Below are 57671 nucleotides of genomic sequence, written 5' to 3'. Positions count from 1 at the left end.
TCGATCCCGAGCACCGCGTCGCCCGTATGCGGCAGTGCGTTGCCCGTCGATCGCTGCGCGGCATCGGCCGATGCCTGTGCGTAGCCGTTCGCGCCGACCGTCGTTGCGAAGCTCTGCGCGAGCGCGTCAAGCGGCGCGGCCTTGTCGTTCAGCGACGACTGGCCCGCCTGCTCCACGCCGCGCTGCGCGGCGAACGGCAGCGTCCCGTGCGTATCGGCAGTCTTGTCGAACCGGCCGACCAGCGCGGCGTGCCGCGCGAGCAGCGCCTGCAGCGCGGATGCATCGCCCGCCGGCTGTGCGGCGCCGGCAAGCGCATAGCTCGACACCAGCAAGCCGCGCGTCGCACGCATCGCACCGTAGGCGTCCGAGCGCAATTCGACGCCCTGGCCGCGAAAACTGCCGAGATAGTTGTCGGACTGATGACGCAGATGGCCGAGGTTCAGTTGCGTCGCCGCGTGCGTGGTCGCCATCTGCAGGCGCCCCATGCCGTCGGAATCGTCCGCGACCAGTTGGTTGTGACCTTGCCCGTCGAACCCCTGGCTCTTGAAGCCCGACAGCGCGCCGGCGTGATTGTGACGATCCGCGCCGCCGCCGGCGCCGTGCCACGCGGGGCTCAGCCCGCTCGCGAGATTGCCCTGCGCGCTCGGCGCATGGTCGCCCGCCTGCGTGTAGATCGATGCGTCGAGCGGTTTCCCGGCCGCGCCGCCCGGCGAAGGCGACTCACCGCCTTCGCCGCGGCCGTTGAACAGGCCGCCGAGCACGATCGGCCGGTGGATCAGCCCGTGGTGAAACTGCACGAGGACTTCATGGCCGATGCGCGGCACCTGCTGAAGACCGTGTCCGTCGCTCGCGAGCCGTTGAATCGCGCGCGTCGGATAGGTGCCCGTATCGTCTTCCGCCTGCCAGTGGAACCGGACGCGCAAGCGCCCTTGCGCGTCGGCATGCACCGGCCCCGTCGAACCGGGCTGCGGGCTGCCGGTCGGACCGACGACGATCGCCGTCTGCGCGCCCAGCGCCGTCGCAACCGGATTGAGCCGCTGCCCGGTCCCGTCCGCCAGCGTGGGCCGCCAGACTTGCGAGCGCGGCACCGCATCGAACCGGTTCGCGTAACCGCCGGCCTGCGCTTGCCGGAGCACGCGCGGATCGAGCTGCGTCGCCGGCAGCGGCCCGAGTTGCCGCTCGATGGCTTCCATGACGGTCGGCGGGAGATTGTTGATCCCGACGTGCTCGACGTGCGTCAGCAGAAAATCCTCGGGCGCCGCGGCACCGCGCACGGCTTGCCAGCCGGAATCGACGAGCTTCAGCGCACGCCCGGCGCGCGCCGTGCGCAGCGTGCCGTAGCCGGTCCAGAAACATGCGCGCGACACGATCGCGTCGGCCTGGCGCCGCGCCGTGTCTTCCGCGTCGCGCAGGGTGTCGAACGCTTCCGGCCCGACGTCGTCGTAGAGCTCGCGCGTGCCGTTCGGCCGGCCGAGATCCGTGCTCGCGGTGGTCGCGCGGTTCGCGCGGTAGTCGCTGCTGATCAGCGTGACGCGATCGGCCGTCAGCGACAGCGACTGCCCGATCCCGAGGATCACGTCGTCGGCGTCGGTCGCTGTCCCGCTCGAGCGGCGCGGCACCCCGCCGCGTCGCGCCGACGTCTCGTCCTCGGCCAGTTGCGCGCTGTCGTCGAAGACCAGCATCGCATGCCCGGCGGGCGCGTCCTCGTCCTCGACGAAGCAGAACCCGAGGCCGGCCTCGGCCAGCAGATGCTGCACGAATTCGTAGTGTGTATGAGTGCGGTACTGCACGCGGTACGCGACCGGAGCCAGCGCGTCGAGACGCCGGCCCGCATCCGGCGTGAGGCGCCACCGCGCGATCCCGGCGTACGGCGCGAACACCGTGTCGAGCACGTCGGCGAGCGTCTGATTCACGAAGGTTCGCTCGTCACGCGCATGCGTGAGCGCCGCGAGCCACGGCACGATCTGGAGATGGTAGCGAGCGAGACCTGCGTCGTAACCGATGCACTCGGCCTCGGCGACGAGTCCGCTACGCAGCGTCGTCGTGCCGTTCGCGAGCGTGGTGCGAATCGCGACACGCTGCCCGAGCATCGCGTCGAGATCCAGTGCGGGATCCGTCGACAGCGCATCGACGTTCCATTGAAAGAGATCGGAGAGCGATTCGCGACCGGTCCAGCGCTCGATTTGAAATGCAGCAAGCGCGCCGGATCCGTCCAGCGAATACAGGCGATTGAATGCGCCGAATAGAGACGCAAATTCCTTGATGACGCTCATGCGATTCCCGCTCTCTCAGGATTTGACGTTTTTAGGTGCATAGGCTGCGACGAACACGAGACGATGCATGATTGCCTGCATCGCGATCGCCACGCCCAACCGGCAGGAAACACACGGAATTCCCCTGCAGCACTGTCTGGTACGGGCACCTGCCCCGCCATCAGGCGGAACGCACGCCAGTCGGCCGAATGGATGCGCCCCTTTTTCTGAAGCTTACTATTTTAAATTACACAGTCAGACTCCGCTACAGGCAAACACCTGATAAAAAAACGCGAGACCTTGACGTACGGGCTTCACACACGATAATGGCTGCTTTCAGTTCGACAGCTACCTGACTATTCAACCGAATCAGGAAATTATTGCCGAAAGGTAATAAATACCTGATTCAGTCGAAATAGATTCGAAAAGCGTCGTCGATGACATCCGGGATCGGGAAATCCGGATGCAGCGACGACGATCCCGCAAGGAGGCCCATCCGTATGACCCAACCCTTCATCGTCCTTGGCGACAAGCACAGCCATGGCGGCACCGTGACCAGTGCATCCACGCTGTCGTCGGTCGACGGTCGCGGCATCGCTCGCCGCAACGACACGGTGACGTGTCCGGTGCACGGCCCGAATCACATCGTCGACGGCGACGACACGATGATCGTGCAAGGCGAAGGCGTCGCACGCGACGGCTACAAGACGGCCTGCGGCGCCGTGCTGGTCGCGAGCAAAACGGCAGGCAGTGACGGCAACTGACACACGACGTCGGCAAGTCACGGGGGAATCGACGGAAATGATCACGGGGTTGCGCAAAACGGCATTCGTCGCCGCGCTATTCGTCGCGGTGTGGGTCGCCGTGTTCGTCTGGTGGAAGACGACCCGACATGCACCGACCACCAGGGATCTCCTGCTATACGGACTCGTGCTGCCGGCGGCGCTCGCCGTTTGCGTGGCATGGTTGCGTCGGGGGCTCTGCCAGGGCTCGGCACCCGCGGCGGCCGCACCGGCGACGTCGTCCGCGTCGAAGGACGCGACGGCCACGCAGGATGCCGAGTCGCACACGTGGTCTGCCCTGCTGCTCGACAGCAGCGTCCGGCTGCCGACGGGTGCGACGACCGCGGAAATCGATGCGGCGGCCCGGGAAGGGCATCCCGTCGCGCTTCACCCCAAACTGCAACGCCCGGACGGAACAGGCGTATTCGCCAGCACGGTCGATTCGGTGTCGCCCGACCGGTTCGATGCGAGCCTCCTTGCGCCCGGCACGCAGGAAACTCTGCGGGACGAGCACTGGCGCGGGCTGCTGCTGGCCGCCGATGCGCTCGACGAATTGCGCGAGCGGCATGCCGTGCTGTCCGGCGCGGACGCATCGCCGCTCAGGCTCCACCTGCTGATGCCGGACCGCTGGCTACCGGTCGCCGCAACGCTTGCCGCATGGCTCGATGCGCACACGGCACGGGAAGCCGTCGCGCCGGGCATCGTTCGCGCGCAACTGCGCACGGTCGCCGATCCCGTACAAGCGTGGGCGGTCATCGACGAACTGATCCAGGCGTTGCACCTGCAACCGTCCGCCGATCTGCACGTCGTGCTCGCATTCGACTCCACCGCAAGCCAGGATGCCGTCGACGCGCTGGACCGCACGGGCCGGCTCTACGGCCGCGATCGGCCGGACGGCGTAACGCCTGGCGAAGGCGCATGCGCGCTGCTGCTCGGTCATCCCGACGCCCCGCATGCGATGCCCGCGCCGTCGCTCCATCGCATCGCGTCCGCGCGCCGCGCGGGCTCCGCCGATCACGGCAAGGCCGAATCGACGACGCTCGGGCAGCTGCTCACCGCGGCGAGTACACGCTTGTCGATGCTGCATCCCGACCTGACGGCACCCGGATTCGTCACCGACGCCGATCAGCGCGGCAGTCGTCGCACCGAAGTCGTGACGGTCGGCGAACAGACCTGGGGCGACGAGGCCGCCGAGCGCAGCCGCCACCTCGGGCTCGCCAACGGCGCAAGCGGCGCGGCACTCGCGCTGGCGGCGCTGGCGGTCGCCGCCGATCGCGCGACGGAGGAGCGGCAAGCGGTATTCGCGGCATCGGTCAGCGATCCGCTCGCACGCGGCGTGATGCTCGTCACCCCCGCGACGACGGCCGACACAGCCGCTCCCGCGCGGCAATCCGGGACGGCCACCGCATAACCGGACGCAGCGGCCGAATCCATCACCCGCGCCGCACCCAGATCACCTTGCCGTCACGAATGCCGAGGTCGCGTCGCTCCTGGCGATAGTCCATCGTGCCCGGCAGCGATTTGCCGTCGCGCTCGAGCACGCGCCACAGGCAGCCGTCGAGCAGCGCGGCCGCATCGGCCTCGGTTTTTCCGACCAGCGCGTCGTCCGGCGCGGCGTCCGCCTTGCACGCGCTCGCGGCGCCCGACGGTGCGGGGTTCATCACCGCGCCGCCGGCGGTGGCGTTGGGGTGCTTCGTGTTCATGTCCGCACATCCTGCAAAGGTTGCGCTCGCAACGAGTGCAACGAGTATCGCGATCGTGTTCTTCATCGGTTTCTCCCTGTCGCGCCCCGGTGTGCCGTATGCGGCCTTCGTGCACGGCCCGGCGTCGCATGAATGATCGGTGCCGCGCGCCGCCGACCGTTCCTCGACGAAGGCCGGCCGGCGCATGTCGGCGGTGATGCGATACGGTCCGGCCGTGGCGGCGAACCGGGTCGCAAGTCCGGCACGGCGCCGGACCCGCCTGCATGTTACCGCACGCGATTCGCCGCGACGGTTGCAACACCGACGCCCGCACGTACGGCATGCGCGCGCCGGCAACTCACTCAGAACTTGTAGGTCACGCCCGCGATGCCGTAATAGTTGCTGCGCGACTGGACGATCGGACTGTCACCGTAGCGACCAAGCAAGCGCGTCACGCCCCCCGTCGCGAGCACCGACCAGTGCTGAGACAGCGTCCAGTTCCACGCGACCGCCATCGACGCGCTGTCGATCCCGCCGCTCGTCGAATACGGCCGGAACCGGCTCGTCATCGACTGTGCATCGGTCACGCCGTAGAACGTCTGCGTGTAGCGCCCCGAGCCCGCGTGCACGGTTCCCGTCACGATGATCTCGTGCTGCGAGGTCTTGAACACGGGCACCGCGAGATCCACGTGCCCCGACACGCCGCGCGACGTGTGCGTCACCGGGGTGTCGATCGTGACGCTCAGCTCCGCCGCGTTGAAGAGCGTCACGCCCGCGCGCACGCCCACCAGCACCGAGCCCGGAATCCGGCCCATGCCCTTCAGGTAGTCGGAGCCCGGCATGTCGAAGCGGTTCTCGTCCGCGCGGCCCGCGTCGTAGCTCACGGCCGCCGACAGGAACACACCGTGCGGCAGGTCGAGCCGGTAGCCGGCGCCCTCGGTGCTGTCGATGAAGAAGCCGTTACCGAACTTCGCGGAAAGCCCCGGCGCAACGACGCCGCGGTACTGGTTGCTGCCCGGGTAGCGCGGTGCGAAACCACCGCCAAGCGACAGCGAATACTGGTTTTCCGCGTGGGCGGCGGCGGCGAGGGTCAGGCCGGCGAGCGGCATGCAATAGCGGTAGCGGCGAAGTATTGGGCGCACAATATTGAGATAGAAGTGACGGAGCCCGCAGTCTAGGTGCCGCCCTGCGCCGAGACTGTCCTGAATCTTCGGAGAATCTGTGCTCAATTGTGTTTGATTGTTCGAGATTGTCGTACCGCTCCCCCGGCGTTCGGTGCGCCGGATAGAATCTGCGGGCCGCGCCGCACCCCGGCTTGCCACGGCGTGAGATGGCGCGCGCATCCTGAGGAGACCATGAACGAAGATCCGCTCAAATACCGCGTGCTGCTGATCGAGGACGACGACCGCCTCGCGCAGCTCGTTCGCGAATACCTCGACAGCTATGAATTCGCGGTGACGGTCGTCCGGCGCGGCGACCTCGCCGTCGCGGCGGTGCGCGAGCACCAGCCGGCCCTCGTGATACTCGACCTGATGCTGCCGAACCTCGACGGGATGGAAGTCTGCCGGCGCATCCGCGCGTTCACCAACGTCCCCGTGCTGATCCTGACCGCGCGCCTGGACGTCTACGACCAGGTCGCGGGCCTCGAGACGGGCGCCGACGACTACGTGACGAAGCCGATCGAGCCGCGCGTGCTGGTCGCGCGCGCCCGCGCGCTGCTGCGCCGTGCGCAGCCGGCCGCCGCCGACACGCCCGTGGCCGCACCCGAAGCGCTCGTGTTCGGCGAGCTGGCGATCTCGCCGCCGAACCGCACCGTGACCTGGCGCGGCGAGCCGGTCGACCTCAAGACTGCCGAGTTCAACCTGCTGCTGATTCTCGCGCGCGCGGCCGGCACCGTGCTGAGCCGCGACGACATCCTGAAGCAGCTGCGCGGGATCGAGTTCGACGGACTCGACCGCTCGGTCGATTCCGGCATCTCGAAGCTGCGCCGCCGCTTCGAGGATGCGTCGTCGGAGCCGCACAAGATCAAGACGATCTGGGGCCGCGGCTACCTGTTCAGCCCTTCCGCGTGGGACGAATAAATGCTGCGCCCGTTGATCAGGCTGTACCTCGTCGTGATCCTGTTCGTCGCCGCGTCGATCATCTTCGTCCAGCTGTCGTTCGACCGGATCTTCTACGATCGCACCGCGCAGGCGGAGCGGGAGTCGTTGACGACCTACGCGTTCGTGCTCAACGATTACCTCGAACGCCACCCGGGCGAGCAGCGCAAGTTCGCGCTGCGCGAGCTCGCGAAACACGGCAACGAAAGGTTCGACTTCATGCCGATGGCCACCGCCCGCGCGCAATTGAGCGGCGAGCCGCTGCGCGATCTCGACGCCGGCCGAATCTCGATCAGCTACGACCACAAGGATTACTACATGCCGCTTGCAGATGGTTCGGTACTGCATGCGCGGCCGATCGAAGCATTCAGCCTCGACATCAAGATCTATGCATACATGCTGCTCGCGCTCAGCGCACTGCTCGCGGTGGTGCTGTGGGTTCACTATCACTGGCGCGACCTGCGCAAGCTGCAGGACGCCGCACGCGCATTCGGCGCCGGCACGCTGTCGACGCGCGTGAAGCTGTCGGGCAAGTCGAACATCGACGAACTGTCGCAACAGTTCAACGACATGGCCGAGCGCATCGAGGCATCGATCAAGCAGCAGCGCGAAATGATGCACGGCATCTCGCACGAACTGAAGACGCCGCTCGCGCGGCTCGAGTTCGGGCTCGCGCTGCTCGCCGAGCCCGGTGAAACGGGCCGGATGCGCGAACGCCGCGACGCGCTGCGCCGCGACGTGCGCGAACTCGACGAGCTCGTCACCGAGCTGCTGACGATCGGCCGGCTCGAACAGGGCGCGAGCCAGCTCGCGCCGATGGAAGTCGTCGTCGACGCGTTGATCGACAGCGTCGCCGGCAACGTCTCGAACGATGTCGCCGATCGCGGCATCTCGCTCGACGTATCGACGCTCGGTGCTCCCGCGACCCACGTGTGCGACCCGAAGCTGGTTGCCCGCGCGTTGCTGAACCTGATCCGCAACGGCGCGCGCTATGCATCGCGCACCGTGCTGCTCGCCGCCGCCAGCGACGCGTCCGGCGCGCTCGTGCTGAGCGTCGACGACGACGGCCCCGGCATTCCGGCCGCCGAACGCGCCCGCGTGTTCGAACCGTTCCAGCGGCTCGACTCCAGCCGCGACCGGCAAACCGGCGGCTTCGGGCTCGGGCTCGCGATCGTGAGGCGCGTCGCGCAGGTGCACGGCGGCGACGTGCGGCTCGAGGATTCACCGCTCGGCGGCGCACGCTTCGTGATCACGCTGCCCGTGCGAACGCTGCCGGACAACCTGTTCGACGTGCCGGATACCCTCGCGCGGGGCGACGCATTCGGCCGCGGCACAAGGATGGCCATCCCGCGGCAATGACGCGCGCCGCAAGCGCCCTCGCCTGAGCGCCCGCCGCCGGTGCACACGCGTTGCTCAGCGGCGGCGCAACAGCGCGACGAAGAACAGGCTGCCGAACATCGCGGTCACGATCCCGATCGGCAGATCCTCCGGCGCCGCGAGCGTGCGGGCGGCCACATCGGCCCACACGAGCAGGATCGCGCCGGTCAGCGCGGCAACCGGCAGCAGCCTGCCGTGCTCGGCACCGACGACGCGGCGGCACAGATGCGGCGTCACGAGCCCGACGAAGCCGATCGCCCCGCTCACCGCCACCATCGCACCGGTCGCGAACGACGCGACGACGAACACCTCGCGCCGCATCCGCGCGCTCGGCACCCCGAGCGCGGCCGCGGCCACGTCGCCCGACATCAGCGCATTCAGTTCGCGCCGGCGCGCGTACAGCGCGCCGCCGGCAAGCACCGCGCATGCGGCCGGCACCGGCAGCAGATCCCAGCGCGCGAGCCCGACGCCGCCGAGCATCCAGAACAGCACCGACGACGCGGCGCGCTGATCGCCGAGATACAGCAGCAGGTTGCCGAACGCGGCCATCATGAACGACACCGATACGCCCGCGAGCAGCAGCCGGTCCGATTCGAGCCGGCCGCGCCGGTAAGCGAGCGCGATGACGCAGGCCGTCGCCGCAAGCGCGCCCGCGAAGGCGGCAGCCGACAGCGTGAACGGGCCGAGTGCCGCGCCGGCCAGCACGGTGACCGCGACGGCGCCGAGCATCGCGCCCGCGCTCACGCCGAGCAGGTGCGGATCGGCCAGGCGGTTCGCGGTCGCCGCCTGCAACGCGACGCCCACCGCTGCCAGCGTCGCGCCGACGATCGCGGCGAGCAACGCGCGCGGCATCCGGATCAGCCAGACGATGCTGTCGTCGCCCGCCCCCGCCGCGAACGCGCCGGCCTCGCCGAACGCCGGCACGATGTGCGCGGCGACGATCCGCACCGCCGCCGGCATCGCGATCGGCGCCGGACCGAACGCGGCCGATACGACGATCGACACGACCAGCAGCAGCGCCAGCGCCGGAAGCACCGTGCGCATGCCGGGCCGCGACGCACGCACGTGCCCGCTCATCGCGCCGGCCCGGCGAACGCGGCCGGATACAGCGCGCGGGCCAGCGTCTCGACGGCCGCGACGTTCTCGGGGCCCGGGGTCGCCGCATCGTAGGGAATCACGACGAAGCGCCGATCGCGAATGGCGGTCACGCGCGCGAGCGACGGCTGGCTCAGCAGGAACTGCTGCTTCTGCGCGGCCGTCACGGCCGAATAGTCGACGATCACGATCACCTGCGGATCGCGCGCGACCACGCTTTCCCAGCTCACCTGCGTCCAGCTGCGCGGCAGGTCGGCCATCACGTTGCGCGCCCCGGCCGCCGTCAGCAGCGCGGTCGGCATCGCGAGCGCGCCGGCCGTCATCGGCTTGTCGGTGCCGCTGTCGTAGACGAACACGCGCAGCGACTCCGGACGCCCGATCGCGCGCGACACCGCCGCGAGACGCGCGCGCATCGCAGCCACGACCTGCGCGGCGCGCGCGTCGACACCGAAGATCCGGCCGAGATTGTTCAGGTCGCGGAACACGTCGTCGAACGACGCGGCCGTCTGCTTCATCACATGCGAGCACGATTCGGTCAGCTCGTACGTCCGGATGCCGAACGGCGCGAGGGTCGCCGGCGTCACCGCGCCGCCGACATGCATCCCGTAGTTCCAGCCCGCGAGATAGAAGTCGGCACGCGCGGCCGCCAGCACCTCGAGCGACGGATACTGGCTCGCCAGTTCGGGCACGCCGCGCAGCGCGTCGCGCACGCGCGCGGTGCCCGTCTTCCAGCCGCCGATGCCGGTGTAGCCGACGAGCCGGTCCTTCAGGCCGAGCACGAGCATCATCTCGGTCAGGTTCACGTCGTTGCTCACCGCGCGCGTCGGCGCGCGGTCGAACGTCACGTCGCGATCGCAACTGCGCACGGTGACGGGATAGGCGCCCGCATGCGCGGCCGCGCAGCCGAGCAGGATCGCGGCAACCAGCCGGCGGAATGCGGACGACGACGCAGACTGCAACGCGGAGGGCAGGACAGGAAACGGCATGGCGGTCATTCCGGATGAAGCGGCGTGATGCGCGGCCGGCTCGTGACCGGATGGCGATCGACGAGCGCGACGACGCCGAACACGTCGCGCAGCAGCGCTTCGGTCAGCACGTCGGCCGGCGCGCCCGATGCGACGACCCTGCCGTGCGCGAGCACGTGGAGCCGGTCACAATACGCGGCCGCGAGATTGAGATCGTGAATCGTGGCGAGCGTCGCGATGCCGAGGCGCCGCACGCGCGCGAGCAGTTCGAGCTGATGGCGCAGGTCGAGATGATTGGTCGGTTCGTCGAGCAGCAGCAGTTCGGGCTGCTGCGCGAGCGCACGAGCCAGCAGCGCGCGTTGCTTCTCGCCGCCCGACAGCGACGCGAAGCGCTGTGCGCGGCGCTCGACGAGGCCGACGTCGTGCAGTGCGGATTCGACGATCCGGCGATCGTCCGCCGTCTCCGCGTCGAACGGCCGCTTGTGCGGCGTGCGCCCCATGCCGACCAGTTCGTCGACCGTCAGCCCGAAATCGTCGGGCGTCTCCTGCTGCAGCACCGCGATGCGCTGTGCGACCGCGCGCGGCCGCATGCGCCACACGTCCTGCGCGTCGAGCGCGACACGGCCCGCATCGGGCCGCGCGTAACGGAACACGCAGCGCAGCAGGCTCGTCTTGCCGCTGCCGTTCGGGCCGACCAGCCCGACGAACTCGCCGTCGGCCACGCTCAGCGTCACCGAATCGAGCACGGCGATCGCGCCGCCGGGAGACCAGCTCACGCGTTCGATGTCGAGCATGTGCGCCACGGGAGGCTCGCCGCGCCGCACTAGAAGCGCATCGTCGCGACGAGCTCCGCCGAGCGCGACGGGCCGAGCAGCCATTGCTCGCCAGCGTTCGACGTCGTCACCGCGTACGTGCGGTTCGCGAGATTGCGCAGGTACAGCGCGAGCTCGGTGCGCGACGTCGGCTGCCAGCGCAGCGACGCATCGAACACCGTGTACGACGGCACCTGTATGCGGTTCGCGTCGTCGCCGTACGTCGCGCCGACGTAACGCATGCCCGCATTCGCCTGCCAGCGCTCGGCAAACGCCCAGCCGAGCCACAGGTTCGCCGTCTGCTGCGGGACGTTGGCCGGCGCATTGCCGGCGCGCGACACCGTCGCGCTGCCGACCTTCTCGTTGAACTCGTCATAGCGAGCGCGCAGCAGCGCGACGTTCGCGTCGACCGTCCAGCCGTGCGGCAGCCGCGCGCCGCCCGTCAGCTCGATGCCGCGCGACGATTGCCGGCCGACCTGCCGGCGCAGCGCGGGATTGAACGGATCAGTGCTGAGCAGGTTGCGCTTCGTGATGTCGTATACCGCGAAGGTCCAGTAGGCGCGGCCGTCGACCAGCGTCTGCTTGACGCCGGCCTCCCACTGTTCGCCGGTGGCGAGCCGGTAGTTCGCCTGCGACACGGACAGCGTCAACAGCGAGCCGAGGCCCTCCGCGCCTGTCGTGTACTGCGCATAGGCGCTGAGCGTCGGCGCGACTTCGAACACGAAGCCCGTGCGCCAGCCGACGTTCGCGAAGCGCTTGTCGAAGCCGGCGCCGCTCGCCGCCTGCTCGCGACTGAACGCGATGTGGTCGTAGCGCAGGCCGCTCACCCACGCGAGCCACGGCAGCACGTCGAGCCGGTTCTCGGCGAACACCGCCGCCTGCCGTGCCCGCGTGCTGAACTGCGGCACCGTCGGGTCGGGGCTCGTGAACACGCCGGGATCGAAACCGTGCGCGGGCACCGTCGATTCGCCACCATACGGCGAATTGTTGGTACCACTGAACGTGACCTGGCTGAATTCCGTGCCGACGACGAAGCGGTTCGCGCGGCCGAACAGCGTACCGTCGAAGCGTGCGCTCAGCCGATCGCCGATCTGCCGCTGGTGATGGCCAATGTCCAGATAGTCGCCGCGCGTGACGAGACCCGTCGCGGTGTCGAGCGCATACGATTCGGCATTGCGCCAGTGGCGGTTCGACGTCAGGTAGTAGAGCTGGTTGTCGATCGTCACGCCGGCCGTCGGCCGGTAGCGGGCCGACAGGCGCGTCCACTGGTCGTAGTAGGCAATCGTCGCATCGCCGACGTTGTAGTTGAGCTTGCGCAGCGACGGATCGAGCACGCCGTTCGGTGCCGGCACGCCATGGTAGGTCGCCGGCATCTGCCGACCGTAGTCGAAGTCGAGCGTCAGCGTGAGCTTCGGGCTCACATCGAACTTCAACGCGCCGCCGACGGCCGTCGTATGCGTATCGGCCCGCTCGGCGAGGCCGTTCGCGCGTGCATCGCTCGCGTAGAAGCGATACGACAGCCTCGGGCCGAGCGCGCCCGTCGTATCGAACGCAAAGCGCTTCGCGCCGTCGGGGCCGACGCCGGCCTGCAGCGTCGTCTCGCGCGTGCGCTGCGGCCGCTTCGGCACCACGTTGACGACGCCGCCGATCGCCCCCTCGCCATACAGCACCGACGCCGGGCCGCGCAGCACCTCGATGCGCTCGACCGACCACGTGTCGAACGGGAAGGTGATCGTGCCGGCCGCCGGCATCAGCCGCACGCCGTCGAGCAGCGTCATCACCGATTCCTGCCCGCTGAAGCCGCGCACGCTCAATGCGGTGCCGCCGGTGCCGGGCGCCATCGCGCTCGCGAACCCCGCGGTGCGCGTCACCGCGTCGAGCACCGTGCGATCGCCGCGTGCCTCGATCGTGCCGGCCGTGACCGACTCGACGCTTGCCGGCGTATCGAGACTTGCCAGCCCGAGCCGCGAGCCCGTTTCGAGCGGTTGCGTCAGCGGGTCGGCCGGTGCGGATCGCGCGCTGACGTTGATCGCCGGCAGCGCATGGCGGTCGTCGGGTGCAGGTGCGGCCGCTTCCGCGGCAAGCGCGGCGGACGTCGCCATCGCGCACCCCACCCAGGTTGCGCAACCATACGCGGCACGCGAGCGCCATCCCCCGTCGTGCCGGCGCGAGCCGGCGTGCAGCCGCGCGTCGCGCGCCCGCATGTGTTTCGTCTTCGTCACTTCGTATCGGTCTTCGTGTGGTGTCGTCGCACGTGGCTTGCCCAACAGCGTCGGACGGCCGTCGATCCAAACGTCGGATGATACGTTATATCAATTTATCCCGTCAGGGTTTTGTCAGGATTCGTGGACCAGCACGCCCGGCCTATGGCTGAACCCGTGACGGGTCGCCTCTACAGCATCACTGGATAAATCGGCCGGTACGCCGGCTCACGTGTCGCCGACACGACCGCGTCGGCCGCCGCGAAGCCAGTCCGCCCGATGCATGTCGCTTTCGACGCCGCGATGCAAACGCAATCGCAAAAGCGCACCGGCTCTCGTCGACCTGCCGCTCGCGAATATGCGACAACCGTCGCGTTGCATGACGTCCCGGTCGCACAGGGGAAACGGCTGTCGGCCGATGCGCTGTTCGCATTCGATCGTGGCGTCCTGGCCGATATCCTGGCCGGCGGTCGCGCCGACATCCGCTCGATCGCGGCCACGCTGAGCGCCACGCGCCTCCGTCGGGATTGCGACTTCGGCACACGCAGACGACCGCTACGACCCGCCGCCGTGCCCATGACGCGCGCCGCGACCGGCCGGCGCAACGTCGCCGCCTAGATCGGAAAACTGAACTGCACCCACAGCTTGTCGCCCTGCGGCCGGTTGCGCACCGCGAACTCGTGCTGGTATTTCACGACCACGCCCGACGCCGGCCCCCACATGTAACGCAGCTGCGGGCCGATCGCGACCGACTGCCCGCGAAAACCGTCCGACGCGACCTTGATGCCGTCCCGCGTATCGTCGGTGAACTGCTTCAGGAACGTGCCCTGCACGCCGACCTGCACGCGCCGGTCGATCGAATAGCCGACCAGGTAATCGAGCACGGCCACCGCACCCGAGTGGTACCGCGTCGCATGGTTCGGCGAATTCAGCTCCAGCAGCGTGGTCGTCGAGATCTCCCAGTCGCGGCCCGGAAACCAGGTCGTGCTGACGTATGGCAGGAACGCATACGTGTTCAATCCCGTGTTCGCGATCCGGTTCGCCGCATACGCGCCGCTCGGCACCGCGAACGACGGCGAGAAGAACGCGAAGAAGGTCTTCGATGCGTTCGCGTAGTTGATCATGAACGGCTCGAGGATCACGTCACCGAGCGACGTGCGGTTTCCCGTACCGCCCGGCGTCGACAGATGCAGGTGCACGATCGGTACGATCGCGCTGCTCGACAGCGAGAACGGCCCGAACGTCGCGCCCCAGGTATGGACCACGCGCGGCGTTTCCGCGACGACGCTCAGGTGAAACCCCGGCACCGCGCTGCCGCCGTCCGGCCCGGCAAACCGGTTCGATACCGAGTACAGCGCGTAGTTGAAGTACTGCGTGTTGCCGGGCGGCGGAAGCAGCCCGTTCAGCACGGTGTTGACGCCGAACGGATAGCTGATCTGCCCGTTCTCCGTGGCCGACGCCGGAACCTGCATGGCGCCGGCGATCAGGAATGCCAAGGGTACCCGTCGCAAGGTGAATTTCATGTCGTCTCCAGACCGGATTGTTATCGTGTCATCGCGGGCCGGGCATCGCAGGCCCGGGGAGACGCAATGTAAAGCGCACGACAGCGGCGAAAAAGACGACCTTCAGGAGAACAGTTCTTCGTTACACGGAGAAATGCGCGGCGGCGCGGCGACGGCCCGCGATCAGCGGCCGACCTCCTTCCATTTGCGCGCGAGCCCGAGGCGTTCGAAACGCTCGATCAGGAACTCGGTGAAGACGCGGATCTTCGCCGGCTGGTGACGGCGGCTCTGGTACGCGATGTTGACGGTGAGCGCCGGCAGTTGCCAATCGGTGAGCACCGGCACCAGCTTTCCCGCGACGATATCCTCGTGGATGATGTAGAGCGGCTGGATCAGGATGCCGAGCCCGGCAAGCGCCGCCGCGCGGATCACCTGCCCTTCGTTCGCATCGAGCACGCTCCTGATCGTGACCGACTGCTTCTTCGCGCCGCGGCGGAAATGCAGCACGTACGGATCGTTCGCGAGGTTGTAGACCAGCAACCGGTGGTCGCACAGCGCATCGGGCGTCGCCGGCGCGCCGTGCTTCGCCAGATACCCGGGCGACGCGGCCAGCACGCGCCGTGTCTCGGCGAGCTTGCGCACGGTGATGCCCGAATCCGCTTCATGCTCGCGCGTGCGGATCGCCACGTCGATGCCCGCCTCGATGAAATCCGGGTAGCGGTTCGCCGCGATGATCTGCACGTTCAGGTTCGGGTAGCGCCGGTGAAACTCCGGTAACGCCGGCGCGATATAGATCGACGCGAACGATACGGAAGCGGTCACGCGCAGCGTGCCGGCCGGATTGACGCTCGTTTCGTTGACCGCCGCATCGGCCTCCGACAGCTCCGTCAGGATCGCGACGCAGCGCCGATGGTATTCGTGCCCCGCGTCGGTCAGCCACAGGCGGCGCGTGGTCCGCTCGACGAGCCGCGCCCCCAGCCGTTCTTCCAGCGCATTCAGGCAGCGGCTCGCCGCCGCGCTCGACATGCCGAGCCGCTCGGCGGCCTTCGACAGGCTCCCCAGCTCGGCGACCTGCACGAAAAATTCGATCTGCGTCCACTTGTCCATGCGTTGGATTCTTCCACTTGGCGGAGAACAAAACTCCTCCAAACCATCTTTTTTACGATCCGGGGAGGAATTAATGTTACGTCAACGCGCCATCCAACGACATCAGGAGACAACCCCATGCGCAATCTCAACGAAGACACCATCACGCAGGCCGTGATCGCATCGCTCTCCGGCTGTCGCGACGAGCGGCTGCGCACGGTCATGACCAGTCTCGTCCAGCACCTGCATTCGTTTGCGCGGGAGACCCGACTCACCGAGGCCGAATGGCAGGCCGCGATCGGCTTCCTGACCGCGGTCGGGCACATCACCGACGACAAGCGCCAGGAATTCATCCTGCTTTCCGACGTGCTCGGGCTGTCGACCCTCGTCACCGCGCAGAACCATGCGAAACCGGCCGGCTGCACGGAGGCGACCGTATTCGGCCCGTTCTATGTCGACGGCAGCCCCGAGTTCGCGATGTTCGACGACATCGCGAACGGCGCATGCGGCGAGCCCTGTTTCGTATCCGGCCACGTGCGCGGCATCGACGGCATGCCGGTCGCGCACGCGTCGCTGGAAGTCTGGCAAGCCGACGAGGACGGGCACTACGACGTCCAGCTTCCGGCCGACGACGGTTCGGTCACGCACCGCGCGCGCGGCCGGCTGCGCACCGGCGCCGACGGCCGTTACGCGTTCCGCTCGATCCTCGCCGAACCGTATCCGATTCCGCACGACGGCCCCGTCGGCGCCATGCTCGACGCGCTCGGCCGTCATCCGTGGCGCCCCGCGCACCTGCATTTCATGATCGCGGCGCGCGGTTACGAAACGCTGATCACGCACGTGTTTCGCGACGGCGACCGTTATCTCGACTCCGACGCGGTATTCGGCGTACGGTCGACGCTCGTCGCCGACTGGGTGCGGCACGCGCCCGGCATCGCGCCGGACGGTTCGCGCATGGACACGCCGTTCTACACGCTCGATTACGACTTCGTGCTCAATCCCGCCGGGCGCGGCGCATGATCCGGCACGTCGTGATGTGGAACGTCGCAGGCGAAACCGACGGCGAACGCGCGGCGGCACGCGCCAGCGTGAAGCGTGCATTCGAAAGCCTGCGCGGCCGGATTCCGGGCATGACGCACCTCGAGGTCGGCGCGGATTTCAGCGCGGCCGATTACGCGTGCGACCTGATTCTCGTCGCCGAATTCGAGTCGCGAGAAGCGCTCGACGGATACGCGACGCATCCTGAACACGCACGCGTACGCGACTCACTGGCCGGCCTGCGCATCGCGCGCCACCAGGTCGACTATGCAATGGAGTGACGACGACATGAATTTCATTTACCAGGCACGCCCCGCACGCGTGATCTTCGGCGCAGGCAGCCTCGACCATCTCGAACGCGAAGTGCTGGAACTGGGCGCGCAGCGTGCGCTCGTGCTCTGCACGCCGGAGCAGCGCGACCTCGCACAACCCATCGTCGAGCGGCTCGGCGCGCGCGCGGCCGGGTTGTACGATCGCGCGACGATGCACGTGCCGATCGAAATCGCCCGCGATGCGCAGGCGTTCGCCCGGTCGTGCGGTGCGGACTGCGCGATCGCGATCGGCGGCGGCTCGACGATCGGCCTCGGCAAGGCGATCGCGCTCGAAAGCAGCCTGCCTATCCTCGCCATCCCGACGACGTATGCGGGCAGCGAGATGACCCCGATCTACGGCCTGACGGAAGGCGGCATCAAGCGCACGGGCTCCGACGCGCGCGTCCTGCCGAAAACGGTGATCTACGATCCCGCGCTCACCGTCACGCTGCCCGTCGAGCTGTCCGTGACGAGCGGCCTCAATGCGATCGCGCACGCAGCGGAAGGCCTCTACGCGAACAACGCGAACCCGGTGATGAGCCTCGTCGCCGAAGAAGGGATTCGCGCGCTGGCGCGCGGCCTGCCCGGCGCGCGCCGCAACACCGCCGATCTCGGCGCACGCAGCGACGCGCTTTACGGCGCATGGCTGTGCGGGATGGTGCTCGGCAATGTCGGCATGGCGCTGCATCACAAGCTCTGTCATACGCTCGGCGGCAGCTTCAACCTGCCGCACGCGCCGACCCATACGGTCGTGCTGCCGCATGCGCTCGCGTACAACGCGGCGCATGCGCCGGACGCGATGCAGCGCATCGCCCGCGCGATCGGCACGAACGACGCGGCGCGCGGCCTCTACGCACTGGCGCTCGACAACGGCGCGCCCGTCTCGTTGAAGGCGATCGGCATGCAGGAAGCCGACCTCGATCGCGCGGCCGATCTCGCGGCCGCCAATCCGTACTGGAACCCTCGCCCGATCGAACGCGACGGCCTGCGCGCGCTGCTGCAGGACGCGTTCGACGGCAACCTGCCCGGCTCGACCGCGCGCTGAATCGAACACACGACAAACCAACAAATACCACCATCATGGAGACACCCCACATGAATACCGAATCGAGCGCGCACGGCGACAGCACCGCCGAACACTGCGACGTCGCGATCGTCGGCTACGGCCCGACCGGCCTCGTCGCAGCATCGATGCTGGGCCGCGCCGGCCATCGCGTGATCGTCCTCGAACGCTGGCCGACGCCCTACGGCCTGCCGCGCCTCACGCACATCGACGGCGAAACCGCGCGCATCGTGCAGGCCAGTGCAGACGTCGATCACGCGCTGCGCAACGCGAAGGCCGTCGACACCTACCACTACTGCGACGCGAACGGCGACCTGCTGCTCGAACTGAACTGGACCGGCCGCGCATGCGGCTATCCCGCGCACATCTCGATCTATCAGCCCGACATCGAGGACGCGATCGATGCGCGCGCCAGCGCCTTCAGGAACGTGACGATCCTGCGCGGCTGGGAAGTCGACGCACTGCGGCAGGACGACGACGGCGTGACGCTGACCGCGCATCCGTCCCGCTACGGCCAGGACGCGCAATGGACCGACAGGCCGCGCGTCATTCGCGCGCGCTACGTGATCGGCGCCGACGGCGCGAACAGCCTCGTGCGCCGCACGCTCGGCATCGAACGCTCCGATTTCGGCTGCAACGAACGCTGGCTCAATCTCGATTCGGAAAACAAGCGCGATCTCGGCGACGGCTGCGCGCGCACGACGATCTACTGCGATCCGGCGCGCGCGTACATGCACATGCCGATCGGCACGAAGCGCACGCGTTTCGAGCTGCGCGTGCTGCCGAACGAATCGACGGCCGAATGGGAAACGGAAGAAGCCGGCTGGAAGTGGCTCAACGACCACTACGGCTACGGCCCGGACGACCTGACGCTGCTGCGGCACGTCGTCTACACGTTCGAGACGCGCATGGCCGAACGCTGGCGCGCCGGCCGCGTGCTGCTCGCGGGAGATGCGGCGCACACGATGATGCCGTACATGGGACAAGGCGCGTGCTCCGGCATGCGCGACGGCATCAACCTCGCGTGGAAGCTCGACCTGGTGCTGACCGGGCGCGCGTCCGCCGACCTGCTCGACACCTATGAAGCCGAGCGCCGCCCGCACGTGACGGCGATCACGCAGATGTCGCTGTTTCTCGGGCAGGTCGTCAACGAGGACGATCCGCGCAAGGTCGCCGAGCGCGACGCGGCGTTCCGCTCCGGCAACATGCCGCCGATGCCGCCGTTCCCGAAGCTCGGCCACGGCATCGTGCACGCGCAAGCCGACGGCACGCTGCTGCCGACGACGGGTGCACCGGCCCCGCAAGGCCGCGCACGGCGCGGCGCGGCCGAGGGCCGTTTCGACGACGTGGTCGGCCAGGGTTTCCAGCTCGTCACGCGCGAGCACCCTGCCCGCCATCTCGACGACGCGCAGCGCGCATTCCTCGCGCAGCTCGGCTGTCACGTGGCCGTGCTGGCCGACGACGTGTGCGCGCCGGATGCCGTGGTCGATCTCGACGGCGAGCAGCACGCGTTCATGCACGCGCACGGCATCGCCGCGTATATCAAGCGGCCCGATTTCATCGTGTTCGGTTCGGTGACGGACCTGCGCGATCTCGGCGCGCTCGTCGACGCGCTGCGCGCCGCACTGCACTGGTCTGCCGTTTCGAGCGAGCCTGCCGCGGCTTCGGCAGCCGTCACCCACGCATCGTGAAGGAGGCCGACGCATGACGACCGAACTGTCACCGTTCGCGCTGTCGCTGCAGCGCGCGATGCCCGTCACGCGCCTGCTCGATTGCGGGATGGACTACGCGGACGCAACCGCGCTGCACGCCCGCACGTCCAACGTCGAACCGTGGGACGTCGCGGCCGAAGCGCTGGCCGACGCGCAGCTCGCGCGCGCCGCGCAGGCGGCGGATGCCGGCCACCTGGTCACGGCCGCCGACGCGCAGGCGATGGCCATCGCGAACCTGCTGTTCGCGCAGATGGCGTTCAACCACGACGTGCCGCGCAAGCGCGCGCTCTACGCACGGCTCGTCGACGCGTCGCACGACCTCGCGCGCTGGTCCGACAAGCGCATCGAACGCGTCGAAGTGCCGTTCGGCGATGCGCGCCTGATCGGCTGGCTGGTGCGGCCGCCGGCGGAGCGCGTACGCGGCACCGTGATCGTGTTCGGCGGCCAGAGCGGCTGGGGCTTCGCGTACTGGCCGATCGCGCGCGCACTCGCGGCACGCGGCCTCGCCACGCTGCTCGCCGAGGGGCCGGGCCAGGGCGAGACGCGGCTCGAACAGCGGATCTTCGTCGACGTCGACATGAGCGCCGCCTATCGGCGCTTCGTCGATCACGTCGCCGATCGTGTGTCCGGGCCGATCGGTATCTGGGGGAACAGCATCGGCGGGTTGTGGGCGGCGTCGACTGCCGCGAGTGACCGACGGATCGCGGCCTGTTGCGTGAACGGCGCGCTCGCGGCGCCGACGCTGCTGCCGTTCCGCACGTTCGTCGAGCAGGCCGCGGCGATGCTCGGCAACGACGATCCCGATGCCGTGGCGGCGAACTTCGCGCGGATGCGTTTCTCGTCCGAACGCGACCGTATCGCGTGTCCGCTGCTGGTGCTGCACGGCGGTGAAGATCCGCTGATCCGGATCGACGATCAACAGCCGTTTCTCGATGCCGCGACGTCCGGCGATGCGACGCTCAAGGTCTGGCCGGACGGCGAGCACACGATCTACAACCACGCGTCCGAGCGCACCGCGCTCGTCTGCGACTGGTTCGCCGAGCGGCTGGCGCGAGCGGCAGCTGTGTGAACACGCACGCGGTGCCAGCCGTGCCGACGATCGACACCGCGCGTGGCATCCGGCATGACGACGTCGCACCGCCGCCTGCCGCGACGCCGTCGATTTCCACGTGCGTGAAGCCGTACTTCGCCATCCGCTCACGACGGCCGGCCGAACCGGGACACGCGCGCAGTTGCGCGGTCATCGTCCGCTTCAACCGCCAACCTTGAACGCCGGCAACTGCTGCCCGAGCCGCGCACCCATTTCCGTACCGAGCGCCTGCAGCGCATTGAACGGCCGGACCATCACTTCGAATTCCACGATCCGCCCTTCGTCGTCGAAGCGGATCATGTCGATCCCCTTCAGCGCCTTGTCGCCGACGCTCGCGCTGAATTCCAGCACCACGCTCAGGCCGTCGTCGGTGACGAACTGGCGGTAATAGACGAAATTCTCGAGGATCGTGATCACCGTGCGCAGCGCCATCAACAGCGCGGGCGCCGGCCCGTACGGCTTGAACGCCATCGGCGAACGGAACACCGCATCCGGGTGAACGATCGATTCGAGCGCACTGAAATCCTTGTTGTCGATCATCGCGTGCCACACGTCGAGCGATTTCGCGACGGCGGGATGAACTTGCAGCGGTGAGTGTGTCATCAGAAGTCTCCTGACTCATCGGACGGAAAAGAAACGAATCGGCGTCAAAGCGTCGCGGCCAGCGTCGTGCCCTGGTGAATCGCACGCTTCGCATCGAGTTCGGCGGCCTCGTACGCGCCGCCGATCAGATGCACGCGGCATCCGGCGGCCTGCAGTTGTTCCGCCAGTTCGCGCGACGGCTCCTGCCCCGCGCAGATCACCACGTTGTCCACCGGCAGCGTCTGTTCGACGCCGTCGATCGTCACGTGCAATCCTTCATCGTCGATGCGACGGTACGTCACCGCCGACGACATGCCGACGCCGCGCGCCTTCAGCGCCGTGCGGTGGATCCACCCGGTGGTCTTGCCGAGCCCGTCGCCGATCTTCGATGCCTTGCGCTGCAGCAGATGCACCTGCCGCGCGGCCGGCTCGGGTTGCGCACGGCCCAGCCCGCCGGCACCCGCATACGATCGATCGACGCCCCATTCGTTGAAGAACCGGTCCGCGTCCACCTGTTCGCCGCCATCGCGATGAACCAGATATTCCGCGACGTCGAAACCGATGCCGCCGGCGCCGACGATCGCGACGCTGCGGCCCACGGCCTTGTCGTCGCGCAGCACGTCGAGATAACCGAGCGTCTTCGGATGCCCGATGCCGTCGATCGGCGGCGTGCGCGGCACGATGCCCGTCGCGATCACCACCTCGTCGAATTCACCCTGCAGCAGCATCTCGGCGCTCGCGCGCGTATTGACATGCAGCGTGATGCCGCGCAACTCGATCTGCCTGCGGAAGTAACGCAGCGTTTCGTTGAACTCCTCCTTGCCGGGCACCTTCTTCGCGATGTTGAACTGGCCGCCGATCTCGGCCCCCGCTTCGTACAGCGTCACCGCGTGACCGCGCTCGGCCGCCGTGACCGCGAAACCGAGGCCCGCCGGACCGGCGCCGACCACCGCGATGCGCTTGCGCTGCCGTGCGGGGCGGATCACCAGCTCGGTTTCGTGGCAGGCGCGCGGATTCACGAGGCAGGACGTGATCCTGCCGCTGAACGTATGGTCGAGGCACGCCTGATTGCAGCCGATGCACGTGTTGATTTCGTCCGCGCGCCCTTCCCGCGCCTTGCGCACGAATTCGGCGTCGGCGAGGAATGGCCGCGCCATCGACACCATGTCGCAATAGCCGTCGGCGAGCAGCTGTTCGGCGACTTCCGGCGTGTTGATCCGGTTGGTCGCCACGAGCGGGATGCCGACCTTGCCCATCAATTGCCGCGTGACCCATGCGTACGCGGCGCGCGGCACCTTGGTCGCGATGGTCGGAATGCGCGCCTCGTGCCAGCCGATGCCGGTATTGAGGATCGTCGCACCGGCCGCCTCGATCGCCTGCGCGAGCCGGATCACCTCGTCGAGCGTCGAGCCGCCTTCGACGAGATCGAGCATCGACAGCCGGTAGATGACGATGAAGTTCTTGCCCACCCGCTCGCGCACGCGCCGCACGATCTCGACCGCGAAACGGATGCGATTCTCGTAGGCGCCGCCCCACGCGTCGTCGCGGTGGTTCGTGCGCGCGGCAATGAACTCGTTGATCAGGTAGCCCTCGGACCCCATGATCTCGACACCGTCGTAGCCCGCATGCTGCGCAAGCGCCGCGCATCGTACGAAATCGGCGATCGTCTCGTCGACTTCGTCGCCACTCAACGCATGCGGCGTGAACCGGTTGATCGGCGCTTTCAGCGCACTGGGTGCGGCGAGCGCCGGGTGATATGCGTAGCGCCCGAAATGGAGGATCTGCAGCGCGATCCTGCCGCCCTCCGCATGCACCGCGCGCGTCACGACGCGATGGCGTTCGGCTTCCGCTTCGGTCGTCAGCATTGCGCCGCCCGGCGCCGGGCGGCCGCGTTCGTTCGGCGCGAAGCCACCCGTGACGATCAGGCCGGCCTCGCCTCGCGCGCGCTCCGCATAGAACGCCGCCATTCGCTCGAATCCGTGCGGTGCCTCCTCGAGACCGACGTGCATCGACCCCATCAGGACGCGGTTCCTGAGCGACGTGAAGCCCAGTTCGAGCGGGGTCGTCAAATGCGGATAGCGGGATGCCATCGAGTGCCTCCATTTTTATGCAACAAGTTGCACAGATGGTAGTTCACCGCGTTCGTTTGCGCAACAAGTTGCATAAACGTGGCCCGTGGCTTGTACTGTGGCCCCGATATGGCAAGATGCGGTTCATTCCGGTGCCTCCTCCGATCCGACATGTCCCTGCCTCACGCACTCCTCACCGCGCTCGCCGAACGTCCCGGTTCGGGGTCCGAGCTCGCCGACCGCTTCGATCGCTCAATCGGCTATTTCTGGCAGGCCACGCACCAGCAGATCTACCGCGAACTGGGGCGCCTCGAGGAAACGGGCTGGATCGAATCGCTGCCCGCCGAATCGGGGCGCGGCCGCAAGCGCGCGTACCGGATCCTGCCGGCCGGCAAAAAGGAACTGCGGCGCTGGATCGCCGAACCGGAAGATCCGACGCCGCTGCGCGAAGCGTTGATGGTGCGCCTGCGCGCGGAAGCGGTGCTCGGGCCGGCCGGCCTCGAGGACGAAATCAGGCGGCGCATCGCGCTTCACCAGGAAAAGCTCGACCTGTATCTGCAGATCGAGGCGCGCGATTTTTCGACGCCCGATGATTCACGCACGAAGCGCCTGCAGCATCTGGTGCTGCAGGCCGGCATTGCGAACGAGCGGTTCTGGGTCGAGTTTTCGCAGCATGCGCTCGACACGCTGCGCCTGCCGAAGGACTGAACCGGGTTCGCGCGGCGGCCGCCGGCACGACTGCACCGGTGTCGCACCGGCGCACGCGGTCGTCGGGGGCGCACGGCGAGCGTGGCGCGCATCGCGCCGCGACGCGCCATACCGTGGTCACGCGTCCGGCAGAATCACCACCTTGCCCTTCACCTGCCGGTTTGCCATCCGCGCGATCGCGTCGGTCGCACCGGCCAGCGACACGCGTTCGGTGATCGCAGGCCGCACCTTGCCGGCCGAGAACCATTCGGCCAGCAAGCGCATGTTCGCGACATGCTGCGCCGGGTCGCGGCGCACCGCGTCGCCCCAGAACACGCCGAGGATGTCGCGCTCCTTGAGCAGCGCGAGGTTCAGCGCGATCTTCGGAATCTCGCCGGCCGCGAACCCGACGACGAGGAACCGGCCGCGCCACGCGGTCGCGCGCAGCGCCGCCTCGCTGTATGCGCCGCCCACCGGATCGTAGACGACGTCGGCGCCGCGCCCGCCCGTCAGTTCGTCCACACGGCGGCGCAGGTCTTCGGTCGCATAGTCGATCGTTTCGTCCGCGCCGGCTTCACGGCACAGTGCGAGCTTGTCCGCGCTCGACGCCGCCGCGATCACGCGCGCGCCGAGCGCCTTCGCGATCTCGATCGCGGCGAGCCCGACCCCGCCCGCCGCGCCCAGCACGAGCAGCGTCTCGCCCGCCTGCAGCCGCGCTCGCTGCTGCAATGCATGCAGCGACGTGCCGTATGCGAGCACGAGCGCCGCGCCCTGCTCGAACGTCATCCCCGGCGGCAACAGCGCGATCTGGTGCGCATCGGCCACACACTGCTGCGCGAACCCGCCGTGCCCCGTGAACGCGACCACCGAATCGCCGGGCCGCCACGCGGTAACGCCCTCGCCGACCGCGTCGATCACGCCGGCAAACTCGGCACCCGGCGAAAACGGCAGCGCCGGCTTCACCTGATACAACCCCTGGACGATCAGCGCGTCGGGAAAATTGAGCGACGCGGCCTTCACCTTGACCCGGACCTGGCCGGCCGCCGGTTCGGGAATCTCGACGTCTTCGATGCGCAAGCTGTCGATCGGGCCAAATGCGGTACACAACAGGGCTTTCATGCGCTTCTCTCTCCTTGCGCGGCGCGGCCGCGCATCGATGCGGTTTGCGGGATGTTCCCGCGCGCCCGGCTCACGACGCGTGTACGATGGCCATCCGAACCGGCCTTCGCGACATCGTCAGCATTCCGGAATGTCGGTGCGGCTACGTTCAGAACCACGCGTCGCGCATGTCGAGCGTCGTCGTGTCGACGCTCGACAGCAGATCGAGCTGTGCGTCCACTTTCGGCAATTCCCAGCGGAAGAAGTAGCGGGCGGCCGCACGCTTGCCGTCGTGGAAATCGCCGGTTTGCCCGTGCGCGGCGAGCGTCACGTCGAGCCACAGCCACGCGACGACGAGATGGCCGAACGCTTCCAGATAGACACTCGCGTTCGCGAGCCGCGCCTGCTGATCGCCGATCGAGCCGAGCTGTCGAGTGACGTCGATCAGCCGCGACCAGCGCTGCGCCAGCGCATCGGCCTGCTCTCGCAGGCCCGCGTCGAGCGCCCGCGCGCGTTCGACGCTCGCGCTGATTCTCCCGTCGAGCGCGCGCAGCAGTGCGCCATCGTCCTGCGCGACCTTGCGGCCCAGCAGGTCGAGCGCCTGGATTCCGTGCGTGCCTTCGTGTATCGGGTTGAGCCGATTGTCGCGATAGAGCCGCTCGACCGCGTAATCGCGCGTGTAGCCGTAGCCGCCGTGCACCTGGATCGCGAGGTCGTTCGCCGCGAGACACCACTGCGACGGCCAGCTTTTCGCGATCGGCGTCAGGATGTCGAGCAGCCGCTCGGCCTGGGCGCGCACGGTCGCGTCGTCGTGCGCGCGCGCTTCGTCGACCAGCTTCGCGCAGTACAGGATCAGCGCGAGGCCGCCTTCGACATAGGCTTTCTGCGCGAGCAGCATGCGCCGCACGTCAGGATGCTCGACGATCGGCGCCTGCGGCGCGGCGGCATCCTTGCCCGCCGGCCCCAGCGGACGCCCTTGAGGCCGGTTCCGCGCGTAGTCGAGCGCGTGCAGATAACCCGTGTAGCCGAGCGCCACCGCGCCCGCGCCGACACCGATGCGCGCCTCGTTCATCATGTGGAACATGTACGCGAGGCCGTGGTTCGGCCGGCCGACCAGATAACCGATCGCACCCGCCCGCCCTTCCGGCCGGTAGCGCGTGCCTTCGCCGAAGTTCAGCAGGCAGTTGGTGGTGCCGCGGTAGCCCATCTTGTGGTTCAGCCCGGCGAGCACCACGTCGTTGTGCTCGCCCTGCGCGGCGCCGTCGGTACCGGGCAGGTACTTGGGCACGATGAACAGCGAGATGCCGCGCGTGCCGGGCAGCAGCCGGCCGTGTTCGTCGGGGATCTTCGCGAGCACGAGGTGGACGATGTTCTCCGTCAACTCGTGTTCGCCGCCCGAGATCCACATCTTGTTGCCGGTCAGCCGGTAGCGCGGGCCGAGCGGCGAGTCGCACTCGAAATCCGCGCGCGTTGCGATGTCGGACAGCGACGAACCGGCTTGCGGCTCGGACAGGCACATGGTGCCGAAGTAGCGCCCTTCCAGCTCCGGGCGCGCGAACGCGTCGATCTGCGCGGGGGTGCCATGCGCGACGAGCAGGTTCGCGTTGGCGACGGTCAGGAACGGATAGGCGGCGGTCGCGATGTTCGCGGCCTGGAAGAACAGGAACGACGCGGCTTCGACCAGCTTCGGCAAGCGCATGCCGCCGAGCGCTTCGTCGTGGCCCGCGGCGATCAGCCCGGCGTCCGCGAAGGCGCGCACGGCCGGTTCGACGTCGGGGATCAGCGTCACGCGCTCGCCGTCGAAATGCGGTTCCTCGCGATCGCCTCGTGTCGCATGCGGCGCGAACAGGTCTTCGGCAATCCGCTCGCTGGTATCGAGCACCGCGTCGAAGGTCTCGCGACTGTGCTCCGCGTAGCGCGGCAGCGCGACGAGCGCCTCCGCATCGAGCCAGTCGTACAACAGGAACGCGAGATCGCGTCGCGACATCAACAAGCTCATCGTGCTGCCTCCCGGGGGAGCCGGCTTCGTCAGCCGAATGAAGGGTTCCGTGATTGCGAATGCTGGCAGGAATTTAGCACGGTCGTTCGCAAACAACAACGACGGATGCGCTAGTCCGCGTACCCCGGATTGCGCCGATCGAGCCGGCGCAGCAGCCCGGGCCAGACGAGCGCGCCGGCCCCCATGCCGCGCGTCACCGCGGCGATCTGCTGCTTGATGCCGTCGAGAATCGGCTGTGCGATCGGCAACAGCGCGGTGCCGCCGGCCTGCGCGCGCACCTGGATCATGCAGGCCGCTTCGAAGAAATACATCGCGACGAACGCGTCTGCCGGCGTCGCTCCGACGGTCAGCAGGCCGTGGTTGCGCAGCATCAGGTTCGTGTTGGCGCCGAGGTCGCGCACGAGGCGCGCCTTTTCGCCTTCGTTGAGCGCAATGCCCTCGTAGTCGTGATAGCCGAGCGACGCCAGCACGCCGAGCGACTGCTGCGACAGCGGCAGCAACCCGCCCGCCTGCGCCGACACGGCGACGCCGTTGATCGAATGCGTATGCATCACGCACAGCGCGTCGTCGCGGGCCGCGTGCACCGCGCTGTGGATGGTGAAGCCGGCCGGGTTGATCTCGTACGGCGATTCGGACACCTTGCGTCCTTCGAGATCCACCTTCACCAGCGACGATGCCGTGATCTCGTCGAACATCATGCCGTACGGGTTGATCAGGAAATGATGCTCCGGGCCGGGGATGCGCGCGGAAATATGGGTGAACACGAGATCGTCCCAGCCGAACAGCGCGGTGAGGCGGTAAGCCGCCGCCAGGTTGACTCGCGCGTCCCATTCGGTGGGGGAAACCGCCTGCTTCACGCTGACATCGGACGAGGCCATGTCGACACTCCTTGTTCAAGGATGGATGCGTACCGGGCCGCACGATACGGCCCGGCCTGGGGACTGCATCACCCCGCGCGGGGCTTCGCGAGCTGATCGGCAACCGGCAGGCTGCGGATGCGCGTGCCGGTCGCCGCGAAGATCGCATTGGTCAGCGCGGGCGCGACGGGCGGCAGGCCCGGCTCGCCCACGCCGCCGAGCGGTGTCGCGAAATCGTCGGGCGCGACGAGATGCACGCGGATTTCACGCGGCGCCTCGTTCATTCTCAGCACCTGGAAACCGTTGAAGTTGCTCTGCTCCGGATGGCCGTCCTTGAACGTGATCTCGCCGTGCAGCGCGATGCCGAGCCCCATCACCACCGCTCCCTCGAGCTGCGAGCGTACGCGCTCCGGATTGACCTGCGGCCCGCAGTCGATCGCGATGTCGACCCGCGGCACCGTGATCTTGCCGTCGGCATCGACCTGCACCTCGCACACCGCCGCCGTATACGACACGAAGCTGCGATGCGCGGCGATCCCGAGCCCGTGCCCCTTCGGCAGCTTGCGCCCCCAGCCCGCCTCGCGCGCGACCGTCTCGACCACGCGGCGCAGCCGCCCGGTGTCGACCGGATACAGCGCCGGATCCTCGCCGTAGTTCACGTTCTTCACCGTGATGTGCGGCTCGAAACGCCGCGCGGGCCCGATCAGTTCGAGCAGGAAATCCTTCGGGTCGCGGCCGGCCGCGTGCGCCAGCTCCGACACGAAACTCTGGATTCCGAACGCATGCGGGATGTTGTAGACCGAGCGGAACCAGCCGATCCGCGTGTGCGCCTGCGCGGCCGGGTTCTCGATCCGCACGTTCGGGATCGCGAACGGCAGGTCCGCGATCCCCTGCGCGAGCTCGCCCGGCTGCTCGTGCACGATGCCGGCCCTGAAGGTCGACTGGATCGACGGCGCAACCGTGCGATGCTGCCACGCGACCACTTTCCCCGACGCATCGATCCCGCCGTCGAACGCTTCGAGCGACACGGCATGGAAGTAGTCGTGCGCGAGGTCGTCCTCACGCGTGAACGTCAGCTTGACGGGCGCACCGACCGCCTTCGACAGCAGCGCCGCCTCCACCACGTAGTCGGGCTTCGACTTGCGGCCGAAACCGCCGCCGAGCAGCGTCACGTTGACCGTCACACGCTCGCCCGGCAACCCGAGCGCCTTCGCGACCTCGTCGCGCGTGGTCTGCGGCGCCTGCGTGCAGGTCCACACTTCGCATCGGCCGTCCGCCACGCGCGCGACGGCCGCGGGCGGCTCCATCGTTGCGTGCGCGAGATGCGGGATGTAGTAGGTCGCACGCACGCGTTTCGCCGCGCCGGCCAGCGCCGCCGCCGCGTCGCCGTCGTTGCGGATCACGTCGCCCGGTTGCGCGGCAGCCGCTTCGAGCGTCTTCCGATACGCGGCCGAGTCGTAGTTCGCATTGGGCCCGTGCTTCCAGTCGATCTTCAGTTGCGCGCGTGCCTGGATCGCCGTCCACGTGTCGCGCGCGACGACGGCCACGCCGCCGAGCGGCTGGAAGCCGGACGGCAGCGGCGTCGGCGCGAGCGGCACGACCTTGACGACGCCCGGCAGCTTCTCCGCCGCCGACGCGTCGAACGACGCCACCGTGTCCCCGTAGGTCGGCGGGCGCGCGACGACCGCGTACAGCATGCCGTCGAGCCGCGTGTCGATCCCGTAGTGCGCACGGCCCGCAACGATGTCGCGTCCGTCGATCAACGCCGTTTGGCCCTTGCCGATATAGCGGAATTCGGCTGGCGCTTTCAGCGGCACCGTTGCCGGATCGGGCGCCGGCAACGCGGCCGCTTTCGCCGCCAGTTCGCCGAAGCCGAGCTTGCGTCCGCTCTTCGTGTCGACGACCTCATGCACGGTTGCCTTGACCTGCCGCGCGTCGACGCCCCACGCCGCGGCGGCAGCCTGTTCGAGCATCGTGCGCGCCGCCGCGCCCGCGCGACGCAACGCGGCGAAGCTCTGGCGCAAGCTGCGCGAGCCGTCTGTATTCTGGTTGCCGTAGCGCGGCTCGTCGCCGACGGCCTGTTCGACCTTCACGCGCGCCCAGTCCGCGCCCAGTTCGTCCGCCACCACGAGCGCGACACTCGTGCGCACGCCCTGCCCCATCTCGGAGCGGATGCAGGTCACGGTGACCGTGCCATCGGGTGCGATCGCGACGAACAGGTGCGGATCGTCTCGCAACCCGTGCGGCATTCCCGCGCCGCCATAACGCGGATCTGCACTGACGGGCGGCTGGCTCGGCACGGCCGCGCGCACGAGCGACGGCACGCCGAACGCGAGCAGCAACCCGCCGGACGCGAAGCCGAGCAGCAGCGCGCGACGGCTTTCGTTATGGACGGAGAGTTCGGGCGCGCTCATGCGGCACCTCCGCGGCGCACGGCCAGACGGATCGCCGCGCGTATGCGCGTGTAGGTGCCGCAGCGGCAGATGTTGCCGGACATCGCATCGTCGATGTCGGCGTCGGTCGGATGGGGATTCGTCTTCAGCAACGACGCGGCCTGCATGATCTGCCCGGACTGGCAGTAGCCGCACTGCGCGACGTTCAGTTCCTGCCACGCCTGCTGCAGCGGATGGGTCAGATCGGTCGACAAGCCCTCGATCGTCGTCACGCGCTTGCCGGAAGCGGCCGCGACCGGGGTGATGCACGACCGGATCGCGACGCCGTCGACGTGCACGGTGCACGCGCCGCACAGTGCCATCCCGCAGCCGAACTTGGTGCCGGTGTGGCCGAGAACATCGCGCAGATACCAGAGCAACGGCATGTCGGGATTGCCGTCGAAGTGCTGCTCGCTACCGTTGACGGTCAGCGTGATCATCGTTCACCTCCTGGTTGCGATACCCGCTTCGGGCGGGCATCGAGTGGGGATTCGAACGGCGCGGCGCACATTCCGAACAACCAGGCAGGGCGCCGTGTCGTGGGCCGCGTTGCCTGCAGGCACGGCCCGGCAGATGCTGCAAACGATGCTGCGGCCCGGTTGCCTGCGCAACATGGCAACGAATTCCCGGCCGCTCGCTCGTCCGCATGGATCGCCGATCCGCATTATCGAACCATTTCGGATTTGCCGTCGGATCGGGGGGATTCGGGCGTTTCAGGTAATCGGAGCGGGAAATTTGCCCGGAGATGGCGTGCCGCGACCGGTCACGCTTGCCGGAAAGGTGGGCTGGCGATTCAGGTTTCGATGCACGGCCGCAGGTGGTTCGCTCTCGTTCTTGCACGGCGACTGGCCACGTTCGCCGGGCGCTGCGGTGCCGCGGTAGCAAAGCCGGACGACCAGACCCGCCCTGTGCAATCAGCGGGCCGAGAAACCGGAAATGATCGATCGCGCAAACGCAAACGTCCGGCCGGCCTCCTGGCCGGACCGGATCATCCCGCGATTGCAACGAGCGGTTCGGACGCTAGCGCGCCGCGATGCTCACCGCGACCTCAACGCCTGCAACCCCAGCGTGAGCGCGTTGAACGGCATTTCCGCCGCCCCCATCGAAAAGCTCGTCGCCTTCGTGGGTACGCCCGAATTCCGCATCAGCGCATGAACGATCCGCTCGCTCGCATGACCGTCGCCGTACGGATTGCTCGCGCGCGCCATCTCCCCGTAAGCGCTCTCGCTGTCGAACAGCCGCGACGCTTCCCACACGATCCGCTCCTGATCGGTACCGACGAGCCGCGCGGTACCGGCCTGGATCGCCTCGGGCCGCTCCGTCGTCTCGCGCGTGACGAGCACCGGCTTGCCCAACGCGGGCCCTTCTTCCTGAATGCCGCCCGAATCGGTGATGATGAAATGCGCACGCGACATCAGGAATACGAACGACAGGTATTCCTGCGGCTCGATCAGGTAGATGTTCGGCAGGTTTCCGAGCCGGGCGCGCGCCGGCTCCCGCACGTTCGGATTCATGTGCAGCGGATAGACGAACTGGGCGTCGGGATAGCGCTTCGCGAGCGCGCACAGCGCATCGCAGAAATTCTGGAACGGCTCGCCGAAACTTTCGCGGCGATGGCCCGTGATCAGCACCATGCGCCGCGACGGCTCGAGAAACGGAAACTGTCCCGCGACCTTCTCCGTCAGCGCCGTCGTGCAGTCCAGCATGCGCTTGACCTCGTGCAGCGCATCGATCACGGTATTGCCGGTCAGTACGACCGCCGCGCCCGGCACGCCCTCGCTGAGCAGGTTGTCGCGTGCCTGCCCGGTCGGCGCGAAATGCCACGACGATACCGCGTCGGTCACGCGGCGGTTCAACTCCTCCGGCCACGGCGACCAGATGTCGCCGCTGCGCAAGCCGGCCTCCACATGCCCGACCGGCAAATAGCGGTAGAAAGCCGCCAGACTGACCGCGAGCGTGGTCGTCGTATCGCCGTGCACCAGCACGACGTCCGGGCGCAACTCGTCGAAGACGACGCCGATTGCCTGCAGAATGCCGGTCGTCACGTCGGTCAGCGTCTGGCTTTGCCGCATCACGTTGAGATCGTAGTCGGGCTTGATGTCGAACAGCGTCAGCACCTGATCGAGCATTTCGCGGTGCTGCGCGGTCACGCATACCCTAGCGTCGACACCCGCGTGTGCTTTTAATGCACGCACCAGCGGTGCCATCTTGATGGCCTCCGGGCGAGTCCCGAACACAAGCAAAATCTTTTTCATCGTTATCCTCGTAGACCCATATCGCGCTGAATGACCCTGCTCGCGGCGCGAAGCATGTAATCAGACGGCACCTTCCGTACTCGCACGCGATCGACACGCTGCAGTGTCGCGGAGCGAGCGCGCCGCCCTGTCCACGTGGTCTGCGCCACGCGAATCGTCGTACTACCGGCGTCTCGTTGCACTTGATCAGTCACGTCATGAGTCGTTCCTCGCTTGGCCAGGCGTCACGTCCGTTCGTCACGTCCCCCTCCACTACAGCAATATTCAAACCAGTCGTACTGCGGCCGTGTCCGGTTCACATCGCATGCACCGTGCACACGCGATGCACGACGAAATGTTTCACAACTGCTACGCGTGTCGCATCGCCGGTCAAGCGCGATACAGGCAAAAATCCAGGTAGTTTCATGGCCCCTTCAGCGGCGTCGTCCGACGAATCGCGGACGCGTGTCGCGCATTCGTTTCGCATCGGATCTCGCGGATCTGTCGAAGCGCGTTGCGTTTACTCGATCCGCCACTTTTGTCTGTGCAGCGGGCGGCGCAATCGGCCGCTCGGCCGCGATCCCGCACGAGGGATTTACCTGACGTGCAACCTCCTTCACGTCGCACGAATCGATGCATGCGAAATGTTGCGAATGTGTAACGCTGATCCGAAACGGGGCGGATACATCGACGCGCGGCCAATGCAGCGCATGCGCCTGCATGAATCGCATCGGCACCCCGGCCGATGCGCACACAACGAACGACACCGCGCGCATCACCGCGCAAAGTCACGCTGCCGGCGCGGCACACGTTCGACAGACAATTCGATGGACCCATCGAACGTGCGGGCTGCAATCCCGGTCGCGCGCGGGCAATCGGCCTGCACGCGGGCTGATTCTTCGATGAATCAAAATCCGCCGCCGCTGTCCGCGCCACGCCCCCGGCCTCCGCCCCTGCTCCTTGCTGCGCGCGGCATCGCGGCCGATGGCTCACGCCTTGCTTAATGACAGTCAGGTGTACCTCGAAGCACGCGCCGGACAGCGGACGAACGGGGACGCCCAAGCAACGAAGCCGGGAGGAAACGCGACGCGTCCGCCGGGAGCGAAAAACAAGCGCTCCTGCGCACCGCGCGTGCCGACGTGTCCTGTTGCAATACGCGATCCGCGGGCCAGGTTCAGGCTCCGATGCAGGGAACTGCCTCGTGGACGCATATCCCGGTACGAGCCTCGGGTTCACCCGCATCACCGTGAACCCGAGCCGCAACGTCGACACGCTCGCCAGACGCGACGCGGCCAACGCCGCGCCCGGCGACGATTGCACAGGACCCCGCGCAGGAGCCCAGGACATGAAACGGCCCGCGCTTTCCCCGACCGCACGCTCGCGCGTCGCGGCCACCATCGCGCTGTGCCGCCTCTGGCACGTCGCCTGCTGTCTCGCCGCGTGCGGCTTCGCACTGCACGCGAGCGCCACCGAACTCCGGCTCGAAGGGCTGTACCAGCGCACCGACGGTGCGATCACCGTGCGCCTGAACGGCGTCGGCATCGATCCGTATTTCGCGGCAAAAGCGCTGCTCGCCGCGTCCGACGCGCAACTCGACGCCCGTCAGGCCGCACTCGCGTGGATCGCATGGTTGCTGCCGCGCCAGCGCCCGGATGGCGGCTTCGATCGCTACTGCGTGAAGGACGGCCGCTACCGCTCATGTGCCGAAGCGGAAACCGACGACGCGATGACGGCGACCTGGATCGAATTGCTCGCCCGCTTCGCGCCGCCCGGCAGCTTGCCCGCCGCGTGGGAACTCAGCCTGAACCGCGCCGCCACGCATCTGGAGACGCTGCTCGACAAGCCCTCCGGCGTGTATCAGATCTCGTCTTCACTGCACGTCGCGCTGCTGATGGACAACGTCGAGGTACACAGCGCGTTCCAGGCACTCGCGGCGTACTACGTCCGGCGCGCCGACTACACGCATGCGGGCCCGTGGAGCCTGCGCGCCGACCAGCTTGCCTCCGCGATCCTGAAGGTGTTCTGGCGCGGCACGGCATCCGGTTTTCGCGCCAGCACGCAGCAGGTCAGCGATGCGAGTTTTTACCCGGCGAAGATCGCGCAAATACTCCCGCTCCTGTCCGGTATTCAGGTTCCCGAACAATCCGGCGAGGCGATCTATGCACGGTGGATCCGGAAGTACGGCAGGAGCTGGCCGCAACTTGCCAACACCGACTACCCGTGGAGCCTGATCGCGCTGGTCGCGGTCAAGATGAACGATTGGAGCACGGTTGCCTGCTGGCAAGCGCGATCGGGGCCATACCGGCACGGCGCGCACTGGAACGTATTGGAAGAGTCGCTTTATCTGGCATTCGAAAGCCGGATGGCCGATCCCGTCATCCCCGCTCGATGCGGGCTCACGACGGCGGCGGCAACGGCAACCGCATCGCGCTGACGCAACGGCGCGTGCGGTCCATGATCACTAAACGGGAAGGAGGCGTGTCATGTGTGGCATCGTCGGCGCAGTCGCGCAACGGGACATCGTCCCGATTCTGATTGAAGGTTTGCGTCGCCTCGAATATCGCGGCTACGATTCATGCGGCGTGGCAACGGTCGTCGACGGCCAGGCGCGCCGCGAGCGCAGCGTGTCGCGCGTCGCCGATCTCGACGCGCACGTGCGCACCGCCGGCCTGACCGGCAGCACCGGCATCGCGCACACGCGCTGGGCGACGCACGGTGCGCCGGCCACCTGCAACGCGCATCCGATCTTCTCGCGCGACGAAATCGCGCTCGTGCACAACGGCATCATCGAGAACCATGAAACGTTGCGCAAGCAACTTTCCGACGCGCACTACGAATTCGACGGCCAGACCGACACCGAGGTCGTCGCACACCTGATCCACAGCAAGTATCGCGGCGACCTGCTCGCCGCCGTGCGCGCGGCAACGTCGCAACTTCACGGTGCCTACGCGATCGCGGTGTTCAGCAAGCACGAGCCGCAGCGGCTGATCGGCGCACGGGTCGGCTCGCCGCTCGTCGTCGGCGTGACGGATGGCGAATGCTTTCTTGCGTCCGACGCGCTCGCGCTCGCCGGCATCACCGACCGCTTCATCTTTCTCGAGGAAGGCGACATCGTCGAGTTGACGCCGGGCGGCGTGCGCGTACTCGATCGCGGTGGCGCGCCGGTCGAGCGCGCGGTACAGACCATTTCGTCCGCGCAGGCCGCGGTCGAACTCGGGCCGTACCGGCATTTCATGCAGAAAGAGATATTCGAGCAACCGCAGGCCGTAGCCGCGACCATCCCGGATGCCGGGCTGTTCGATCCGGCCGTATTCGGCCCCGACGCCGCGCGCGCGTTCGAGCAGATCGACAACGTGCTGATTCTCGCGTGCGGCACGAGCCACTATTCCGGCCTGACCGCGCGCCGCTGGCTCGAAACGATCGCGCGCGTGCCCGCCCAGGTCGAGATCGCGAGTGAATACCGTTACAGCGACGCGCTCGCAACGCCGAATACGCTGGTGGTGAGCGTGTCGCAATCCGGCGAGACCGCCGACACGCTCGCCGCGCTGAAGTATGCGCAGGCGCTCGGCCATATCGATACGCTGGCGATCTGCAACGTGCCGACCAGCGCGATGATGCGGCAGGCAGGCCTGCGCTTCCTGACGCGGGCCGGCCCGGAAATCGGCGTCGCGTCGACCAAGGCGTTCACGACGCAACTCGTCGCGCTGTTCATTCTCGCCGTCACGCTCGGGCGGCTGCGCGGCTACGTCGACGATGCACAGCTCGCGCGCTACACGATGCAATTGCGGCGGCTGCCCGGCGCGCTCGAGGACGTACTTGGGCTCGAGCCGCAGATCGAGCGCTGGGCGGCGGAATTCTCGCAGCACGAGAATGCGCTGTTCCTCGGACGCGGGCTGCACTACCCGATCGCGCTCGAAGGTGCGTTGAAGCTGAAGGAGATTTCGTACATCCATGCGGAGGCGTATCCCGCGGGTGAGCTCAAGCACGGGCCGCTCGCGCTCGTGACGCACACGATGCCCGTTGCGACGATCGCGCCGAACGATGCGCTGCTCGAGAAGCTGAAGTCGAACATGCAGGAAGTGCGGGCACGCGGCGGGCAGCTTTACGTGTTCGCCGACGCCGATACGCGGATCGACAACAGCGAAGGCGTGTCGGTGCTGCGGATGCCGGATTATTACGGGTTGTTGTCGCCGATCCTACACGTCGTGCCGCTGCAGTTGCTCGCGTATCACGCGGCGTGTCTGCGTGGGGCGGATATCGACAAGCCGAGGAATCTGGCGAAATCGGTTACGGTGGAGTGAGGGGGGGGTACCGCTGGCGGACTGGTGAAGGTCTTCAAGTGCTGAGACTGGCCCGCCCTACACGACTCGAACGTGTGACCTACGGCTTAGAAGGTGTGAACACGCTTTGCGCTGCTCCTTATCTGGCAAGAGCTTCTGGGATTTTAAAGGTCTCTAGTCACACTCTGGTCACACCCGGTTTTCTCCTGGAAGACCGTATGGCGACCGTACGCAAAAGAAAAAATGGAAGGATGTGCCAAGTCCGCAAGACGGGCCGTCCATCAAAGGCGAAGATGTTCGAAACGAAGGCGGATGCCCTTGCATGGGGCCGCATGATCGAATCGGAAATCGACATGAGCGTGTGCGTCAACCGCGAAGAAGCCGAGTGCACAAGAGTCGCGGATCTACTCGACCGCTGTCTGCGTGACGTGTCACCGACCAAGCTAAGCGGTTCGGCTGACATCGGTCGGGCGAAGGCATTGAACAAACGCGTTGGCGCTTACAAGTTGTCGGTTCTCGCGCCGATGCACCTTGCCGCCTACCGCGATGCGCGACTGCAAACGGTTTCAGCCCAGACCGACATTCACGAACTGAACCTGCTGAACCGTGTCCTGACACGTGCGACCCGAGAATGGGGAATCGTCTTGCCAACGGGCATTCCAAAGATCATCAAGCCGCGTGGACTTGCTCCTGTATCTCCGGACACGCGCCAGAACGAACTCATCAATGTTACGAATCAGGTGTTCGACAGATGTCCGTAATGACGCCATCTGCGAACACCCCGCCCTCCCACATCTGGATTTCTTTCCCGACTGACAGAAGTGGGGCAACCAGGGCGAAGGACAGAAACTTTACCGGTACATCGTGTTCTTGACCAAGTTCGAGAGCTCGACCGTCCACTAACCAGCGGCAATCGAAGTATTGGCCGTCGATAACCAGCGGGCAACCGAAGTGCATGCCCGAATTTATGAACACCGGCCCATTTCGTCCTCCTTCGGCCGTGGTTCTGAGACGGAGATGTAGCACCACATCAGGTTGCATCAGATTCCCTTCCGGGCCAAGGTTCGCCTGAACTCACGTGGAGAGCAATACTTCAACGCGCTATGTGGATGCTTCTCGTTGTAATGCTCGAACGCAATAGCGAGATTGTGCGCTGCGCTTGTGGTGTCTGGCTTCGGCATAAACGCCACGTAGTCACGCTTCATCGTCTTCACGAAGCTTTCTGCCATGCCGTTACTTTGTGGGCTGCAGACGGGTGTGGTCAATGCCTTCAGGCCAATGCCAGACGCGAAGACCTTGGTCTTTTCCGCCGTATAGCCCGAGCCGTTGTCCGTCAGACCTCGATCTGAAGCTAGGCTGACAGTCCATTCGTGGCAGTGGTGTACAGGCATTCGGCTCCCGTCGCCGCCATCGCCACGTTGGCAGCGCTACCGCGATCCATCGATGGCCAGGCCATGCCGGTCAAAGGGCAAACGTTGTGTGTAGCGATACGGATTCCTATCAACGTCACGGGGTGCGCACGCCTCTTCGATTCAATAGGTTGGTTCACGTTGAGCGATCTTCCTGTCCGTCACCATTCAGTTTCGCGCACCATACGCCGTCTTCTGGGCACTGCTGACCGGTATGTGCGACGGTCCTCAACGGAAGTCGCGCTGCGATGTTCGCTGGCTAGTCATCTTGAGAAGTCTTATCTGCTGGATTCGCCAAAGGCAACCCTGTTGCCGGGTCGAAGTGCTTCGCCTTCGCCATCTGGTCGACGACTTCATCCGATGGCTTCTGCGGCCGAACAGAAGCTTCCTGCTCTTTCTGCCATTGGAACGTACCGTCCCAAGGCGGGAGCTTCGCCGGGGGAAGTGGCACGATCTTGTCGATATCCGGAATCTTGGGATTGAGACCGTCGTTTGCATCGATGAACTCGCCGATCATACTGTACCGACGAGCGCGCTCAGGATCACCGGTTACCCCAATGTAGTTGAGCCTGCCGTTCGCTGGCGGCCCCTTGAAACCGTCCTCCAATGAAAGAGCCCCTTGCCTGTCGCCAGCCGCTGCGGCTTGCTGGAACGCATGAAGTGCGCTTGGATACCGCCGCTTTATCGTCTCAATAATTCCGAGGTCATTAGCGGCCTTGCCATGCCCTTGATCCGCTGCACACTGGAACAGTGCATACGCGATGTCCGGTGCCATATTATCCGGGGCAAGGATGTCACCAACATAGTACTGAGCTTCAGCATTTCCCAAATCTGCTGCTTTGCGGATGTATCGCCGAGCCACCTCGTCGTCTCTTTGAACCCCATACCCATTCAGAAGATAGTGCCCGATATCGTAGTAACCGCTCGGCACACCGGCCTTGATAAGCTGCTCAGCCAGATCAACGCTTTCCTTCTCAGGATCAGGCGAAGACGCCATTCCCGACGAAATTAGGATTTGCAGGTTGTGATTTGCCTTATAGTGGCCAAACGCTGCCGCGATGCGGTAATACCGGGCAACCTCGTTGAAATCCTTCGGCCCGCCTCTCTTCTCAATGAATCGGGCGTACTGGAAAAGCTTATCCGCCTCCGGAGCGAGAGACGGCAGATGACCAGCTTCATGCGTGCATGTGAAGGCGAGATTAAGGCGCACCGAACTAACATCGGACAACGGATTCATAGCGCTTTCATTCTTCGAACAGGCGGTCAGCAGACAAACAACAGAGATGGCAACTAATACGCGCATGATCAATCAAGCCTGCATCGTGTTGTCGTATTGGAGGAAAAACTGACGAGCGCAGTCAACAAGCAACACCACATCCGCCACACTTCGGAGAACACGTGCCGTCTGATCGTCGAGAGCGCTTTACAAAACGCGGTGACGGCGCTCCAGCGGAATGCCGAGGCGCTTCATGCGCGTGTGGCACCGACAACCAAGATTCGGCGCAATGCATTTCAGAACCTTGCGGAGGGCTCGACTCTTTGGGTTGCCGCCATAGGGCACGGTTACGACAAGCACCTCACAGCCGTCGAGATGGAACAGTTGACGACGTGCTCTCCGTGATTTCATACGGTCGGATGCGATAGAACTTCGCCACGACGGGCGCGTCAGGATCTGAGCTATCGGTGGATTGGGCCAACGCTTCGATCGAGAACGTCAACATCACCACGCACGACAGGACGATCAGAGGCAGCTTCACGGTGAGCTTTTCCCTTGCTGAGGAGTCGGTGCCGGCAACACGCGGGCGAATACAGTGTCTCGATCGATCATACGAGACTCGATATCAAGTGACAGCCACACGTGGCGCGATGGCCGTGACGCGCGATTGGAAGGCCGTCATCCATCATCGATGCGTCTCCCTCTTCGATGACGTTGGGTGATACGTCAGGATGCTGAGGGCACGACACATAGTCGCCTTTTCGTGCGACGTAGCGGCCGTCAAAAGACATTGTTGAAGAGGCCGTAATGACCTTGCCTTCGTGGTCAGTGTCATCGTGAAGGCGGATTAAATCTATCATGATATATCGTCTTGACGAAAAAACGACCCTAATTTTCCGTTTTGCAAGAGGAGAATGAGTTTGGGATGGCGACTATCTTGATATTGTCGTCGAGAATGAATTTCCGCTCCCGGCACTCGGCAGGCTTTCCGCTTGATGCGTCGATATAGTATTTTGCGACAAGCATCTTGCTGTCTGCCTTGCTTAGCAATTCGGTGATATATGATCTGCCATCCTGGGTTTTGTTAGGCGCCTTGCCGCTTGACGAAAACATATCCAGGGAGTTTAAATCCTTTCCCGTTGAAAGGTCTGATAAAGTGTAATAACGACACTCCATGCCACAACTATGGACCCCGATGTGATATTTTCCCGCGAAATTTATTACAGGAGGCCCCACTAGCTTGCCATCATCATCTCGCCAGCCGGAATCGGTTTTTTTGTAATACTTTGGTATATGCAGGGAGCCTCGATAAAGAGCGGAAGGATGGTTTGCGAAATCGATATCCTGCCCCCAGCACAAGGCATGGCTCATTGCCGCAACCACAATGGCAAATTTCAGTAAAATATCGTTCTTCATTGTTCGTTTTTTATTTAATCAAATCATCAAGCCCGCCAACAGGAACTGCAAGATCACTATTTCCCGCTAGCTCGTCCGCCACATATTTTTCAAAATTCTCCTTCACTGATCTCATGTTGACGCCACCTTGACCATACTGATCGCCTGGCAGACTGGCCCACTCATTATTGGCATGATGCGTGAAAATTGCTCGTTCCAAGTCAGCATTTTTTACATCATCTAGACAATTTCGTTTGTATTTCATGATCGCAACAATATACCTATCTTGAGAAATTGGCGAGAAATCTTTTACCTTTGCCAATCTCCTGTAGGTTTGCCCCTCTTCCGGAAACCAGTTATATCCCATGATCTGATATGCGCCTGCAGCCGACGAGGTTATGCTCTTTCCGTTATGTTCTCGCGTGACATATATCTTCGGATGGTCACTAAAATCTCGATGATAATCTTTGATGAAAGACTCTCCGCCATATAGCCTCTCATATCCTTCTGGCCCCTCGGTGCCTTCTCCGACGCGAAGCATTCGTAAAAACGCACGCACCCTGGCTTCTTCTAGAGTAATACCAATCCCGCTCAGACCGCAGAAGTTACCGATAATCCCAATCGGATGAAAATGCCACGGATTTGGATCATCAGGAAATCCATCCACTTTTTTCGCAGCAACCGCCTCCCACCATTGAAGCTTCCCGATACGTTCGATTTCGGCCTTCCACAACCACAGTAGCTTCTTCATTAATGGCGATAACTCCTCCCATTTTCCCAAGCCGCCGCCCCATTCACTTTCACAACGCACAATGAGGTGGGAAAGCGCTTCCGCCGACCAATCTACTTCTTGCGCATGTTTCAATTCTTGCGCAGTCACCTTGCCATCGTGGTTTGCATCGAGGGCCTTCTCAAGCTTTGCGATAAGTGGGCTTGCATTGACCGTTGCTGCGCTTGTTTCGAATTCCGTCTTGCTCTCATCGGCAAGAAATTGCTCTCCGACGTGGATGTAACGTTTGAACATGTCCACGGGCTTGATACTGCTGTTGTCAACACGTTCGAAGCCGGGCCAGTCCCACGGCCCGCACATTTGCACGAGCGGGTGGTCCTGTTCACATACCCATCCTTCGCGAGTGCTGCCGTCCTTCGCCCCTATCTTCACGTAATACCAACGGCGATCCTTGTCGTCTTTCGCGAAGTTGGTTGCACCACTCTTGTCCAACTCGCTCACGCGGAACACATCGCGAAAGTCCGCACCAGGCCCTTTGGCATTTGAGAAGCTCAGCGGGAAATCCTTCCAGCCAGGCACGATTGTCGTGGTCGTCGTGTTGGCAAAATTACTTTCGACCCAAACGGGGGCGCCGGCATCGTTGTAAACGGGTTTCGTATGGCGTCCGCCATGAACGGGGGCGGCTGTTTTAGGCTGCACCTTGATCCATTTGCCCTTCGCATCGCGGGAGAGAGGGACAAGCTTTACGCCGGGCTGCAGTTTTTGGTCTGCATCGGGGAGGTCTGCGATAAGTCGAGCGCCTGGTGAGATCTCCAGAAACGCTTTGGATTTGGGCAGCTGTTTGGCGCGTTCGCGGCTTTTATCGATGAATGCCTCAAGTTCAGGGCCCGCGAATACCTCCAAGTGCAGCAGCTGCCGCGTTGGCTTCGCCGGCAACAGCTTCGCGTCTGGGTAACGTAGATAGTGACCGAGCTGGCCGATCACATCGCCGGCGTTCACCCACTTGGGTTCTTTGAGCACGACGATCGTATCCAGCGGCTTCGGATCGACGATCAGGTCCAGCTCCTTCTCAAATACGTATCCGAAGGGGGCATGCGGGGAAACGGATTCGCCGACGACGGCTGCCACCGGCTTCCCCGACTTGATTGCGCTGATTTTGACCCAGCCAGGACTTGCTTTTGCCTTCTCATCCGTAGCTGAAACGGTTAATTCAGTTCCCCTCGGCAAGATGCCGATGATCTTGCCGTTGGGCAGATCTCGGATGCGCAGGCCAACGATTGGGGCAGGCTGAGACGTCGGGGTGGGAGCATCCTTGGGATCTGGTTTGAGTTGCGGCGACGTTTTGAAATTGCTCTTGATGAAATCGCCCAACACATCCTCGCTGATCGTGTCTTTCAGCGAAGGCTTGGGGATTTTCGGAAGTGGAACGCCTTGCGGATCCTTAGCTTTGTCACCGACACGATAGTACCGATCGCCCTCCCAATACGGCATCGCGTCCATGTTCAGCTTCGACGGATCGACTTGGGCGACCTTCGCTTGTTCTTTAGCCGATAGATAGCTGTCATGATCCATCGTGTGCATGTACAGGCTGAAGAAGGTCAATACTTCGCCTGGTGCAGGTTTATTTGTGGTCGTTGGAGCAGTCGCTACTGGCGATGGCGTCGGCGGCGGAGCAGAATTTGATGACGATGCTGGTTGGGCAGCTGAATTCTTGCTCGTGGCCGCATCTGTCTTCGACGGTTGCGACGGAGCTGGGGGCGGCGGTAGTTGCAGGCGGTGGCGAACCAGCACGAAACCGGTCGAATACAGCGCGTGACGGCCGTCCTGATAATCTTGTTCGGGATACTTGCTGTCGAGCCGGTATGCGACGACTTCGCCATCGGCGATTGCGCGGAAGCCTTCGTCTTGCTTCAGTTGGACGGCTGTGTTCTGGTCAAAGTGGACACCTCCGTGCCACATGCCGTTTGCGCCGAGTGGATAGAACCCGTCCTCCGCCGTCGCTAACGCCTTCATGTACGTCATTGGTTTGTCCGCCCCGTCGGTATCGACCGGGGTAAACGGATAGGCCCACTTCAAGGGCTTGTAACTCGGTGCAGCGGTAGTCTGCATTGCCGCCGGTGCGTTTGGCGCAGCTTTCGGTTTTGCGGGACCGGGACCTTTCGCGGAATGATGGTTCGTGCTCATGTTTCTCGGAATCTCTCGTTTTTGCTTTCGTGTTGCGACGGCGTGTTACGTTTCCGTGTCAGCCGGAGAAGAGCGAACCGCGTCCGCCGTCAGTCGATACTGGCGTCGCCTTCAGCGGATCAAGCTTCATTCCGCTGCCACCACTCGGTTTATCCCAGCTCCCGCATTTTTCCAGAATCTGTCCGGTCGTCACGTTCTCTATCAGACCGCCCTTGATGCTGATATACGAGCCGCCCGCGCCGATCCACACTTCCTTCGCGGCCGTCAGAATCAGCCGTCCGTCCGCGCTTTCGATTTTCACGTCCTGCAGCCCCACCAGCGAGGCCGAGCCGCTTTGCGCCTGAATGTCTACCGATCCCTTTGCCGCGAAAATCCTGATACCGAGGTTTTGCGCGAACAGGCTGATCTTGTCGAGCACACTGACCAGCAACGCTTTACCGGCGGCCAAGTTGACGTTCTTGCCTGCAACGACGTTCGCGTGCTGGTTCGCAGTGACATGCACCGACTGCTGCGTCGACGCGGCGATGCCTTCAGGACTCGACAGCAGCATCACCGGCTTCGCAAAACCGTTCGCATTGCCCGTGCCGCCGCCCGCTGTACGGCCGCCGCTAGCAGAACCAGCAACCGTGCGCTGTGTTGCGTCTGTGAACGACTTCAGCGCGGCCTGACCATCCTGGAGGCTTTCGGCGCGGTTCGTTTCACTGGCTTTCGACACGGTCTCGAGCACGGCTTCCGCGCCGGCAAGCGGATCGGTGGCGGCCGTTACGTTTAGCGGTTGGGCGGTGGCTGGCTGCGTCGATACATAGAGCCCCTGCTCGGCGCGTACCGCGCCGTACGCGCCAGACTTCAGGTCGAATCCGTTGCCGAGGAACGAGCCGCGCGTGTTATCGGATTGTTCGATTAGGTAACCCAAATGCAGGTGAGAACTGTAGCTCGACGAATAAAGGTGAACTCGGTTCTGCCCGCTCGAGTCGTCCATGACGAGCTGGTTGAAGCCGTCGCCGCCGTATTCACGAGAACGGAAGCCGGACAGCAGGCCGTGCGTGTGCCACACCGGCATCGTTGCGCCACCGTGCAGTCGCGAGATGATTACCGGCCGGTCGCAGTCGCCATTCACGAATCCGAGGAGCACCTGATCGTCTTTGCGCAACGGAAAGTAACCGCCGCGCTTTGAACCTGCGTCCGGCATCGCTGCGCGAATCCAAGACGTGGACTTCGTATTGCGATCCTTTCGACTGTTTGATGTGCGGACCCGCACACGATTGCCGTCGTCCGTGTGGATTTCCTCGTCGCTGTCCGTCACGACGATCGCCGTCTGCAAGTGCATCTCGGGCTTCTCGTGGTCGAACGGGCTGCGGTATGGCGTCTTGCGGCGTTGCGCTTCGATCTCGACGTGAAAAAATCCGATACCGCCATCGCGGTGGCTCACGGTCGTACCGGCCCCGTTCGCTTGGACATGCTCGATCTCGCTGCGCAGGCTGCGCGGGAATCGCGTGAGCGCGTCGATACCGGGCAAGTTGTTTTGGATCAACCAGTCGCTCGCGATGATCGACAGTTCGCGCTCCTCCTCCGGCAATGCATCGAAGAGGGGATGTCCCGACACCTTGAACCAGTAGCCGGGCAATGCATAGCGCGGACTGCCGATCGCGAAATAGCGCTTTGCTCGCGAAGCCCATTCCTCGGTGCGGATGCGGGCCTGTTGTTGTCCAGCATCAGATTCGGCCCACGTCTGCGAGCCGGTATAGAGATACTCTTCGCCTTGACCGGGTAATTCATCGAGGTCAGCCGCTGGCGTGCTCGCCTGTTTGTCGAGGTCAGGCCGCTTGTAGTCAACGGAGCCGAGCGTCAGCGTCGCACTTTGGGCCTCCTGCTGTTCGCTCAACTGGGTAAGCCCATCGAAATCTTCGTCGGTACCTGCGTGGCTAAATTTCATCTCCGAATTCGGCAGCGACGGCCCAAAATAGAGGTCGTCCATCATGACGACCTTGTGCGACTTGCCATCCTTCGCGAAATCGAAGCGCGGGAACACACCGACTTCCTCGAGGCTCCGGTGCACGAAATTCCAGTCGGTTTCCCACTGCACACGGTGCGAATACGAGCGCATCGCCGTGCGCAGCTCCTGTCCATAGTTGCCAGAAGCCTGCGGATGCTTGTCGAATACGTCGGTAAGAATTTGCCAGCCGCCGGTTTCCTGCCAGTCGCGCCGATCGCTGCTGAGCTTGAGGAAGCTCAACCATGAGGCGAAATGGAGCTGAAAATACGACAACGCTCCATCGTTTCCTAGGCGGCGAGCCTGTTGCACGTAGCCGTGAATTGGCAGATAGCCGCCGTCTATCTGGCGAATCCAGAGCGTAACGGGCTGCAGCATCAGAACGCTTAGCTTGATCTTGTCGCCGACGACCGACGAGGCATCAACAGTCACCTCGAAATTGCGCCCAAGCCGCGCTTTGATCTTGACGTACAGTGGCGTGAGCCAGTTGTCGCCGAGTGGAGTGTCAAGTTTGACGATTCGATCGAACTGCGCGTAACCGCCGCGCAGCACGTTATCCAGCATGTCCGATGCCATGCAACAACCCCGTTTAGGGAAACACGTCGATTGCTCTCAGACAATTCGACGATAATATTAATGTAAAATTCAGGAAAGCAAATGGAAATAAAACACCGATTTGATTTCGTTATTAAAGCATAGCAAACGTTAGTGGAAAACGCGCTCGTACGTTGCCTTATAAAGACATTACTTTCAGCAAGCTAACTTAGATTAACTTCGTGCGCCGACACATCCTTACAAAGCCAGACAGTCACACGCCAACGCGCTCGACATATCTGTCCATCGCAATATAACGTCGAGCATGCCAATCTCGACAGTCGCAGCCATGACTACAGCGGTATCGCCAGTCGCGGCGGAAGGCTCGAAGGCGGGAACTGGCGAGACCGTTAGTCGCATTCGCTATATATGCACGACGTCATGTGCGAATCGACAAGTGGCACACCACCGTCTCATATCGCTTGCAACCAGCCCGGTGCGCATCGGCCTAGTTGAATCGATGGGGAACCGTTCCAGCATCCAGCCTCGCTTCATACGGCAAGCAAATTGCTTGGACGTTGGCAACTCGATGCACGTCCTGACTGCCGTCACTTGCACTCGCCGCGCCCGCCCAACACCGATCAATTTGGATCCGCATTGACTGAGAACGCCTACAGGACACCTACACGGAATTATCGAAGGCTGAAGAAGGCAGGCCGTGAAAAACAACCCAACCCATTGATTCCATTGGCCCGCCCTACACGACTCGAACGTGTGACCTACGGCTTAGAAGGCCGAAAGACTAGGCATTTACGGGCGTCGATGAATGTTGCAAAAAATCCTCAAAATCCTTACCCAACAAGGCTCTCACAAGAATTTTGCCTTACCTGTCCGTTGACATGTGTTGATCAAAATTGCCAAAATCGGGTTCCGGATTGGTTCCGGAACCTACCCTAAGTGAGGGCGGCGACAATGGCAAAGGTCAATTTCACGGCGGGCAAGATAGCGGCGCACACCTGCCCCGAGGGCAAATCCGAAGCCTTCCTGTGGGACAGCGGCGCGCCCGGTCTTGGTCTTCGCGCAAACGCGGGCGGCACAAAACGGTATGTGCTCCAAGCGAAATTGCGCGGCTCACTTGTGCGCATCTCGATTGGCGACCCATCCGTTTGGAGCATCGAGAAGGCACGCGTTGAAGCACGCCGCCTGAAAACGCTTCTCGACAGTGGCGTAGACCCGCGCGAACAGGCAGCAGAACACGCCGCCGCCTACGAAGCGCGGAAAGCCGAAGCCAAGCGACAAGATGCGACCGTGCACGAAGCTTGGGCGGCTTATCTTGACGCAAACCGGTCGCGATGGAGCGAGCGCCATCTATTCGACCATGAGAATCTGGCACACGCCGGCGGCGAGCCGAGAAAGCGCGGGAAAGGGGTAACCGTCGCGGGACCACTCGCCGCGCTCATGCCGTTGAAGCTGTCGACCTTAACCGCCGACGTGGTCGCCGCGTGGCTCGCATCCGAATCGCTAACGCGCCCGACAAATGCCGAGCAGAGTTATCGGAAGCTGCGCGCCTTCATCCGCTGGTGTAACGACCGACCGGAATACGGCGGCATCATTGCGCCAAACGCATACAACGCGCGCGCCGTCAGAAGCGCCGTACCGCGTACCAAGGCGAAAGATGATTGCCTGCAACGGGAACAGCTATCGGCTTGGTTCGACGCCGTCGGCAAGCTCGGCAATCCGGTCATTGCGGCATATCTGCAAGCGTTGCTCATCACGGGCGCGCGCCGCGAGGAAATGGCGGCACTCCGATGGACCGACGTCGATTTTCAATGGCGCTCGCTGTCCATCGCCGACAAGGTCGAAGGTTCCCGCTTCATCCCGCTCACACCGTACCTCGCCAGCGTCCTGCGGGAGCTCAAGCGCTTGAACGACACGCCGCCGAACATCCGTCAAATACGGGACTTGACCGCCAAAGGCGAATCGTGGTCGCCCTCCCCTTGGGTTTTCGCGAGCAAGAAATCGGCGGACGGAAAAATTGCCGAGCCGCGTATCGCGCATAACCAAGCGCTCGCGATAGCCGGCCTTCCTCATCTGAGCCTGCACGGCCTCCGGCGCTCGTTCGGGACGCTTGCCGAATGGGTCGAGTGTCCGGTCGGTGTGATCGCACAAATTCAGGGCCATAAGCCGTCGGCAATCGCTGAAAAGCACTATCGCCGCCGCTCGCTCGATCTGCTGCGCATGTGGCACGACAAGATTGAAGCGTGGCTGCTTGCCCAAGCTGGCATCGAATTTTCATCGGCTCAAACCGCGACGCCGTTGCAGATTGCAGCCGGCCGCGATCAATAACTATCGCCCGATAAAATCGATATAAAAATATCATCAATCCGATGCGATCACACCCGCGCGTGTGATTTTTTGCGGTGCGATAGCACGTGCCGCAACGTGTTCCATACTGAAACACATTGTTTCAGCGTGTTTCACGTCCGCGCAAGGGCCATTTTCAGACAGCAACAATCGTCCGTGCGAACGTCTACATTTTTACACTGAAATACATTACTCAAGACGTAACCGATTGATTTTAAATGACCCTGTCACGCGAAATAATCGGCACAGATAACCGGTGATACACGATATCCGGCGCGCTTTGAAATTCCCGATTGTCGAGCAACAATGAATCACACGACTCAACGCAGGCAACAGGGAGAAAAGGGAAATGAAAAACGAGCACGCCGCTACTGACATCAGAATGACGCTGCAAGCATTCGGCGTAACGGACACGGTCACGACGGCGGTCGCCGCTGCCGCACTGAACCGTAAAGAACAAACCCTCCGCAAATGGGCATGTGAAGAAAACGGCCCGATTCGCCCCATTAGGATCAATCGCCGCTTGGCGTGGAAGGTTTCTGATATCCAAGCCCTGCTTAATCAAAACCATCAGTGAACGACGAATGGCGATTTGATTCATCGACATAGACGATTTCAACTCCTTAATCGGACACCCTTGGAATCACGTCGAATTCAATTACCGACACAGCCATTCCCTTGATACATCCTGCCGATACCTTTCGTGACCGGGGAAAATCGTGGATATCGATCGCCCTACCGCTGTTAAATCAGAAGAATCACAAGCACTCAAATCGCGAGTCGAAATGCTGATCGACCGCGAGCTTACTCGATGCCGTGTTTTACATGGCCCAAGCAACTGGCGCGAACACGGCGACTGGATTCGCGAAAACGTAGTCGCCGCCGCGATCCAATGGATGATGCGCAAAGCCCGGGAGGGAAAGCTGTGAACGAACACATCTCGGATGACGTATATGCGGACGCCGTCGAAATCGATGCAAACGCGAAAGCACGTAACGTCCAGCGAGCAACACCCGAAGTAGAAGAAGTGCACGAACGGATCATTGATCAAGGAAGCGGCGCGAGCCTATGGCCCGATCCGCAGCCGCTCATCGTCAATATTGAGCCGATGGAATATCCGGTCGAAGCGTTGCCATCTTGCATCCGCGCCGCTGTCGATGAGGTTTATGGCTTCGTTAAGGCCCCGTTACCGCTGGTTGCGTCGTGCGCCATCGCGGCATTGAGCCTTGCGATACAAGCGCACGTCGATGTGAAGAGAGCTGATCGACTAATCGGGCCTGTCGGCTTGTTCGTAGTCGTCGTGGCCGACAGCGGCGAACGAAAATCAACCTGTGACAGCTTTTTCATGCGAGCTATTCGGGAATACGAAGCCGAGCAGGCACAGGCCGCGCAACGTTCCCTGAGCGACTATCGCGCCGACATTCAGGCGTGGGAGTCGAAGATCGGCGGCGTCAAGGAGCACATCCGGCAAGCCACAAAGGGCGGAAAGCAGACGATTGCCCTTGAAGAAGAGCTACGTAAGCTTGAGATCGCAAAGCCAGAGGCGCCGCGCGTGCCGCGCCTCCTGTATGCGGACGCGACGCCCGAAGCACTCGCATTCTCACTGGGCAAGCAATGGCCGTCTGGCGGCGTTGTATCTTCCGAAGCGGGGGTTGTTTTCGGCTCGCACGGGATGGGCGCGGATTCGATCATGCGTAACCTCTCGATGCTGAATCAGCTTTGGGACGGTAACACCTTGACCATCGATAGGCGCACGTCCGACTCGTTCACGGTGCGCGGCGCGCGTCTTACAGTCGCATTTCAGGTTCAGGACGCGACGATTCGCGCATTCTTTCAGAAGACGGGGGCGCTCGCGCGCGGTACCGGCTTCATGGCCCGATTTCTTGTAGCGTGGCCGCAATCAACGCAGGGGTATCGTCCTTTCACGGAGGCGCCGGAAAACTGGCCACACATGGCGGCGTTCAATCAGCGCGTGAAGGAAATCTTGAACCAGAGCGCGCCGGTGAACGAGCATGGCGAACTCGAGCCCGCGCTGCTGTCGCTCGACCCAGCCGCGAAAGAGGCATGGGTGCGGTTTCACGATGCCGTCGAGGCGCAGCTATCGAGTGGCGGCGAGCTTTACGACGTGCGCGACGTGGCGAGCAAGTCAGCAGACAACGCAGCACGATTGGCCGCGCTCTTTCACGTATTTAGCGGCGCGACCGGGTCGATTGGTTCGGATGCCTTCGAGAGCGCATCGAGCATCGTTGCGTGGCACCTGTCCGAGTCGAAACGCTTCTTCTCCGAGCTTGCGGTACCTGATGGCGATATTGATGCGGCGCGATTGGACGCTTGGCTGATTGAGCATTGCAATATGCAGCGTACGCGCGCCGTCGATAAAAGCCGAGCGATGCAATTTGGACCGCTGCGCAACGCTGCGTCGTTGAACGCCGCATTGCAAGCGCTGGCGACGCTAGACCGGCTGCGCGTCGTCAAGGAAGGAAAGAAGACCGTTATTCACCTGAACCCGACGCTTATCAACGGGGGCGCGTAATGAGCCTTGCCGACCTGATCTACAAAAAACGTCGCGGCGGAATCGCTAATGCTAATCGTGCTAATCCTGCTAATGGAGAGGACCGAAGCGGCGACGACGTTAGCAACGTTAGCGACATTAGCGTTAGCAAGGTCCGTCAGGGGGCCGACGGCGCACTCAACCGTCCCGAGATTCCCCGCGACTGCGTTGGTGCGCTGCGCGATCCGGACGGCGGACTGTATCTGCCTTGGGGGCCATGCTTTAGCGTGGACGATGTGTGCCGGATGCGCACGGAACTGATCGGCATGATCGAGGAACTATCGGCGCTTGAGGGTTGGGCGCGCTCGCATCGCGAAAACGTACTTACGCGCGTCATACGCGGGCCACTGGCTGATCTGTTGCCGAATATCGCGTACTTCCGCGAACGACTCGAAGCGGCCCATGCGGAAGCCGCCGCACGCGCCGTTCTTGATCGTCGCACCTGACGAGGGTTCGCGAATTTCGAGACGAGCCGATGGCCAACGGCGAGTAAAGCGGACGCCCGACTACGGACGGTTCCCGACAAGCAGCAGCGTTCAACAGCGGCGACACGTCGGACATGCATGACGATTTATGGACGCGGGGCAATCCCGCATTGTGAAGGTGTTCTAACTGAGTAAATAGGAATGCGAAATCATGAAGGTGTCTGCACCGAAACGACTTCTGGAGCGGCTGCATTTTGACGCCGTACATGGCAGTTACAGCATTCTAGTTTGGCCCGGTCCGGACGGCCGGACGCCGCCCCAAGTCATAAAGCCCGGCCCGGTGAAGTACCGCGTCGAAATTTGTCCCGAAGGTTACATCGTCGTAATCCCGCGCTAACGCGCCTTTTGGAGAATGTCATGAAAAAACCCCTGCCCGAGCGTATGGAAATCCTCGAAGCGCTCGTCGCCGACACCGGCCTCGCCGACGAACTCACGGCGAAACAACGAGCGAAGCTCGATGCGCGCCGCGCCGAACTGGCGCACGAACTGAAGTCGTTGCCGGACCGGAAACGCGAACGGTCGGCATTGACCAATGAGGCCGAACGCGCGGCTGTTGCCTTCGCTGCGGCGAAAGCTGCATGCTACGAAGCTGAAAAGTTGATGCTTGAAACGCGCGGTCGCCTCGCGGTTTGGACGATGGCCGATAGCGGCGCGCGCGAACGCATCCTGACCGAACTGGAACGCACCGCGCCGCCCGAAGTCGGCGAGGCGCTCGACGAATTGTCGAGCGCGGATGATTTGTTGCGCGCCGCAGTTCGGACCGACGTATTCACGGAGAAAAACTGGCTGGGCGCTCGCGTCGGCAACGTCACGACGAACATGCCCCAAATCAAGGCAGCGCGCGCGAAAATCGCCGAGGCACAACGCAACGTTCGCGCACTTGTTCATGACGGTTCCATTTCAAGCGAGGAACTGGTATCGCGGGCGCGGATGCTCGTAGATGCGGCGCTGGAACCGCTGTTCAGCTTCGTGCCGCGTCAGAAGTGGGAAACGCGCCGTTCGCGCCCCCACGCCGACCTGTTGGTCGAGGTAGCGCCTTATCAAAGCTAAGCGTGCGTTCGGCGGCGTGCATAAGCGGCGTGTGCCGTTGCTGCATGTCGCCTGCCGCCTGCCGTTCAACAAGCGCAGTCAAGCAAATTGCTATGCAGCAACTTGAGCGGGGCCGACAGCATCCGCAGCAGCTACTTCCGCCTTGATAGCGGCGATTTTGTCGCGAAGCGGAGCATGAACGAGCGCTGCCGATGGGGTATCTGTCAAGCGCATCGGGTTGTGTCCCGCCTGTTGAATGGCTGTTAAGACATGTGACAGAAGTCGCTTACCTTTGACATGCTCGAATTTCACGCCATCGACCAGCATATCCGTTGCAGATGGAACGCCGTTCATTTTCTTCAACGCGGTGTCCTTAAGGCTAGTTCTTTTCTGTGCAAATTCAGCGGCAAATACTGCGCTATTTGCAGTCATCACTGCAGCCAAGATTGCTTCAGCGTCGCCTTGAGAGATTGCATAGACAGCCGCAATGTGTTCGGCTTTTAAGAAGGTGTGTTCAATGTCCGTCAACGGAGTAATAAAAGCCGTCGCTCGATCCGGAAGTTTTTTTGATTCTTGCTCCAACCACCAAGTTTTTTCCGCATCGGTCATACAATCGCCATCACGATGCACTAAGACGTGGGTATTATCTCCTTGCCTTGTGAAGTAGTCAGCGACAGGAACGGCCGCCGCCAAGTTATTAACGCCATGTAGCGGCTGGAGAAAGTACTCGTCTTCGTTTAATCCGTTTGCACTCAGAAAAACTTTCAGCCTTGCGACTTTCGTATCCTCCGTTAGGACGACGATTCGTCTCTGGCCTGCGTGGAGAAGCTCAAAACTGTCTAGTGCGCCAAGGTCAAGGAGCACGGAGAGGTTACTCCTCTCTGCACCTTCCTGCTTTCCGCCTCCTTTCAGCCAAACTATCTGAGTCGCTTCATCCCGTGCAAGGGCGTCGAACATGTGACGACTGTGTGTTGCTAAAATTACCTTTGTTCTACCGACCTCAGCGATTTTCTGAAGGGTCAATGCAAGGAGCTTCTGATTCGAAGGATGCAAGTGAGCGTCGGGTTCGTCTAATAGTAAGAGCGCCGGGTCGTACGCCGTCACATAGGCCACTAACTGGATCGCTTGCAGCACCCCGGTGCCAACCATTTCGAGCGGCACCGTTCTGCCATCATGGTGAACCGAGATATCGATGTACAGATGGGCTTCCGGATCAAAAGCAGTAGAAATCGTGAGGCCGGGAAAGACGGACGCGATTACCTCATGAAAGCGGGTCAGCTTATCATTATCCTCGCAAATTCGGTAAAGAACATTTCGAAGATAAACATTCGAGTCGCCTTGGGCTATCCCGTTTGCAACGATCGATGGCGTCCTCAACTCTTCACGCAACGGCACTCCGGCCAGCCCGGGGACAAAGACAGAAAAAGGTTGGCTACGGTTTGCGGCACGAAAGAAGAAGGTGCTTTCATCTTCAAATGTGATGGCAATGTTCGCATTCTTCCCGCGACGCAACTTCAACTTAAATTGTTGATGCCCATCTGCACCGGCATCGGTATAGGTGAACGTAAATTCCGGACCGGACTTCGACGTAATCGGGCCACCATGATTCAGTTTAATGAGATCGCCCGTTGGCTTGTAGATGAATTGATCAAAGCCGAGGGTATTCATCGGCTTTCCTCCGTCGGCCGACAGGCGCGCCGATTGCAGAACCGTAATGCCAAAATGGATAGCCTGAAGGAGGGAGGATTTTCCGGAATTGTTCCCTCCGACCAATACAGTCATGGACGGAGTGAGAAGCTCTATTTTCTCCAGGCGCTTAAATCCAAGAACTTCTACGGCTTGTAATTCCATTTTCGCGCCCCTTTTTGCCACGTTTGTAGTCCGGTAGAGGATTGTACCGTTGGAAGCGTGGCAACCGCTCTGATGTGACGCAATAGCACAGAGCTATAGCTGGCTTACGTCCTATGACCGTGATGGTCGGCTGCTCGGCCCGGAGCCGTCATTCGAATAGCCGCATGACGACGGAGTGCGCGCCGGTGTTTTGCCTTGACCCGACGCGGGCGGACCGTGCTGAAGGGCTTTGCGGGGCACCCACAAGGCCGTATAAGGATAGGGAGGGGGTAGCCAATCTCTAGCGCGACTGCACCGGTGATCGTGGCGCAACGCGAATTTTTGCAACGCCAGCGCCAAAACCATTTTTCGGGAGCGAATCATGCCGCAGAAATCGAACGCCGCGAAGGCGCTTTCGGGTACGTTGCGTGCCGACCGGCTTAAGGGCATCGCGGCCGATCAATTGACCGTCGCGCCGCCACCGCCTGACGGCATGTCATCGCGTGCGGCTGCGGAATGGGTCCGCGTCGCGCCGCTCGTCGTGAGCTTAGGTCTATTGAGCGCGTCCGACCTACGCGCGCTCGAACTGCTTGCCGAAACTTTGGCAACGGAGGCGCAGTTGCGCGAGACGCTGGACCGTGAAGGGTTGACGATTGCGACCGGGACGGGCGGAAGCAAGGCACATCCGGCGCTGCGCGCGTTGAGCGATGCGCGCGCCCAAGCGGCCCGGCTACTGGATGCGTTCGGCCTGAGTCCGCGCGGACGGCAAGCTATCGACGCGCCGCCGCCATTGCCCGCTGAAAATCCCTATGCCGCGTTCGTGAAGTCGGTTCGACCGCAACGTTGAGCGAACTAGGTTCCGGATTGGTTCCGGCCATCCGCAGAAGCAAAAAGCCCGGCCATAAAAATCGGGCTAACGCATTGATTCCATTGGCCCGCCCTACACGATTCGAACGTGTGACCTACGGCTTAGAAGGCCGTTGCTCTATCCAGCTGAGCTAAGGGCGGTCGGGGAGAAAAGACACGGCCTGCACGAGCCGCATCTGACGCAAGACTTCGAGCACCGGCAAAACCGGCAAACCACAAACCGGACTCGAAGCCCCGAAACAAAACGGGCCCGGCATGAAGCCGAGCCCGAAATTATACCCGATCATCGCGTCACATCATGCGAGACCGGCCAACGCAGCCTCAGACCGGCTGCGGATGCATCATGAACCAGCCGAGGCAGAACACGCCGGCGATCACGCAATACACGCCGAACGAAGCCAGCCGGCCACGCCCTTCGAAATAGCGCATCAGGAACCGCACGCTCAGGTACGCGGCGATCGCCGTCAGCACGCCGCCGAGCAGCGCATCGGCGAGCTGGTCGCGCGCATGGAACAGCTTCGGCAGTTCGAGCACGCCCGCCGCAAAGATGATCGGCGTACCGAGCAGGAACGAGAATTCCGCGGCCTTCTCCGCCGTCAGGCCCGCCGCATTGCCGGCGATCATCGTCAGCCCGCTGCGCGAGAAGCCCGGAATCAGCGCGCCGATCTGCGCGAGACCCACGAAAAACGCCTGCTTGAACGTCATCTTTTCGGGTGCCTGATGCGCGCGGCTACGCTGGATGCGATCGCCGAGCCACAGCAGCACGCCGTTCACGATCAGCGCGATCGCGACGATCCGCAGGTCGTGGAACACGCGTTCGATGCGCTTCTCGAGAAGCAGCCCGACGATGCCGGTCGGGATCGTACCGATGATGAGCGCCCACATCAGGTGACCGTCGTCGTTCTTGCGGCCGCCGAGCTGCGCGAAGAAGCCGCCGATCAGCGCGATCCAGCGCGCGCGGAAGTACCACAGCAGCGCCAGCGCGGTGCCGAGGTGCAGCGCAACGAGGAACGGCAGCAGTTGCGGTGCGTGCTTGTCGATGTGCATGCCGAACAGCGCCGGCACGAGCAGCGTATGGCCAAGGCTGCTGACGGGAAAGAGTTCGGTGACGCCCTGCAGGACGCTCAGGAATACCAGAAACCAGAGACTCACGCGTCGGTCCTTTTAATGAAGATTGAGCGGGAAGAGAAGCGGACGACGCGATGCGCGTCCGAAAAAACGCGCCCCGATTATGCCGAGCCCGGATTACTGCGCCAAGGCATTTGGCGGGATATTGCGGCAATGCACACAAACGCTTGCAACTTGTAAGCGCCCGGAAAGCAAAAAGCCCGCCATTTGCATGGCGGGCCTTTCGATTTCGGCAGGAATTGCCGTCAGCGGCCGAGCTGATAGAAAAATAATACCGTGCTGCCCGTGAACATGCCGAACAGTGCGAGTCCCATTGCCATTGCCAGATCCATGGCCCCCTCCACGAAGTGTCATGACCCGGCAACCTCACCGGTTTAGAGGCATTATCCCGACCGTTGACGGTCTTAAAAACTCGCGATTTCCCGAGAAGGGTTTTCCCCAAGCCGCCGCGGCCCGATAATGGAGCGCGCCGTTCCCGTTCACCCGCTCAACCCGATTCGCCATGCCGACCTTCCAGCAACACGACATTCACGAACTTCACGCCGGCCCGTCGCTCGTCCGGGTCGCTCCGCAATTCGGCGGCCGCCTGCTGTCATGGGATGTCGACGGCGAACCGGTCATCTTCTGGCCGGAAACGGCCGACTGGAGCAACCT

General features: G+C 64.0%; 46 protein-coding genes, 2 tRNA genes and 2 pseudogenes (2 of these 50 only partly in view). 23 read left to right on the top strand and 27 right to left on the bottom strand.

Features of this window, described 5'->3' with window-relative positions:
* Positions 1 to 2273: the 5' portion of a type VI secretion system Vgr family protein gene (locus APZ15_RS10535; RefSeq protein ID WP_027787819.1), read on the bottom strand. Its footprint begins 523 nt before the window's first position; 2273 of the gene's 2796 nt are visible here — the first part of the coding sequence; it begins with the start codon at positions 2271 to 2273; the stop codon falls past the left edge of the window.
* Between the two features lie 479 nt (positions 2274 to 2752).
* Between APZ15_RS10535 and APZ15_RS10530 the strand changes: the two genes are divergently transcribed.
* Entirely contained in the window at positions 2753 to 3016 is a 264-nt protein-coding gene (locus APZ15_RS10530; RefSeq protein WP_027787820.1) for a PAAR domain-containing protein, read from the top strand.
* 37 nt (positions 3017 to 3053) lie between these two features.
* Positions 3054 to 4445, top strand: coding sequence for a hypothetical protein (locus APZ15_RS10525; protein WP_027787821.1), 1392 nt, complete (start codon positions 3054 to 3056; stop codon positions 4443 to 4445).
* Positions 4446 to 4467: 22 nt separating this feature from the next.
* On the opposite strand, the gene APZ15_RS10520 is transcribed toward APZ15_RS10525, so the two are convergent.
* Positions 4468 to 4803 (bottom strand): hypothetical protein, encoded by a 336-nt coding sequence (locus tag APZ15_RS10520; protein WP_027787822.1) that lies wholly within the window; start codon positions 4801 to 4803, stop codon positions 4468 to 4470.
* A gap of 275 nt (positions 4804 to 5078) precedes the next feature.
* On the bottom strand, positions 5079 to 5825 hold the full coding sequence (locus tag APZ15_RS10515; RefSeq protein WP_027787823.1) for a MipA/OmpV family protein: 747 nt from the start codon (positions 5823 to 5825) through the stop codon (positions 5079 to 5081).
* A 246-nt stretch (positions 5826 to 6071) separates the two neighbouring features.
* On the opposite strand from APZ15_RS10515, the gene APZ15_RS10510 reads away from it, so the two are divergent.
* The gene (locus tag APZ15_RS10510; RefSeq protein ID WP_027787824.1) at positions 6072 to 6797 is read left to right on the top strand and encodes a response regulator; all 726 of its coding nucleotides are present in this window, start codon (positions 6072 to 6074) and stop codon (positions 6795 to 6797) included.
* Positions 6798 to 8174: an ATP-binding protein gene (locus APZ15_RS10505; RefSeq protein ID WP_027787825.1), complete on the top strand. Its 1377-nt coding sequence runs from the start codon at positions 6798 to 6800 to the stop codon at positions 8172 to 8174.
* 54 nt (positions 8175 to 8228) lie between these two features.
* Here the strand turns inward: APZ15_RS10505 and APZ15_RS10500 are convergent, their stop codons facing one another.
* Genes APZ15_RS10500 through APZ15_RS10485 form a run of 4 tightly spaced genes read right to left on the bottom strand, consistent with a single transcriptional unit; the run spans position 8229 to position 13166 of the window.
* A complete protein-coding gene (locus APZ15_RS10500; protein ID WP_027787826.1) occupies positions 8229 to 9269 on the bottom strand; it encodes a FecCD family ABC transporter permease in 1041 nt (346 codons plus the stop codon).
* Entirely contained in the window at positions 9266 to 10282 is a 1017-nt protein-coding gene (locus APZ15_RS10495; RefSeq protein WP_027787827.1) for an ABC transporter substrate-binding protein, read from the bottom strand. The genes APZ15_RS10500 and APZ15_RS10495 overlap by 4 nt, the downstream gene beginning before the upstream one ends.
* Positions 10279 to 11055, bottom strand: coding sequence for an ABC transporter ATP-binding protein (locus tag APZ15_RS10490; protein ID WP_027787828.1), 777 nt, complete (start codon positions 11053 to 11055; stop codon positions 10279 to 10281). Before APZ15_RS10490 ends, APZ15_RS10495 begins: the two co-directional genes overlap by 4 nt.
* A 20-nt stretch (positions 11056 to 11075) precedes the next feature.
* Complete coding sequence (locus APZ15_RS10485; RefSeq protein ID WP_027787829.1) at positions 11076 to 13166, bottom strand: TonB-dependent receptor; 2091 nt, start codon at positions 13164 to 13166, stop codon at positions 11076 to 11078.
* Between the two features lie 378 nt (positions 13167 to 13544).
* Between APZ15_RS10485 and APZ15_RS10480 the strand changes: the two genes are divergently transcribed.
* Positions 13545 to 13883, top strand: a complete 339-nt coding sequence (locus APZ15_RS10480) for a hypothetical protein (protein ID WP_027787830.1) — start codon at positions 13545 to 13547, stop codon at positions 13881 to 13883.
* Here APZ15_RS10480 and APZ15_RS10475 read toward each other — a convergent pair.
* Entirely contained in the window at positions 13880 to 14788 is a 909-nt protein-coding gene (locus tag APZ15_RS10475; protein WP_027787831.1) for a SphA family protein, read from the bottom strand. The genes APZ15_RS10480 and APZ15_RS10475 overlap by 4 nt on opposite strands.
* A gap of 162 nt (positions 14789 to 14950) precedes the next feature.
* The gene (locus APZ15_RS10470; protein WP_027787832.1) at positions 14951 to 15874 is read right to left on the bottom strand and encodes a LysR family transcriptional regulator; all 924 of its coding nucleotides are present in this window, start codon (positions 15872 to 15874) and stop codon (positions 14951 to 14953) included.
* A 117-nt stretch (positions 15875 to 15991) separates the two neighbouring features.
* Here APZ15_RS10470 and APZ15_RS10465 point away from each other — a divergent pair, with 117 nt between their 5' ends.
* Genes APZ15_RS10465 through APZ15_RS10445 form a run of 5 tightly spaced genes read left to right on the top strand, consistent with a single transcriptional unit; the run spans position 15992 to position 21046 of the window.
* Complete coding sequence (locus tag APZ15_RS10465; protein ID WP_027787833.1) at positions 15992 to 16873, top strand: intradiol ring-cleavage dioxygenase; 882 nt, start codon at positions 15992 to 15994, stop codon at positions 16871 to 16873.
* A complete protein-coding gene (locus APZ15_RS10460) occupies positions 16870 to 17172 on the top strand; it encodes a Dabb family protein (RefSeq protein ID WP_027787834.1) in 303 nt (100 codons plus the stop codon). The genes APZ15_RS10465 and APZ15_RS10460 overlap by 4 nt, the downstream gene beginning before the upstream one ends.
* Before the next feature lie 7 nt (positions 17173 to 17179).
* Positions 17180 to 18247 carry a maleylacetate reductase gene (locus APZ15_RS10455; protein WP_027787835.1) on the top strand — a complete coding sequence of 356 codons (1068 nt, stop codon included), beginning with the start codon at positions 17180 to 17182 and terminating at the stop codon, positions 18245 to 18247.
* A 50-nt stretch (positions 18248 to 18297) separates the two neighbouring features.
* Entirely contained in the window at positions 18298 to 19956 is a 1659-nt protein-coding gene (gene mhpA, locus APZ15_RS10450) for a bifunctional 3-(3-hydroxy-phenyl)propionate/3-hydroxycinnamic acid hydroxylase MhpA (protein WP_027787836.1), read from the top strand.
* Positions 19957 to 19969: 13 nt separating this feature from the next.
* On the top strand, positions 19970 to 21046 hold the full coding sequence (locus tag APZ15_RS10445; protein ID WP_027787837.1) for an alpha/beta hydrolase: 1077 nt from the start codon (positions 19970 to 19972) through the stop codon (positions 21044 to 21046).
* A 183-nt stretch (positions 21047 to 21229) separates the two neighbouring features.
* Here the strand turns inward: APZ15_RS10445 and APZ15_RS10435 are convergent, their stop codons facing one another.
* Positions 21230 to 21670: a nuclear transport factor 2 family protein gene (locus tag APZ15_RS10435; protein ID WP_027787839.1), complete on the bottom strand. Its 441-nt coding sequence runs from the start codon at positions 21668 to 21670 to the stop codon at positions 21230 to 21232.
* Between the two features lie 44 nt (positions 21671 to 21714).
* The gene (locus tag APZ15_RS10430; RefSeq protein WP_027787840.1) at positions 21715 to 23739 is read right to left on the bottom strand and encodes an oxidoreductase; all 2025 of its coding nucleotides are present in this window, start codon (positions 23737 to 23739) and stop codon (positions 21715 to 21717) included.
* A gap of 150 nt (positions 23740 to 23889) precedes the next feature.
* On the opposite strand from APZ15_RS10430, the gene APZ15_RS10425 reads away from it, so the two are divergent.
* Positions 23890 to 24426: a PadR family transcriptional regulator gene (locus APZ15_RS10425; protein WP_021157238.1), complete on the top strand. Its 537-nt coding sequence runs from the start codon at positions 23890 to 23892 to the stop codon at positions 24424 to 24426.
* Between the two features lie 117 nt (positions 24427 to 24543).
* On the opposite strand, the gene APZ15_RS10420 is transcribed toward APZ15_RS10425, so the two are convergent.
* The 6 genes from APZ15_RS10420 to wecB all read right to left on the bottom strand — a co-directional run bounded on the left by APZ15_RS10420 (position 24544) and on the right by wecB (position 33046).
* Positions 24544 to 25524, bottom strand: a complete 981-nt coding sequence (locus APZ15_RS10420; protein ID WP_027787841.1) for an NADPH:quinone oxidoreductase family protein — start codon at positions 25522 to 25524, stop codon at positions 24544 to 24546.
* 148 nt (positions 25525 to 25672) lie between these two features.
* Positions 25673 to 27502: an acyl-CoA dehydrogenase gene (locus APZ15_RS10415; RefSeq protein ID WP_027787842.1), complete on the bottom strand. Its 1830-nt coding sequence runs from the start codon at positions 27500 to 27502 to the stop codon at positions 25673 to 25675.
* 110 nt (positions 27503 to 27612) lie between these two features.
* Positions 27613 to 28380, bottom strand: coding sequence for a class II aldolase/adducin family protein (locus tag APZ15_RS10410; RefSeq protein ID WP_027787843.1), 768 nt, complete (start codon positions 28378 to 28380; stop codon positions 27613 to 27615).
* A gap of 68 nt (positions 28381 to 28448) precedes the next feature.
* The gene (locus tag APZ15_RS10405) at positions 28449 to 30773 is read right to left on the bottom strand and encodes a xanthine dehydrogenase family protein molybdopterin-binding subunit (protein WP_027787844.1); all 2325 of its coding nucleotides are present in this window, start codon (positions 30771 to 30773) and stop codon (positions 28449 to 28451) included.
* A complete protein-coding gene (locus APZ15_RS10400) occupies positions 30770 to 31231 on the bottom strand; it encodes a (2Fe-2S)-binding protein (RefSeq protein WP_021157241.1) in 462 nt (153 codons plus the stop codon). The genes APZ15_RS10405 and APZ15_RS10400 overlap by 4 nt, the downstream gene beginning before the upstream one ends.
* A 597-nt stretch (positions 31232 to 31828) precedes the next feature.
* A complete protein-coding gene (wecB, locus tag APZ15_RS10395) occupies positions 31829 to 33046 on the bottom strand; it encodes a non-hydrolyzing UDP-N-acetylglucosamine 2-epimerase (RefSeq protein ID WP_027787845.1) in 1218 nt (405 codons plus the stop codon).
* A gap of 1324 nt (positions 33047 to 34370) precedes the next feature.
* Here wecB and APZ15_RS10390 point away from each other — a divergent pair.
* From APZ15_RS10390 to APZ15_RS10380, 3 genes are all read left to right on the top strand, one after another.
* Positions 34371 to 35459, top strand: a complete 1089-nt coding sequence (locus APZ15_RS10390; RefSeq protein ID WP_027787846.1) for a prenyltransferase/squalene oxidase repeat-containing protein — start codon at positions 34371 to 34373, stop codon at positions 35457 to 35459.
* A 49-nt stretch (positions 35460 to 35508) separates the two neighbouring features.
* On the top strand, positions 35509 to 37326 hold the full coding sequence (glmS, locus tag APZ15_RS10385; protein ID WP_027787847.1) for a glutamine--fructose-6-phosphate transaminase (isomerizing): 1818 nt from the start codon (positions 35509 to 35511) through the stop codon (positions 37324 to 37326).
* Between the two features lie 197 nt (positions 37327 to 37523).
* Entirely contained in the window at positions 37524 to 38066 is a 543-nt protein-coding gene (locus APZ15_RS10380; protein ID WP_146774575.1) for a site-specific integrase, read from the top strand.
* 279 nt (positions 38067 to 38345) lie between these two features.
* Here the strand turns inward: APZ15_RS10380 and APZ15_RS39115 are convergent.
* Together APZ15_RS39115 and APZ15_RS10375 are read right to left on the bottom strand one after the other, a co-directional pair.
* Positions 38346 to 38642, bottom strand: a pseudogene (locus APZ15_RS39115) (integrase core domain-containing protein); the annotation flags it as partial.
* Between the two features lie 241 nt (positions 38643 to 38883).
* Positions 38884 to 40017, bottom strand: a pseudogene (locus APZ15_RS10375) (SEL1-like repeat protein); the annotation flags it as partial.
* A gap of 30 nt (positions 40018 to 40047) precedes the next feature.
* On the opposite strand from APZ15_RS10375, the gene APZ15_RS10370 reads away from it, so the two are divergent.
* Complete coding sequence (locus APZ15_RS10370) at positions 40048 to 40335, top strand: hypothetical protein (RefSeq protein WP_027787848.1); 288 nt, start codon at positions 40048 to 40050, stop codon at positions 40333 to 40335.
* Positions 40336 to 40538: 203 nt separating this feature from the next.
* Here the strand turns inward: APZ15_RS10370 and APZ15_RS39110 are convergent, their stop codons facing one another.
* The 5 genes from APZ15_RS39110 to APZ15_RS40835 all read right to left on the bottom strand — a co-directional run bounded on the left by APZ15_RS39110 (position 40539) and on the right by APZ15_RS40835 (position 47583).
* Positions 40539 to 40790, bottom strand: a complete 252-nt coding sequence (locus APZ15_RS39110) for a PAAR domain-containing protein (RefSeq protein WP_080982038.1) — start codon at positions 40788 to 40790, stop codon at positions 40539 to 40541.
* 28 nt (positions 40791 to 40818) lie between these two features.
* The gene (locus APZ15_RS39105) at positions 40819 to 41346 is read right to left on the bottom strand and encodes a hypothetical protein (protein ID WP_226113388.1); all 528 of its coding nucleotides are present in this window, start codon (positions 41344 to 41346) and stop codon (positions 40819 to 40821) included.
* A 10-nt stretch (positions 41347 to 41356) separates the two neighbouring features.
* Positions 41357 to 44239, bottom strand: coding sequence for a glycoside hydrolase family 24 protein (locus tag APZ15_RS39100; RefSeq protein WP_080982039.1), 2883 nt, complete (start codon positions 44237 to 44239; stop codon positions 41357 to 41359).
* A gap of 58 nt (positions 44240 to 44297) precedes the next feature.
* A complete protein-coding gene (locus APZ15_RS10350; RefSeq protein WP_027787852.1) occupies positions 44298 to 46805 on the bottom strand; it encodes a type VI secretion system Vgr family protein in 2508 nt (835 codons plus the stop codon).
* A 706-nt stretch (positions 46806 to 47511) separates the two neighbouring features.
* Positions 47512 to 47583: transfer RNA gene (locus tag APZ15_RS40835), tRNA-Arg, on the bottom strand.
* Positions 47584 to 47735: 152 nt separating this feature from the next.
* On the opposite strand from APZ15_RS40835, the gene APZ15_RS10345 reads away from it, so the two are divergent.
* The 6 genes from APZ15_RS10345 (at position 47736) to APZ15_RS10330 (ending at position 53213) form a co-directional block, all read left to right on the top strand.
* A complete protein-coding gene (locus tag APZ15_RS10345) occupies positions 47736 to 49109 on the top strand; it encodes a tyrosine-type recombinase/integrase (protein WP_027787853.1) in 1374 nt (457 codons plus the stop codon).
* A 367-nt stretch (positions 49110 to 49476) separates the two neighbouring features.
* On the top strand, positions 49477 to 49704 hold the full coding sequence (locus tag APZ15_RS39095; RefSeq protein ID WP_080981966.1) for a hypothetical protein: 228 nt from the start codon (positions 49477 to 49479) through the stop codon (positions 49702 to 49704).
* A gap of 142 nt (positions 49705 to 49846) precedes the next feature.
* Entirely contained in the window at positions 49847 to 50056 is a 210-nt protein-coding gene (locus APZ15_RS41720; protein ID WP_158605809.1) for a hypothetical protein, read from the top strand.
* A complete protein-coding gene (locus APZ15_RS10340; protein WP_158605808.1) occupies positions 50053 to 51660 on the top strand; it encodes a YfjI family protein in 1608 nt (535 codons plus the stop codon). The genes APZ15_RS41720 and APZ15_RS10340 overlap by 4 nt, the downstream gene beginning before the upstream one ends.
* Entirely contained in the window at positions 51660 to 52124 is a 465-nt protein-coding gene (locus APZ15_RS40830; RefSeq protein WP_138143312.1) for a hypothetical protein, read from the top strand. Before APZ15_RS10340 ends, APZ15_RS40830 begins: the two co-directional genes overlap by 1 nt.
* Positions 52125 to 52520: 396 nt before the next feature.
* A complete protein-coding gene (locus APZ15_RS10330) occupies positions 52521 to 53213 on the top strand; it encodes a hypothetical protein (RefSeq protein WP_034195796.1) in 693 nt (230 codons plus the stop codon).
* A gap of 90 nt (positions 53214 to 53303) precedes the next feature.
* On the opposite strand, the gene APZ15_RS39090 is transcribed toward APZ15_RS10330, so the two are convergent.
* Positions 53304 to 55043 (bottom strand): AAA family ATPase, encoded by a 1740-nt coding sequence (locus APZ15_RS39090; RefSeq protein ID WP_080981964.1) that lies wholly within the window; start codon positions 55041 to 55043, stop codon positions 53304 to 53306.
* Positions 55044 to 55404: 361 nt separating this feature from the next.
* Here APZ15_RS39090 and APZ15_RS10320 point away from each other — a divergent pair, with 361 nt between their 5' ends.
* The gene (locus APZ15_RS10320; RefSeq protein ID WP_027787855.1) at positions 55405 to 55869 is read left to right on the top strand and encodes a phage terminase small subunit P27 family; all 465 of its coding nucleotides are present in this window, start codon (positions 55405 to 55407) and stop codon (positions 55867 to 55869) included.
* An 84-nt stretch (positions 55870 to 55953) separates the two neighbouring features.
* Here APZ15_RS10320 and APZ15_RS10315 read toward each other — a convergent pair.
* Both APZ15_RS10315 and APZ15_RS10310 read right to left on the bottom strand, forming a co-directional pair.
* Positions 55954 to 56030, bottom strand: a tRNA-Arg gene (locus APZ15_RS10315).
* 180 nt (positions 56031 to 56210) lie between these two features.
* Complete coding sequence (locus APZ15_RS10310; protein WP_027787856.1) at positions 56211 to 57041, bottom strand: undecaprenyl-diphosphate phosphatase; 831 nt, start codon at positions 57039 to 57041, stop codon at positions 56211 to 56213.
* 478 nt (positions 57042 to 57519) lie between these two features.
* Here APZ15_RS10310 and APZ15_RS10305 point away from each other — a divergent pair, with 478 nt between their 5' ends.
* A protein-coding gene (locus APZ15_RS10305; RefSeq protein WP_027787857.1) for an aldose epimerase family protein crosses the window boundary here: on the top strand, positions 57520 to 57671 show its 5' end (the start). The gene runs 760 nt beyond the window's last position; only the first 152 of its 912 coding nucleotides appear in the window; the start codon lies at positions 57520 to 57522; the stop codon falls past the right edge of the window.

The sequence above is a fragment of the Burkholderia cepacia ATCC 25416 genome, assembly GCF_001411495.1.
Taxonomy (GTDB): domain Bacteria; phylum Pseudomonadota; class Gammaproteobacteria; order Burkholderiales; family Burkholderiaceae; genus Burkholderia; species Burkholderia cepacia.
Note: the sequence above shows the minus strand (reverse complement) of the source record. Positions and strands in the feature narration are given on the sequence as shown.

Coding starts and splice junctions, on each gene's coding strand:
- APZ15_RS10530 (WP_027787820.1), top strand. CDS start 2,753: ATGACCCAACCCTTCATCGTCCTTGGCGACAAGCACAGCCATGGCGGC.
- APZ15_RS10525 (WP_027787821.1), top strand. CDS start 3,054: ATGATCACGGGGTTGCGCAAAACGGCATTCGTCGCCGCGCTATTCGTC.
- APZ15_RS10520 (WP_027787822.1), bottom strand. CDS start 4,803: ATGAAGAACACGATCGCGATACTCGTTGCACTCGTTGCGAGCGCAACC.
- APZ15_RS10515 (WP_027787823.1), bottom strand. CDS start 5,825: ATGCCGCTCGCCGGCCTGACCCTCGCCGCCGCCGCCCACGCGGAAAAC.
- APZ15_RS10510 (WP_027787824.1), top strand. CDS start 6,072: ATGAACGAAGATCCGCTCAAATACCGCGTGCTGCTGATCGAGGACGAC.
- APZ15_RS10505 (WP_027787825.1), top strand. CDS start 6,798: ATGCTGCGCCCGTTGATCAGGCTGTACCTCGTCGTGATCCTGTTCGTC.
- APZ15_RS10500 (WP_027787826.1), bottom strand. CDS start 9,269: ATGAGCGGGCACGTGCGTGCGTCGCGGCCCGGCATGCGCACGGTGCTT.
- APZ15_RS10495 (WP_027787827.1), bottom strand. CDS start 10,282: ATGACCGCCATGCCGTTTCCTGTCCTGCCCTCCGCGTTGCAGTCTGCG.
- APZ15_RS10485 (WP_027787829.1), bottom strand. CDS start 13,166: ATGGCGACGTCCGCCGCGCTTGCCGCGGAAGCGGCCGCACCTGCACCC.
- APZ15_RS10480 (WP_027787830.1), top strand. CDS start 13,545: ATGCATGTCGCTTTCGACGCCGCGATGCAAACGCAATCGCAAAAGCGC.
- APZ15_RS10475 (WP_027787831.1), bottom strand. CDS start 14,788: ATGAAATTCACCTTGCGACGGGTACCCTTGGCATTCCTGATCGCCGGC.
- APZ15_RS10470 (WP_027787832.1), bottom strand. CDS start 15,874: ATGGACAAGTGGACGCAGATCGAATTTTTCGTGCAGGTCGCCGAGCTG.
- APZ15_RS10465 (WP_027787833.1), top strand. CDS start 15,992: ATGCGCAATCTCAACGAAGACACCATCACGCAGGCCGTGATCGCATCG.
- APZ15_RS10460 (WP_027787834.1), top strand. CDS start 16,870: ATGATCCGGCACGTCGTGATGTGGAACGTCGCAGGCGAAACCGACGGC.
- APZ15_RS10455 (WP_027787835.1), top strand. CDS start 17,180: ATGAATTTCATTTACCAGGCACGCCCCGCACGCGTGATCTTCGGCGCA.
- mhpA (WP_027787836.1), top strand. CDS start 18,298: ATGAATACCGAATCGAGCGCGCACGGCGACAGCACCGCCGAACACTGC.
- APZ15_RS10445 (WP_027787837.1), top strand. CDS start 19,970: ATGACGACCGAACTGTCACCGTTCGCGCTGTCGCTGCAGCGCGCGATG.
- APZ15_RS10435 (WP_027787839.1), bottom strand. CDS start 21,670: ATGACACACTCACCGCTGCAAGTTCATCCCGCCGTCGCGAAATCGCTC.
- APZ15_RS10430 (WP_027787840.1), bottom strand. CDS start 23,739: ATGGCATCCCGCTATCCGCATTTGACGACCCCGCTCGAACTGGGCTTC.
- APZ15_RS10425 (WP_021157238.1), top strand. CDS start 23,890: ATGTCCCTGCCTCACGCACTCCTCACCGCGCTCGCCGAACGTCCCGGT.
- APZ15_RS10420 (WP_027787841.1), bottom strand. CDS start 25,524: ATGAAAGCCCTGTTGTGTACCGCATTTGGCCCGATCGACAGCTTGCGC.
- APZ15_RS10415 (WP_027787842.1), bottom strand. CDS start 27,502: ATGAGCTTGTTGATGTCGCGACGCGATCTCGCGTTCCTGTTGTACGAC.
- APZ15_RS10410 (WP_027787843.1), bottom strand. CDS start 28,380: ATGGCCTCGTCCGATGTCAGCGTGAAGCAGGCGGTTTCCCCCACCGAA.
- APZ15_RS10405 (WP_027787844.1), bottom strand. CDS start 30,773: ATGAGCGCGCCCGAACTCTCCGTCCATAACGAAAGCCGTCGCGCGCTG.
- APZ15_RS10400 (WP_021157241.1), bottom strand. CDS start 31,231: ATGATCACGCTGACCGTCAACGGTAGCGAGCAGCACTTCGACGGCAAT.
- wecB (WP_027787845.1), bottom strand. CDS start 33,046: ATGAAAAAGATTTTGCTTGTGTTCGGGACTCGCCCGGAGGCCATCAAG.
- APZ15_RS10390 (WP_027787846.1), top strand. CDS start 34,371: ATGAAACGGCCCGCGCTTTCCCCGACCGCACGCTCGCGCGTCGCGGCC.
- glmS (WP_027787847.1), top strand. CDS start 35,509: ATGTGTGGCATCGTCGGCGCAGTCGCGCAACGGGACATCGTCCCGATT.
- APZ15_RS10380 (WP_146774575.1), top strand. CDS start 37,524: ATGGCGACCGTACGCAAAAGAAAAAATGGAAGGATGTGCCAAGTCCGC.
- APZ15_RS39110 (WP_080982038.1), bottom strand. CDS start 40,790: ATGATAGATTTAATCCGCCTTCACGATGACACTGACCACGAAGGCAAG.
- APZ15_RS39105 (WP_226113388.1), bottom strand. CDS start 41,346: ATGAAGAACGATATTTTACTGAAATTTGCCATTGTGGTTGCGGCAATG.
- APZ15_RS39100 (WP_080982039.1), bottom strand. CDS start 44,239: ATGAGCACGAACCATCATTCCGCGAAAGGTCCCGGTCCCGCAAAACCG.
- APZ15_RS10350 (WP_027787852.1), bottom strand. CDS start 46,805: ATGGCATCGGACATGCTGGATAACGTGCTGCGCGGCGGTTACGCGCAG.
- APZ15_RS10345 (WP_027787853.1), top strand. CDS start 47,736: ATGGCAAAGGTCAATTTCACGGCGGGCAAGATAGCGGCGCACACCTGC.
- APZ15_RS39095 (WP_080981966.1), top strand. CDS start 49,477: ATGAAAAACGAGCACGCCGCTACTGACATCAGAATGACGCTGCAAGCA.
- APZ15_RS40830 (WP_138143312.1), top strand. CDS start 51,660: ATGAGCCTTGCCGACCTGATCTACAAAAAACGTCGCGGCGGAATCGCT.
- APZ15_RS10330 (WP_034195796.1), top strand. CDS start 52,521: ATGAAAAAACCCCTGCCCGAGCGTATGGAAATCCTCGAAGCGCTCGTC.
- APZ15_RS39090 (WP_080981964.1), bottom strand. CDS start 55,043: ATGGAATTACAAGCCGTAGAAGTTCTTGGATTTAAGCGCCTGGAGAAA.
- APZ15_RS10320 (WP_027787855.1), top strand. CDS start 55,405: ATGCCGCAGAAATCGAACGCCGCGAAGGCGCTTTCGGGTACGTTGCGT.